Annotated in this window: 58 protein-coding genes, 1 tRNA gene and 1 pseudogene (2 of these 60 only partly in view); 39 read left to right on the top strand and 21 right to left on the bottom strand. The window is 61.8% G+C overall.

All coding sequences use genetic code 11. The features are described from left to right. The 6 genes from P3C39_RS08210 to P3C39_RS08185 form a co-directional block, all read left to right on the top strand. A protein-coding gene (locus P3C39_RS08210; protein WP_013531810.1) for a sugar ABC transporter permease crosses the window boundary here: on the top strand, positions 1 to 428 show its 3' end. It extends 439 nt beyond the left edge of the window; 428 of the gene's 867 nt are visible here — the last part of the coding sequence; its start codon lies beyond the left edge, outside the window; its stop codon occupies positions 426 to 428. Position 429: 1 nt separating this feature from the next. Continuing rightward, entirely contained in the window at positions 430 to 1,344 is a 915-nt protein-coding gene (locus tag P3C39_RS08205; RefSeq protein ID WP_013531809.1) for a carbohydrate ABC transporter permease, read from the top strand. 2 nt (positions 1,345 to 1,346) lie between these two features. Continuing rightward, positions 1,347 to 1,634, top strand: a complete 288-nt coding sequence (locus P3C39_RS08200) for a DUF2160 domain-containing protein (protein ID WP_275953091.1) — start codon at positions 1,347 to 1,349, stop codon at positions 1,632 to 1,634. Positions 1,635 to 1,713: 79 nt separating this feature from the next. Then, on the top strand, positions 1,714 to 3,441 hold the full coding sequence (locus P3C39_RS08195; RefSeq protein ID WP_013531807.1) for an ABC transporter substrate-binding protein: 1,728 nt from the start codon (positions 1,714 to 1,716) through the stop codon (positions 3,439 to 3,441). A 199-nt stretch (positions 3,442 to 3,640) separates the two neighbouring features. Next, the gene (glpK, locus tag P3C39_RS08190) at positions 3,641 to 5,131 is read left to right on the top strand and encodes a glycerol kinase GlpK (RefSeq protein WP_013531806.1); all 1,491 of its coding nucleotides are present in this window, start codon (positions 3,641 to 3,643) and stop codon (positions 5,129 to 5,131) included. A 93-nt stretch (positions 5,132 to 5,224) separates the two neighbouring features. Beyond that, positions 5,225 to 5,632 (top strand): DUF6882 domain-containing protein, encoded by a 408-nt coding sequence (locus P3C39_RS08185; protein ID WP_224672845.1) that lies wholly within the window; start codon positions 5,225 to 5,227, stop codon positions 5,630 to 5,632. Positions 5,633 to 5,718: 86 nt separating this feature from the next. On the opposite strand, the gene P3C39_RS08180 is transcribed toward P3C39_RS08185, so the two are convergent. Then, complete coding sequence (locus P3C39_RS08180; RefSeq protein ID WP_013531805.1) at positions 5,719 to 6,204, bottom strand: BA14K family protein; 486 nt, start codon at positions 6,202 to 6,204, stop codon at positions 5,719 to 5,721. 256 nt (positions 6,205 to 6,460) lie between these two features. On the opposite strand from P3C39_RS08180, the gene P3C39_RS08175 reads away from it, so the two are divergent. Beyond that, positions 6,461 to 6,536: transfer RNA gene (locus P3C39_RS08175), tRNA-Lys, on the top strand. Between the two features lie 248 nt (positions 6,537 to 6,784). On the opposite strand, the gene P3C39_RS08170 is transcribed toward P3C39_RS08175, so the two are convergent. The 7 genes from P3C39_RS08170 to P3C39_RS08140 form a co-directional block, all read right to left on the bottom strand. Then, the gene (locus P3C39_RS08170; RefSeq protein ID WP_275953090.1) at positions 6,785 to 7,255 is read right to left on the bottom strand and encodes a nucleoside deaminase; all 471 of its coding nucleotides are present in this window, start codon (positions 7,253 to 7,255) and stop codon (positions 6,785 to 6,787) included. Positions 7,256 to 7,384: 129 nt separating this feature from the next. Further along, positions 7,385 to 8,446 (bottom strand): sn-glycerol-3-phosphate ABC transporter ATP-binding protein UgpC, encoded by a 1,062-nt coding sequence (ugpC, locus tag P3C39_RS08165; RefSeq protein ID WP_275953089.1) that lies wholly within the window; start codon positions 8,444 to 8,446, stop codon positions 7,385 to 7,387. Positions 8,447 to 8,487: 41 nt separating this feature from the next. After that, the gene (locus P3C39_RS08160) at positions 8,488 to 9,309 is read right to left on the bottom strand and encodes a carbohydrate ABC transporter permease (protein ID WP_013531802.1); all 822 of its coding nucleotides are present in this window, start codon (positions 9,307 to 9,309) and stop codon (positions 8,488 to 8,490) included. Then, positions 9,310 to 10,248, bottom strand: coding sequence for a sugar ABC transporter permease (locus P3C39_RS08155; protein WP_013531801.1), 939 nt, complete (start codon positions 10,246 to 10,248; stop codon positions 9,310 to 9,312). Then, the gene (locus P3C39_RS08150; RefSeq protein ID WP_275953088.1) at positions 10,248 to 11,585 is read right to left on the bottom strand and encodes a sugar ABC transporter substrate-binding protein; all 1,338 of its coding nucleotides are present in this window, start codon (positions 11,583 to 11,585) and stop codon (positions 10,248 to 10,250) included. The genes P3C39_RS08155 and P3C39_RS08150 overlap by 1 nt, the downstream gene beginning before the upstream one ends. 62 nt (positions 11,586 to 11,647) lie before the next feature. Further along, on the bottom strand, positions 11,648 to 12,307 hold the full coding sequence (locus P3C39_RS08145) for a GntR family transcriptional regulator (RefSeq protein WP_064995846.1): 660 nt from the start codon (positions 12,305 to 12,307) through the stop codon (positions 11,648 to 11,650). A 23-nt stretch (positions 12,308 to 12,330) separates the two neighbouring features. Then, positions 12,331 to 13,215 (bottom strand): dihydrodipicolinate synthase family protein, encoded by an 885-nt coding sequence (locus tag P3C39_RS08140; RefSeq protein WP_275953087.1) that lies wholly within the window; start codon positions 13,213 to 13,215, stop codon positions 12,331 to 12,333. A gap of 358 nt (positions 13,216 to 13,573) precedes the next feature. Here P3C39_RS08140 and P3C39_RS08135 point away from each other — a divergent pair, with 358 nt between their 5' ends. After that, positions 13,574 to 14,656: a type I restriction enzyme HsdR N-terminal domain-containing protein gene (locus tag P3C39_RS08135; protein WP_275953086.1), complete on the top strand. Its 1,083-nt coding sequence runs from the start codon at positions 13,574 to 13,576 to the stop codon at positions 14,654 to 14,656. A gap of 61 nt (positions 14,657 to 14,717) precedes the next feature. Here P3C39_RS08135 and dprA read toward each other — a convergent pair whose 3' ends face one another. From dprA to P3C39_RS08115, 4 genes are read right to left on the bottom strand one after another with little or no spacing between them, the layout of a single operon-like run. Then, positions 14,718 to 15,839 carry a DNA-processing protein DprA gene (gene dprA / locus P3C39_RS08130; protein ID WP_127366085.1) on the bottom strand — a complete coding sequence of 374 codons (1,122 nt, stop codon included), beginning with the start codon at positions 15,837 to 15,839 and terminating at the stop codon, positions 14,718 to 14,720. Then, on the bottom strand, positions 15,836 to 16,423 hold the full coding sequence (plsY, locus tag P3C39_RS08125) for a glycerol-3-phosphate 1-O-acyltransferase PlsY (RefSeq protein ID WP_024503489.1): 588 nt from the start codon (positions 16,421 to 16,423) through the stop codon (positions 15,836 to 15,838). Before plsY ends, dprA begins: the two co-directional genes overlap by 4 nt. Positions 16,424 to 16,483: 60 nt before the next feature. Continuing rightward, positions 16,484 to 17,770 (bottom strand): dihydroorotase, encoded by a 1,287-nt coding sequence (locus P3C39_RS08120; RefSeq protein ID WP_275953085.1) that lies wholly within the window; start codon positions 17,768 to 17,770, stop codon positions 16,484 to 16,486. Beyond that, positions 17,767 to 18,726, bottom strand: a complete 960-nt coding sequence (locus P3C39_RS08115) for an aspartate carbamoyltransferase catalytic subunit (RefSeq protein ID WP_013531794.1) — start codon at positions 18,724 to 18,726, stop codon at positions 17,767 to 17,769. Before P3C39_RS08115 ends, P3C39_RS08120 begins: the two co-directional genes overlap by 4 nt. Before the next feature lie 193 nt (positions 18,727 to 18,919). Here P3C39_RS08115 and P3C39_RS08110 point away from each other — a divergent pair, with 193 nt between their 5' ends. The 3 genes from P3C39_RS08110 (at position 18,920) to P3C39_RS08100 (ending at position 21,666) form a co-directional block, all read left to right on the top strand. Then, positions 18,920 to 20,548 (top strand): DNA alkylation response protein, encoded by a 1,629-nt coding sequence (locus tag P3C39_RS08110; protein ID WP_013531793.1) that lies wholly within the window; start codon positions 18,920 to 18,922, stop codon positions 20,546 to 20,548. A 207-nt stretch (positions 20,549 to 20,755) separates the two neighbouring features. Continuing rightward, positions 20,756 to 21,325, top strand: coding sequence for a hypothetical protein (locus P3C39_RS08105; protein WP_013531792.1), 570 nt, complete (start codon positions 20,756 to 20,758; stop codon positions 21,323 to 21,325). Next, positions 21,325 to 21,666: a DUF6105 family protein gene (locus P3C39_RS08100; RefSeq protein WP_013531791.1), complete on the top strand. Its 342-nt coding sequence runs from the start codon at positions 21,325 to 21,327 to the stop codon at positions 21,664 to 21,666. Before P3C39_RS08105 ends, P3C39_RS08100 begins: the two co-directional genes overlap by 1 nt. Here the strand turns inward: P3C39_RS08100 and ruvX are convergent. Continuing rightward, a complete protein-coding gene (gene ruvX / locus P3C39_RS08095; protein ID WP_275953084.1) occupies positions 21,584 to 22,090 on the bottom strand; it encodes a Holliday junction resolvase RuvX in 507 nt (168 codons plus the stop codon). The genes P3C39_RS08100 and ruvX overlap by 83 nt on opposite strands. 122 nt (positions 22,091 to 22,212) lie before the next feature. Here ruvX and P3C39_RS08090 point away from each other — a divergent pair, with 122 nt between their 5' ends. From P3C39_RS08090 to P3C39_RS08060, 7 genes are all read left to right on the top strand, one after another. Continuing rightward, positions 22,213 to 22,920 (top strand): metal-dependent hydrolase, encoded by a 708-nt coding sequence (locus tag P3C39_RS08090; RefSeq protein WP_275953083.1) that lies wholly within the window; start codon positions 22,213 to 22,215, stop codon positions 22,918 to 22,920. A gap of 24 nt (positions 22,921 to 22,944) precedes the next feature. Next, on the top strand, positions 22,945 to 23,361 hold the full coding sequence (locus P3C39_RS08085) for a hypothetical protein (RefSeq protein ID WP_224672834.1): 417 nt from the start codon (positions 22,945 to 22,947) through the stop codon (positions 23,359 to 23,361). A gap of 130 nt (positions 23,362 to 23,491) precedes the next feature. Beyond that, on the top strand, positions 23,492 to 23,779 hold the full coding sequence (gatC, locus tag P3C39_RS08080) for an Asp-tRNA(Asn)/Glu-tRNA(Gln) amidotransferase subunit GatC (protein ID WP_013531787.1): 288 nt from the start codon (positions 23,492 to 23,494) through the stop codon (positions 23,777 to 23,779). An 8-nt stretch (positions 23,780 to 23,787) separates the two neighbouring features. Then, positions 23,788 to 24,243 carry a GNAT family N-acetyltransferase gene (locus tag P3C39_RS08075; RefSeq protein WP_063172097.1) on the top strand — a complete coding sequence of 152 codons (456 nt, stop codon included), beginning with the start codon at positions 23,788 to 23,790 and terminating at the stop codon, positions 24,241 to 24,243. Then, entirely contained in the window at positions 24,243 to 25,808 is a 1,566-nt protein-coding gene (locus P3C39_RS08070; RefSeq protein ID WP_027161542.1) for an amidase family protein, read from the top strand. The genes P3C39_RS08075 and P3C39_RS08070 overlap by 1 nt, the downstream gene beginning before the upstream one ends. Position 25,809: 1 nt before the next feature. Next, complete coding sequence (locus P3C39_RS08065) at positions 25,810 to 26,340, top strand: hypothetical protein (RefSeq protein WP_275953082.1); 531 nt, start codon at positions 25,810 to 25,812, stop codon at positions 26,338 to 26,340. 7 nt (positions 26,341 to 26,347) lie between these two features. Continuing rightward, entirely contained in the window at positions 26,348 to 27,139 is a 792-nt protein-coding gene (locus tag P3C39_RS08060; RefSeq protein WP_275953081.1) for a YdcF family protein, read from the top strand. Here the strand turns inward: P3C39_RS08060 and P3C39_RS08055 are convergent. After that, a complete protein-coding gene (locus P3C39_RS08055) occupies positions 27,118 to 27,831 on the bottom strand; it encodes a DUF599 domain-containing protein (protein ID WP_013531782.1) in 714 nt (237 codons plus the stop codon). The two genes, P3C39_RS08060 and P3C39_RS08055, sit on opposite strands and share 22 nt — an antisense overlap. Positions 27,832 to 28,009: 178 nt before the next feature. Here P3C39_RS08055 and P3C39_RS08050 point away from each other — a divergent pair, with 178 nt between their 5' ends. The 4 genes from P3C39_RS08050 (at position 28,010) to P3C39_RS08035 (ending at position 31,441) form a co-directional block, all read left to right on the top strand. Continuing rightward, entirely contained in the window at positions 28,010 to 29,413 is a 1,404-nt protein-coding gene (locus P3C39_RS08050) for an L-serine ammonia-lyase (RefSeq protein ID WP_275953080.1), read from the top strand. A 76-nt stretch (positions 29,414 to 29,489) separates the two neighbouring features. Further along, on the top strand, positions 29,490 to 29,927 hold the full coding sequence (locus P3C39_RS08045) for a DUF1489 family protein (RefSeq protein WP_275953079.1): 438 nt from the start codon (positions 29,490 to 29,492) through the stop codon (positions 29,925 to 29,927). Between the two features lie 84 nt (positions 29,928 to 30,011). Continuing rightward, positions 30,012 to 30,743 (top strand): VWA domain-containing protein, encoded by a 732-nt coding sequence (locus P3C39_RS08040; protein ID WP_275953078.1) that lies wholly within the window; start codon positions 30,012 to 30,014, stop codon positions 30,741 to 30,743. Next, complete coding sequence (locus tag P3C39_RS08035; RefSeq protein ID WP_275953077.1) at positions 30,743 to 31,441, top strand: DnaJ domain-containing protein; 699 nt, start codon at positions 30,743 to 30,745, stop codon at positions 31,439 to 31,441. Before P3C39_RS08040 ends, P3C39_RS08035 begins: the two co-directional genes overlap by 1 nt. A 46-nt stretch (positions 31,442 to 31,487) precedes the next feature. Here the strand turns inward: P3C39_RS08035 and P3C39_RS08030 are convergent, their stop codons facing one another. Beyond that, positions 31,488 to 32,897 carry a D-alanyl-D-alanine carboxypeptidase gene (locus P3C39_RS08030; protein WP_013531777.1) on the bottom strand — a complete coding sequence of 470 codons (1,410 nt, stop codon included), beginning with the start codon at positions 32,895 to 32,897 and terminating at the stop codon, positions 31,488 to 31,490. 286 nt (positions 32,898 to 33,183) lie between these two features. On the opposite strand from P3C39_RS08030, the gene P3C39_RS08025 reads away from it, so the two are divergent. The 4 genes and pseudogenes from P3C39_RS08025 (at position 33,184) to P3C39_RS08010 (ending at position 37,021) form a co-directional block, all read left to right on the top strand. Then, a complete protein-coding gene (locus tag P3C39_RS08025; protein ID WP_013531776.1) occupies positions 33,184 to 33,513 on the top strand; it encodes a phasin family protein in 330 nt (109 codons plus the stop codon). Positions 33,514 to 33,809: 296 nt separating this feature from the next. After that, positions 33,810 to 34,139 carry an ATP-dependent Clp protease adapter ClpS gene (gene clpS / locus P3C39_RS08020; protein WP_275953076.1) on the top strand — a complete coding sequence of 110 codons (330 nt, stop codon included), beginning with the start codon at positions 33,810 to 33,812 and terminating at the stop codon, positions 34,137 to 34,139. A 6-nt stretch (positions 34,140 to 34,145) separates the two neighbouring features. After that, a complete protein-coding gene (gene clpA / locus P3C39_RS08015; RefSeq protein ID WP_013531774.1) occupies positions 34,146 to 36,614 on the top strand; it encodes an ATP-dependent Clp protease ATP-binding subunit ClpA in 2,469 nt (822 codons plus the stop codon). A gap of 60 nt (positions 36,615 to 36,674) precedes the next feature. Next, a pseudogene (locus P3C39_RS08010) lies at positions 36,675 to 37,021 on the top strand (hypothetical protein). Positions 37,022 to 37,062: 41 nt separating this feature from the next. Here P3C39_RS08010 and P3C39_RS08005 read toward each other — a convergent pair. From P3C39_RS08005 to P3C39_RS07985, 5 genes are all read right to left on the bottom strand, one after another. Next, complete coding sequence (locus P3C39_RS08005) at positions 37,063 to 38,205, bottom strand: phosphatase PAP2 family protein (protein ID WP_275953075.1); 1,143 nt, start codon at positions 38,203 to 38,205, stop codon at positions 37,063 to 37,065. Positions 38,206 to 38,408: 203 nt separating this feature from the next. Then, complete coding sequence (locus tag P3C39_RS08000) at positions 38,409 to 38,840, bottom strand: HIT family protein (protein ID WP_013531772.1); 432 nt, start codon at positions 38,838 to 38,840, stop codon at positions 38,409 to 38,411. Positions 38,841 to 38,926: 86 nt separating this feature from the next. After that, positions 38,927 to 40,141 carry a GNAT family N-acetyltransferase gene (locus P3C39_RS07995; RefSeq protein ID WP_275953074.1) on the bottom strand — a complete coding sequence of 405 codons (1,215 nt, stop codon included), beginning with the start codon at positions 40,139 to 40,141 and terminating at the stop codon, positions 38,927 to 38,929. Positions 40,142 to 40,191: 50 nt separating this feature from the next. After that, the gene (locus tag P3C39_RS07990) at positions 40,192 to 40,920 is read right to left on the bottom strand and encodes a glycerophosphodiester phosphodiesterase (RefSeq protein ID WP_275953073.1); all 729 of its coding nucleotides are present in this window, start codon (positions 40,918 to 40,920) and stop codon (positions 40,192 to 40,194) included. 14 nt (positions 40,921 to 40,934) lie between these two features. Beyond that, positions 40,935 to 41,399 carry a RidA family protein gene (locus P3C39_RS07985; protein WP_063167962.1) on the bottom strand — a complete coding sequence of 155 codons (465 nt, stop codon included), beginning with the start codon at positions 41,397 to 41,399 and terminating at the stop codon, positions 40,935 to 40,937. A gap of 138 nt (positions 41,400 to 41,537) precedes the next feature. On the opposite strand from P3C39_RS07985, the gene P3C39_RS07980 reads away from it, so the two are divergent. The 5 genes from P3C39_RS07980 (at position 41,538) to tsf (ending at position 46,135) form a co-directional block, all read left to right on the top strand. Next, positions 41,538 to 42,365 carry a cell envelope integrity EipB family protein gene (locus P3C39_RS07980; RefSeq protein WP_013531768.1) on the top strand — a complete coding sequence of 276 codons (828 nt, stop codon included), beginning with the start codon at positions 41,538 to 41,540 and terminating at the stop codon, positions 42,363 to 42,365. 113 nt (positions 42,366 to 42,478) lie between these two features. Continuing rightward, a complete protein-coding gene (locus tag P3C39_RS07975) occupies positions 42,479 to 43,777 on the top strand; it encodes a hypothetical protein (protein ID WP_275953072.1) in 1,299 nt (432 codons plus the stop codon). Positions 43,778 to 43,835: 58 nt separating this feature from the next. After that, a complete protein-coding gene (locus P3C39_RS07970) occupies positions 43,836 to 44,114 on the top strand; it encodes a DUF4031 domain-containing protein (protein ID WP_013531766.1) in 279 nt (92 codons plus the stop codon). Positions 44,115 to 44,316: 202 nt separating this feature from the next. After that, entirely contained in the window at positions 44,317 to 45,105 is a 789-nt protein-coding gene (gene rpsB, locus P3C39_RS07965) for a 30S ribosomal protein S2 (protein ID WP_013531765.1), read from the top strand. 109 nt (positions 45,106 to 45,214) lie between these two features. Further along, entirely contained in the window at positions 45,215 to 46,135 is a 921-nt protein-coding gene (gene tsf, locus P3C39_RS07960) for a translation elongation factor Ts (protein ID WP_275953071.1), read from the top strand. Between the two features lie 35 nt (positions 46,136 to 46,170). Here the strand turns inward: tsf and P3C39_RS07955 are convergent, their stop codons facing one another. Then, positions 46,171 to 47,097 carry a LysR family transcriptional regulator gene (locus tag P3C39_RS07955; RefSeq protein WP_127371741.1) on the bottom strand — a complete coding sequence of 309 codons (927 nt, stop codon included), beginning with the start codon at positions 47,095 to 47,097 and terminating at the stop codon, positions 46,171 to 46,173. A 116-nt stretch (positions 47,098 to 47,213) separates the two neighbouring features. Here P3C39_RS07955 and P3C39_RS07950 point away from each other — a divergent pair, with 116 nt between their 5' ends. The 8 genes from P3C39_RS07950 to bamA form a co-directional block, all read left to right on the top strand. Then, positions 47,214 to 47,741, top strand: a complete 528-nt coding sequence (locus tag P3C39_RS07950; RefSeq protein WP_275953070.1) for a nuclear transport factor 2 family protein — start codon at positions 47,214 to 47,216, stop codon at positions 47,739 to 47,741. Positions 47,742 to 47,778: 37 nt separating this feature from the next. After that, on the top strand, positions 47,779 to 48,888 hold the full coding sequence (locus tag P3C39_RS07945; protein ID WP_063167967.1) for an aldo/keto reductase: 1,110 nt from the start codon (positions 47,779 to 47,781) through the stop codon (positions 48,886 to 48,888). Positions 48,889 to 49,035: 147 nt separating this feature from the next. Next, a complete protein-coding gene (pyrH, locus tag P3C39_RS07940) occupies positions 49,036 to 49,758 on the top strand; it encodes a UMP kinase (protein ID WP_013531760.1) in 723 nt (240 codons plus the stop codon). A 98-nt stretch (positions 49,759 to 49,856) separates the two neighbouring features. Beyond that, a complete protein-coding gene (gene frr, locus P3C39_RS07935; protein WP_013531759.1) occupies positions 49,857 to 50,411 on the top strand; it encodes a ribosome recycling factor in 555 nt (184 codons plus the stop codon). A gap of 34 nt (positions 50,412 to 50,445) precedes the next feature. Further along, on the top strand, positions 50,446 to 51,180 hold the full coding sequence (locus tag P3C39_RS07930; RefSeq protein WP_013531758.1) for an isoprenyl transferase: 735 nt from the start codon (positions 50,446 to 50,448) through the stop codon (positions 51,178 to 51,180). After that, the gene (locus P3C39_RS07925) at positions 51,177 to 51,992 is read left to right on the top strand and encodes a phosphatidate cytidylyltransferase (protein ID WP_275953069.1); all 816 of its coding nucleotides are present in this window, start codon (positions 51,177 to 51,179) and stop codon (positions 51,990 to 51,992) included. The genes P3C39_RS07930 and P3C39_RS07925 overlap by 4 nt, the downstream gene beginning before the upstream one ends. Positions 51,993 to 52,095: 103 nt before the next feature. Next, positions 52,096 to 53,238, top strand: coding sequence for an RIP metalloprotease RseP (rseP, locus tag P3C39_RS07920; protein WP_127258987.1), 1,143 nt, complete (start codon positions 52,096 to 52,098; stop codon positions 53,236 to 53,238). A 217-nt stretch (positions 53,239 to 53,455) separates the two neighbouring features. Then, positions 53,456 to 55,557, top strand: partial view of an outer membrane protein assembly factor BamA gene (gene bamA, locus P3C39_RS07915; protein ID WP_013531755.1) — the 5' portion only. 265 nt of this gene lie beyond the right edge of the window; the window shows 2,102 of its 2,367 coding nt (coding positions 1-2,102); it begins with the start codon at positions 53,456 to 53,458; its stop codon lies off the right edge, out of view.

Below are 55,557 nucleotides of genomic sequence, written 5' to 3'. Positions count from 1 at the left end.
ACCCGTTCGATGCCTGGGTCACCGTCATCATCATGGATGTCTGGCACTGGACCAGCCTCGTCGTGCTGCTCTGCTATGCCGGCCTGGTCTCCATTCCGGATGCCTTCTATCAGGCGGCCAAGATCGATGGCGCCTCGCGCTGGGCGGTGTTCCGCTACATCCAGCTGCCGAAGATGAACAGGGTGCTGCTGATCGCCGTGCTGCTTCGCTTCATGGACTCATTCATGATATATACCGAACCCTTCGTGGTGACCGGCGGCGGTCCCGGCAACTCGACGACATTCCTGTCGATCGACCTCGTCAAGACCGCGCTCGGCCAGTTCGACCTCGGTCCGGCCGCAGCCATGTCGCTGGTCTACTTCCTCATCGTCCTTCTGCTGTCATGGGTCTTCTACACCGTGATGACCAACTACGACGCGGAGCGCTGAGATGACCGGCGCCAACGAAAGAGCCGATAGAGTGAGCGAGACCACAGCAGCGGGCAAACTGGCGAGCACACTGTCGCAGGATCAGGTCGCCCGGCTGATGCGCAAACGCGGCGAGGAATCGCGCTGGTGGTGGATCGTGCCGACGATCTACATCGTCGTGCTTTTGCTGCCGATCTACTGGCTCATCAACATGAGCTTCAAGACCAATGCCGAGATCGTCTCCTCGCTGACGCTCTATCCGCACCAGCCGACGCTCGCCAACTACGTCACCATCTTCACCGACGCCTCCTGGTACTCGGGCTACATCAACTCGATCACCTATGTGGTGATGAATATGGTGATTTCGGTGGCTGCCGCGCTGCCGGCAGCCTACGCCTTCTCGCGCTACCGCTTCCTCGGCGACAAGCACCTGTTCTTCTGGCTGCTGACCAACCGCATGGCGCCGCCGGCGGTGTTCGCGCTGCCGTTCTTCCAGCTCTATTCGGCCTTCGGCCTGATCGACACGCACATTGCGGTGGCGCTGGCGCACTGCCTGTTCAACGTGCCGCTGGCGGTGTGGATCCTCGAAGGCTTCATGTCGGGTGTGCCGAAGGAAATCGACGAAACCGCCTATATCGACGGCTATTCGTTCCCGCGCTTCTTCGTCAGAATCTTCATGCCCCTGATCGCCAGCGGCATCGGCGTGGCCTGCTTCTTCTGCTTCATGTTCTCGTGGGTGGAACTGCTTATCGCCCGTACGCTGACCACCACCGACGCCAAGCCGATCGCCGCCACCATGACCCGCACGGTTTCGGCCGCTGGCATGGACTGGGGTCTGCTCGCCGCCGCCGGTGTGCTGACGTTGATCCCCGGCGCGCTCGTCATCTGGTTTGTGCGCAATTATATCGCCAAGGGCTTCGCCCTGGGGAGGGTTTGACGATGAATTTCGACCTCACCTGGATGGCGTGGACGTGGCCGACGGCGGCCTTTTTCGGGACCATCCTTCTGCTGCTGTGCGGCATGGCGGCGTGGGAATGCGCCTCGCCGGGCGGCAATCCGCGCGTCGGCGTGCTGCGCTTCGAGACAACGCGCGGCGACCGTCTTTTCCTGTCGCTGCTTGGCAGCGCCTTTATCCATCTCGCTTGGTTGGGTCTTGTCGGATCCAACCTGTGGTGGGCTCTCGCTCTCTCCGTGGTCTACGCCATTGGCGTGTTCCGCTACGTATAGAGGGGGAAACTGTTGGAGCGACCGCGTGCCGGCGGCCGCTCCAGATCGCACTTGAACCTTAAAACTGTGGAGGAAACACATGCGAAGGCAATTTTTAACATCAACGACGGCCCTTGTCCTGTTGCTGGGCGTGGGCAATGCCTATGCCGGGATGGACGAGGCAAAGGCTTTCCTGGACAAGGAAATCGGCCCGCTCTCGACGCTCGACCGCGCTGGCCAGGAAGCCGAAATGCAGTGGTTCATCGATGCCGCGAAGCCTTTCGCCGGCATGGACATCAAGGTCGTTTCGGAAACCATCGCCACGCACCAGTATGAATCGCAGGTGCTGGCGCCGGCCTTTACCGCCATCACCGGCATCAAGATCACGCATGACGTCATCCAGGAAGGCGACGTCGTCGAGAAGATCCAGACCCAGATGCAGACGGGCCAGAACCTTTATGACGGCTGGGTCAACGATTCCGACCTGATCGGCACCCACTGGCGCTACCAGCAGGTGCGCAATTTGACCGACTGGATGGCGGGCGAGGGCAAGGATGTCACCAACCCGAACCTCGACCTGAAGGATTTTATCGGCACCTCGTTCACGACCGCTCCGGACAAGAAGCTCTATCAGCTTCCCGACCAGCAGTTCGCGAACCTCTACTGGTTCCGTTACGACTGGTTCAACGACGAGAAGAACAAGGCGGACTTCAAGGCCAAGTACGGCTACGACCTTGGCGTTCCCGTCAACTGGTCTGCCTATGAGGACATCGCCGAGTTCTTCACCGGCCGCGAGATCGACGGCAAGAAGGTCTATGGCCACATGGACTACGGCAAGAAGGACCCGTCGCTCGGCTGGCGGTTCACCGACGCCTGGCTGTCGATGGCCGGCAATGGCGACAAGGGCCTGCCGAACGGTCTGCCGGTCGATGAGTGGGGCATTAAGGTCGACGAGAATTCGCGTCCGGTCGGCTCCTGCACGGCGCGCGGCGGCGACACCAATGGCCCGGCCGCCGTCTACTCGATCCAGAAATACCTCGACTGGCTGAAGGCCTACGCTCCGGCGGAAGCCCAGGGCATGACCTTCTCCGAATCCGGCCCGGTTCCGGCGCAGGGCGCGGTTGCCCAGCAGATCTTTTGGTACACCGCCTTCACCGCTTCGATGGTCGATGCCGGCGCCAAGGCGGTGCTGAACGACGACGGTACGCCGAAGTGGCGCATGGCGCCGTCGCCGCATGGCGTCTACTGGAAGGACGGCATGAAGCTCGGCTATCAGGACGTCGGCTCCTGGACGCTGATGAAGTCGACCCCGACCGACCGCGCCAAGGCCGCCTGGCTCTACGCGCAGTTCGTCACCTCGAAGACAGTCGACGTGAAGAAGAGCCATGTCGGCTTGACCTTCATCCGCGAGAGCACGATCCACGACAAGAGCTTCACCGAGCGGGCTCCGAAGCTCGGTGGCCTGATCGAGTTCTACCGTTCGCCGGCCCGCGTTCAGTGGTCGCCGACCGGCACCAACGTGCCTGACTATCCGAAGCTGGCACAGCTCTGGTGGCAGGCGATCGGCGATGCGTCGTCGGGCGCCAAGACCGCGCAGGAAGCGATGGACTCGCTCTGCGGCGAACAGGAAAAGGTCATGAGCCGCATCGAGAAGTCGGGCGTCCAGGGCGATATCGGCCCAAAGATGGCCGAAGAGCATGACCTCGCCTACTGGAACGCCGACGCGGTCAAGAAGGGCAATCTCGCTCCTCAGTTGAAGATCGAGAACGAGAAGGAAAAGCCGATCACCATCAACTACGACGAACTGGTGAAGAGCTGGCAGAAGTAGCCTTGGTGTCGGCGCTCGCGCCAGCATCATGAGAATAGGGGAGGCGGCATCTTGCCGTCTCCCCTGTTTGTGTAAAAGACTAAAGCGCGTCGCGTTGAGACGGATTCATGCAACGCGCTTTAGGTCTTTGTTTTTGTGCATGTCGTTCTCCCAAAACCGAGGTCACCTTTGGGCGACATGCATTAAGCGGGGAAGCAGAATGACCGGATACATCCTTGCCATCGACCAGGGCACGACTTCGACCCGGGCGATCCTGTTCGACGGCGATATGAAGGTTGCCGGCAGCGGGCAGAAGGAATTCACCCAGCACTATCCGGCCTCCGGCTGGGTCGAGCACGATCCCGAAGACATCTGGGCGAGCGTGGTGACGACCGTGAAGGCGGCGCTGAAGAATGCCGGCCGGGCTGCATCCGAAGTGGCCGCGCTCGGCATCACCAATCAGCGCGAAACCGTCGTCATCTGGGACAAGGCGACCGGCAAGCCGATCCACAATGCCATTGTCTGGCAGGACCGGCGCACCACGCCGCTCTGCCAGAAACTGAAGAAGCAGGGACTGGAGAAAAAGTTCACCAAAAAAACCGGCCTGCTGCTTGATCCGTATTTTTCCGGTACCAAGATCGCCTGGATGCTGGACAAGGTAAAAGGGGCGCGGCGTCGTGCCGAGAAGGGCGAGTTGCTCGCCGGCACCATCGACAGCTTTCTGATCTGGCGGCTGACCGGCGGCAAGGTCCACGCCACGGACGCAACCAACGCCTCGCGCACGCTGGTCTACAACATCGAGAAAAATGCCTGGGACAACGAACTGCTGTCGATACTGAACATCCCGGCAAAAATGCTACCCGAGGTAAAAGACTGCGCCGATGACTATGGAATCACGGAGAAAAATCTCTTCGGCGCCGAGATAAGAATCCTTGGCGTTGCCGGCGACCAGCACGCGGCGACCATCGGCCAGGCCTGTTTCGAGCCGGGCATGATGAAATCCACCTACGGCACGGGCTGCTTTGCGCTGCTCAACACCGGCAGCGACCTTGTGCGTTCGAAGAACCGGCTCTTGACCACTATTGCCTACAGGCTGAACGGCAAGACCACTTATGCGCTGGAGGGCTCGATCTTCATTGCCGGCGCCGCGGTCCAATGGCTGCGCGACGGCATCAAGGTGATCGGCAAGGCCGAGCAAAGCGGCAAGCTGGCTGCCGAGGCTGATCCAACGCAAAACGTCTACCTGGTGCCGGCCTTCGTCGGGCTCGGCGCGCCGCATTGGGACGCCGAGGCACGCGGCGCCATTTTCGGGCTGACGCGCAATTCCGGGCCGGCGGAATTCGCCCGCGCCGCACTCGAATCCGTCGCCTACCAGACGCGCGACCTGCTCGACGCCATGCGTAAGGACTGGAAGGGAGCTTCGGCCAAGACAGTGCTGCGGGTCGACGGCGGCATGGTTGCGTCGGACTGGACCATGCAGAGGCTGGCCGACATCCTCGACGCGCCGGTCGACCGTCCGACCATCCTGGAGACGACGGCGCTGGGTGCCGCGTGGCTCGCCGGGTCGAAGGCAGGCGTGTGGCCGGATGCCAAGAAATTCGCGAAGAGCTGGGCGCTGGAGCGGAGGTTCCAGCCGGCCATGGATGGCTCCGCGCGCGCAGCCAAACTTGCTGGTTGGCGCGATGCTGTGCGCCGGACGCTGAGCGTGTAGTGAGCAGCCATCAGGGTGAGGGGAGAATGAAGCCAGACTGGTATCCTGCAAGGCGCGACGGCCGTTGAGCAACTGCATGCCAAGAATGACCGCTTGCATAGAGATTTTCGCCTCGGCAGTTGGTCACGCTATGACTATGACCTCACGGCCGGAAAGCTTCTGTTCTCGGATGAAGGAGGCGTCAAGATCGTCACTGAGATCCAGATTGCAGGCTCCACGAGCGCCAAGGCCAGCAATTGGCTGTGGGCTTGGGCAAATTCGAATTTGCCCAGCGAGCTTCTCAGCGACGCCAAGCTGGTTCGCTCCTTCGGCGAGAAGAACAGCATAGATGAGTTGGCCCAGGCCTATGTGCCCAACGCCGGCAATGACCTGGAAGCGCTGGGTTGGGAATTGACGGGAACAATGGTTCGAATTTGCCATGCTCTCGGTGCGTATCGCTCACCGCGTGGTGAGGGTGGAGCGCTCTATTTGATTTTCAAAAGTATCAGCTGGGCGAACTGACCAGCACTCTCGCGCCTGGGCACGTCGAAAAATGGCCCGCGCTGTTGCCGGCGCAGGCCATTTTTACTCGGTACTCACACTTCGGATCAGTAAGGCGAACGGCACTCCTTGCGAGGGCCGTAATTCGGCTGGAACGTGTTGTCCGAAGCACGGTAGCTGCGATAGTGGTCGTAGCACCACTGCACGTGGGCGTTGCCCCCGTAGACGCGGTTGTTTTCGTTGTTGATGATTGCCCCGGTAATCAGCGCGCCGGTAGCGAAGGCCGCAAGCGGGAACCAATAATCGCCGTGACGACGGTAGCCGGGGCGATATTCACGATAGCCCCGATGGCCGTTCCAATACGCGCCGCGATTGCGGGAAAAATTGCGGTCACGCGAAAAACTGCGGTCACGCGAAAAATTGCGATTGTAGCGGTCCTTGCGCCACTCCCGGTACTGGACTGTCTGTACATCCGGCACCGCGACCTGGGACTGCGGCACATAGTTCGGTTGGGCATTAACCGACACCGCCTCCGCCGCAACGAATGTGGCGGAGAGAGCGGTCGCCAGCAGGCTCGTTGTGATTCTGTTCATTGGTCTTCTCCTCGATGGTTTGGCGGACGTCCCTGTGCCCGAAAAACGAGCGGCGCATACAATTGTTCCCCAGACTGGATGCCACTGTCAGGCATAAATGGCAGCGTTCCTTGGCCGTTCTCCCCCGACAGCGCGTGGGACAAGTGCCGCGACAGGGCGAAGCCGCCCGTGTTTGCGAGACCTCTTTTTCCGGTTGACCGGTCGAGGCACTCTCCCTATGTTCCGCGCAATTTCGAGGGCCGCCTTTCGCCCGCGGGAGCGCGTAGCTCAGCCGGTAGAGCAACTGACTTTTAATCAGTAGGTCATGGGTTCGAATCCCATCGCGCTCACCATTGTTTTAGCGTTAAATATCAGCAACTTAGGATCTTTAAGTCTTTGAAAAAAGCAGCGACTGTGCGAGTTTTCACGGCCTGCACGCCCTTCTCAAGGATCTCGCCACGGGCAACGCATGACAAGATCGTCCCACTTCGGATCGTTGATTCTACAAGTCTTTGATTTTGTTGAACGGCGGCGGCGACTCCCACCGCGATCCGACAGTCACTGCTGCCATTGATCGACCTTACCAACCGGGACGAAGCCGTCAGCGCTTCCAGAAATCGCGGTGCGGTGCGAGCATCTCGTCGGCGATTTCGGGGAAGGGGCCAAAGACCTCGATCTTTTTCTGGCCGGAGCCGAGGACGGTGCGCGAAGAGAGGCTCATCGTAGGATTCTCCGCGTGATCCCCGGTGAGCGCCAGGAGCTCGGTCTCCTCTACCCCGTAAACCAGCCGCCCGATATTGGCCCAATACATCGTGCCGGCGCACATCGCGCACGGCTCGAAGGTTGAGACCAGCGTGCATTGCCACAGGAACTCCGGCTCGTAGGCAGCCGCGGCGCGCCGGGCGAGCTCCGTCTCGGCATGGCGCACCGTGTCGAGATTGCCCTGCCGCATCAGCACGCGGTCATCCGGCCCGACCAGCACGCAACCAAAGGGATGATGCCCATGCGCCGCCGCCTCGCGCGCGACCGCGCCGGCGGATCGAAGGTGGGCGAGCATCTGGTCGCGTGTCATGGCAGCATCCAACAACGCCCACATCCACCCGATGAGCGGCTCTTTGATCCGAGATTGCTGCCAAGCGACGCGAGTGGCAAGAGCGAACCGTGGCTTGAGACCTTTGCGCGGGGATATCAGACCTTTGCGCTAGAATCGCCGACCGGTCTTGGCGTCGAACAGATGAGCACAGGCGCGGTCGATCTCGATGCGCATCTGCGCGCCTTGCTTTAGCGCAAGCCGCTCCCGGAATAGGCAGGAGATTTCCTCGCCGGCGCAGTCGACCCTGGCGAAGATTTCCGAACCCGTGGCTTCCAGAAGCACGATCGTGCCGGCAATACCCTGGGAAATCGTTGCTCGGATATGTTCGGGACGGATGCCGTAGATGAGTTCACCCGCGGGAATTTTTGCCAGGTTGATGCCTTCCGGCAACGGTAGGGTCAGCCCACTGGCGCTGCGGAAAACGCCTTCCTCGACGCGGCCGGCAATGAAGTTCATGGCCGGCGAGCCAATGAAGCCGGCAACGAACAGATTGGCCGGACGGTCATAGAGGTCGAGCGGCGCACCGATCTGCTCGACAAGGCCGTCATGCAGCACGACGATCTTGTCGGCCATGGTCATGGCCTCGATCTGATCATGCGTGACGTAGATGGTGGTGGTGCCCAGCCGCTGGTGCAACGCCTTGATCTCGCCGCGCATCTGGACGCGCAATTTGGCGTCGAGATTGCTGAGCGGCTCGTCGAACAGGAAGACTTGCGGGTCGCGCACGATGGCGCGGCCCATGGCGACGCGCTGGCGCTGGCCGCCGGAGAGCTGGCGCGGATAGCGGTCGAGCAGCTTGTCGAGGCCCAGGATGCTGGCGGCCCTGCCGACGCGGCTTGCGGTGTCGGCCGGATCGGCTTTCTTGATCTTGAGGGCAAAGCCCATATTGTCGGCCACCGTCATGTGCGGATAGAGCGCGTAGTTCTGGAACACCATGGCGATGTTCCGGTCGCGCGCCCGCAGATTGTTGACGGTGCGATCGCCAATGGCGATCCTGCCGCCCGAGATCGTTTCAAGTCCGGCAATCATGCGCAGCAGCGTCGACTTCCCGCAGCCCGACGGGCCGACCAGGATGACGAACTCGCCGTCAGCGATATCGACGCTGACATCGTGGATAATCCTGGCCGTTCCGAAAGCCTTTTGCACGTTGTTGATTGTGACCGATGCCATTGGGTTTTCCTCGAAAAAGAGTGCGATGCCGTAGCGTGCCTTCAGCCGCCCTTGACGGCGCCCGCGGTCAGTCCGGCGACGATCTGCCTTTGTGCGAACATGGTCAGGACCAGTACCGGCAGTGTCACCACCAGGGCCGCGGCGGCGAGCGGCCCCCAGCTCACTTGCTCGTAGGAGAGCATGTTGTAGACGGCGACCGGCAGCGTGCGCGTCTCACGGCTGGCGAGCACCACGCCGAAGACGAAATTGTTCCATGAGAAGATGACGGACAGGATAAAAGCGACCACTATGCCCGGCTTGGCGATGGGCAAGGCGACCAGCCGGAACACCTGCCAGGAACTGGCGCCGTCGATGTTGGCGGCCTCTTCCAGTTCCATCGGGGTGGTCTCGAAATAGCCGATCATCACCCAGACGACGATCGGCACGGTCACCACCAGATGGATGATGATCTGCGGCCACAGCGTGCCGAGAATGCCGACCCATTGGAACAGCAGGAACAGCGGGATGAGATAGGAAAGCCCCGGCGTCATGCGGGCGATCATGATGACCACCGCCGATCGCTCGGCCTTGAGCCGCGCGATGCCATAGCCGGCCGGCACGCCGATCAGCAGTGCCAAAAGCGTCGCCGTGCCGGTCACCAGAACCGAATTCCAGAGATAGAGCAGGAAATTGTTCTCCTCAAACACTTTTGCATAGTTCGACCAGGCGAGATGTTCGGGGATCAGGATCGGCGGATAGGCGCCGTTGTCGATCTCGAATTTCAGCGACAGCGAGATCATCCAGAGGAAGAACAGGATCGCCGGCGAGACGAAGACCAGGGCCGCGAAGAACAGCCCGATCCGGTTGAGCAGTCGTGAACTCATCTATTTGCCCTCCACGCCGATCCACTGCGAGCGCTGGCGCAACATCAGGAGGATGAAGGACAGGGCGACGATGACGATGAAGAACACCACGGCCATGGCCGAGCCATAGCCGATGTCGTAGTAGGAGAAGGCGGTGTTGTAGAGATAGATGTTGATGGTCTCCGAGGCCGTGCCCGGCCCGCCCTGGGTCATCGCGTAGATGATGTCGAAACTCTTCAGTGCGTCGATGGTGCGGATGATCACCGCGATCATCAGGAACGGCGCGATCATCGGCAAGGTGAGATAGCGGAATTGCTGCCAGGCATTGGCGCCGTCGATTTCGGCGCTTTCGAACGGCTCGCGCGGCACGGACGCCAGGCCGCCGAGCACGATCAGCATCACCAGCGGTGTCCACTGCCAGGTCTCGACCGCAACCAGCGACGGGATGACCGTGTTGGCGTTGAAGATCCATTCCTGCGCCGGAATGCCGACCAGCGACAGAAGATAGTTGAGGACGCCGAGCTGGGGGTGGAACATCATCGTCCAGACCAGCGCCACGGCGACGGGCGTTGCCATCATAGGCATCACGAAGACGCCGCGCAGCAGGCCACGCAGCGGAAACCTGGCGTCGAAGATCAGGGCGGCGATGGTGCCGAGCAACATCGGCGCGGCAACCGAAAGGAAGGTGTAGCTCAACGTATGGAGAAGCGATTCCCAGAAGCGTTGGTCGTACGCCAGCCGCAGATAATTCTCCATCCCGGCAAAGCTTCGCGACTGGCCGAGCGTCCAGCGGTTGACGCTCATCCACAGCGTGAAGGCCCAGGGAAAGACGATCACGGCGCCGACGACGACGAGCGCCGGAACGACGAAAGGCCAGTAGTTGGGAGCCAGCCGGATCGTCTGGCTCCCTTCGATGGCTTGCGTCGTCACCCCGGTGCGTTCTGGGGTGGTGGCGGACATCAGCCTTGCTCGCTCCTGTCGAGGACCGGCTGGAATTGGTCGGTAGCCTTCTTCAACTCCTCGGCGGGATCAGCGCCGGCGATCAAATTGGTCAGCGCCACGCCGTAGATGTCGCGGAACTCTGTGACCGGGATGATGACCGGCAGCGACAGCCGGCTCACATTGCCGGAGCCGACCACCGCATCGAGCCAGCTTGCCGGCATGGTGACGCCTTCGCGCACCTTTGGATCTTCGAGCACCGATTTGCGGAACGGTACGCCGGCGCCTGCCTGCAGCAGGCGCGCGCCCATGACCGGCGACACTGCCCACTGGCAGAACAGATAGGCGGCCTCCTTCTTCTCGCTGGTGGCCGTCACGCCGATACCGTCGCCGAAGGTGCCAGCCGCGTGCGCCTTGGGACCCTTGGGCATGACGCCATAGCCGACCTTGCCGACCACCCGCGATTTTTCCGGATTTTCCATCGGCGGGGCAAAGCCGACGCCATCGAACCACATGCCGATCTTGCCTTGCAGGAAGGCGGACTGCGCTTCGGCCCAGTTGAAGCCAGTGACGCCTGGAGGCGCGGATTTGGTCATCAGCCGCTGGTAGAGCCCGGCGGCCTCGATCGCCTCGGGCGACGTCGTGCGCAGCTTGCCCTGAGCGTCGAGTGGCGTCATGTCGTAGCCGAGCATGAGCGATGTCCACACCGGCGTGTTGGCGTTCTTGATGCCGCGGGCGACGAAACCATAAGTATTGGTCGACGGGTCGGTCAGCGCCTCGGCCGCGGCCACCAGCTGCTCGAAGGTTTCGGGATATTTGAGGCCCTTGGCCTCGAACAACTCCTTGTTCCAGTAAACGATCCAGTAGTCGACCGAGAAGGGCAGCGAGCGCAGCACGCCCTGACCGTCCTTGGCGAACAGCATGCCGGCGTCGGCGAAATCGTTTTCGACCAGACCCGGATCGGTAAGGGTGGGGTCGGCGAGATAGCCTGATATGTCGGCAAGCCAGCCGCCTTTTTCGAACTGCCGCTTCTGCACATGGTAGCTCAGATGCACGACGTCGAAGCTCGGCTTGCCGGAGCTCAATTCGATCACCGTCTTCTGGCGCTGCTGCTGCTCAGGCGTTGCCTCGGCATTGACCTTGATCCCGGTCAACTCCTCGAACTCGACGAGATATTTTATCAGGGTGTCGCTGCGCGGGCTTTTCACCAGATTGACGTCGAGCGTCGTGCCGGCAAAGCGCTTCCAGTCGACGGCCGCGGCAAAGCCTGGGCGAACACCCACAAGGCCGGCGGCGGCAAGTGCCGCGGTTCCCTGGAGGAGTTGCCTCCTGGTTGGGTTGAACAGATTGGACGACATTTCTTCCTCCCGGTTGCTGTCGTTGTCGAATGCGTCGCGACCGCGACGCGGCTCATGCTTCCTCAGATTTGCAGCGCCAGCCGGCGCGCCTTGTCGATGTGCAGGCTGATCGCCTCGACCGCCTTCTGCGGGTCGCGGCTTTCCATGGCTTCGATGACCGCAAGGTGCTCACGCATGACCGGCACGACGCGCCCGTCGATGCGGAAGCGCTCCTGATGGATCAGCCGGATCTTCACCGAGTTGACCAGATAGGCCTTGGCGATGATCTCGTTGCCCAGCGCATCGATGAAAGTGTCGTGCATCGCCCAGTCGATGCTCTGCGCCCTGGCTTCCATTTCCGGCGTCGGCGCCTGCGAAAGGGCTTGAGCCAGCATCTCCTCGTGTTCGCGCCGCAGGCGGGCAAGTTCGTCATCGGAAGCGCTGGCGGTGAACAGCGCCACCGCTTCGCGTTCCATGAACAGGCGGAACTGAAAAGCCTCGCGGATCAGGCTGATGTCGATATGGGCGATCTGCATGCCGCGCTGCGGGATCGTCGTCAGAAGCCCTTCGGCCTCGAGACGCGGCACGATTTCGCGAATGGCGCCGAGCGGCAGCCCGGTGAAGGCAACCAGTTCGCGCTGCGATACGAACTGGCCCGGCAGCAGATCGCGGGCCAGCAAATGCCGCGTGAAGCTGGCATAGGCTTTTTCCCTAAGCGTGGTCGGCTCGCTGCCGTCTTCCATTTCAGCGCGTATCTCTTTGCTGGTCAGGCTGATTCCCTGGCAAACAGCCCATCATAGGCGTCAGCCAGCTGTTGTCTCCCCTGCGAACCGATCGGCTCCAGCGGCGGACGGACCGCCAGCCAGCGGTCCTCGCTGGTCTTGCGCGCCACCATGACCTTCACCGCCGGCGTGACCGGATATTTGAGCAATTCGAGCACGAAACGCTCGACGCGTGTGTCGTCGCGCCCGTCCTCGGCCATGGCCCGGATTTCGCTGGTAACGAAATTGGCCATGCCGGAGATTGCGCCTTGAGCGCCAATTCGCACGGCTCGTGCCAGATGCCGCTCGTCACCGATCAAGATCACCAGATCGCCATGGGCGCCGAGCAGCGCCTCGCTGTAATCCCAATCCCCGCCGGAATCCTTGACCCCGGCAACGACATCCGGAAAAGCCGTACGCAATCGGCCGATCAGGTCAAGCGAGAGCTGCACCATGGTGACCGACGGAATGTTGTAGAGCAGAACGCCACGGGCGAGGGGACCGAGCACGGCAAAGACAGTGGAAAACCAGCCGAAAAGACCATCGTCGCCGACATTCTTGAAGTAGCTCGGCGGCGCCAGCAGAATGTTGCGGGCACCGCGCTGCAAGGCATGCCGGGCCTGCTCAGCGGCGTCTTCGGCCGCATCGACCAGCACGCCGGCAACAAGCTGATGCGGCAGGATGCCGGCGGCCAGCATGGCTTCGGTCACCGACCGCCGCTCCCCGGTGCCAACCGATGCGCCTTCGCCGGTGGTGCCAAAAAGCGTAACACTGGTGCACCCCTCCGCCAGGCAACGCTTGGCCTGGGCGACCATGAGGGCGGTGGCGATCTGCCCGGAGGCATCGAAAGGCGTGGCGAGGGCGGCCGAAAGGCCAAAACGTGATGTCACCGGGGGTCTCCGAAAAGAAGTTCGAAGGCAGTGATATCTTACTAACATGTCAGTTGTAAATCTGGTTGGTGCGAATTTTTGTGGTGAGGCGCTTACATGCTGCCTGTGACGCGATCGGCCTGTCGAGCTAGGAAGCGCGGTAGAGCTCCTGGTTTCTTACTCACGTCTACTTCACCAGAATTGCCGAATTTCGGAGCGGAGGTTCTCTGTGCCTGAGAGGCTGGCGTTATCTTTCTGGCAGACGGTTGAGGTCGACTGCGTTGACAGATCTTGGTGCATCATAAGTTCTGAAGTGCAGATCGACTTGCGCAAAAACATATTTTGCACGATCCTATCTCAAATTTTGAGGGAGGGGACTATGAGCGTCGAAGAGAAACTTCGCGTACTTGCTGACAGAATCAAGACGCATTCCAGCGCAATGCTTACCGAAGAGGCCTTGAAGACAGCGATAGTTCTGCCATTCTTGGCGGCTCTAGATTATGACGTTTTCAATCCTGATGAAGTAATACCTGAGTACTGTGCCGACGCGGTGGGTAAGAAGGGAGAAAAGGTAGATTACGCGATCAAAATTGATGGAGAAATCAGGATTCTTGTCGAATGCAAACCAATCACTACAGTTCTTGATCGGATTCACCTTGCACAGCTTTACAGGTATTTTTCCGTCACCAACGCCAAATTTGCCATACTTACCAACGGCCGTGCCTTCCATTTCCATACAGATCTGGTTGCACCGAATAAGCTCGATGATCGCCCGTTCCTGACATTTGACCTTTCGGACCTACAGGGTCAACTGACGTCCGAACTGAAGAAATTCGCAAAAGCTGATTTCAACGTAGACGGAATCTTGCAGTCCGCTCATCGCCTAAAATACACTTCGGCAATCAAAAAAGAGATTGGCAACGTGATGGAAAATCCGCCCGAGGAGTTTGTTCGGATGGTGACGGTTGGACTTTACCAAGGCCGGTTCACCGGTCAGGTGAAGGAGCAGTTCACACCGATGGTCAAAGCAGCCTTTCGCGAGATTGTTCGGGAATCTGTTCAGTCGCGTTTATCCACTGCGTTGGCTGAAACTGAGATTTCCGAGATTGGCGCGGATGGAGTTGAGACCGAAGAGGAGGTTGTGACTACGGAGGACGAACGCGAGGGTTTCATGGTCGTCCGGGCTATTGTCCGCGATCTTCTAAAGCCAGCAAGGGTAATTATGCGCGACCAGAAGAGCTATTGCGGTATCCTCGTTGATAACAACAACCGCAAGCCACTTGCCCGACTATGGTTCAACCGGACTGTCAAATATCTCGGGCTTTTCGATGGAGAGAAGGAAGAGAAGGTCAAGATCGACTCGCTGGACGAAATCTATGACCACGCCGATCGCTTGCGAGCTACAGCAAAGGAATACCTTGCTGGGGCAATGGCTGCGCCATCCATCGCTTCGGCTTCCTAACCTTCCACGATCTCACTGTACGCCCGCAACCGACGCCAAATTCGCGGCAGCCGTTTGTGGGTCAAACCAGCGAAACATGTCCTCCGGCGTGGCGTTCTAGCCGGCCGGCGAGGTCGAGTTCCAGCAGCACCATGAACACTTGGGCCGGGTGCAGGCCAGTGTGGCGGATGATCTCGTCGACCGAGACGGGCGTCGGGCCGAGTGCCTCGATGACGCGGGCGCGGTCGCTTTCGCCAGGCGGTGGTGCGGCCAAGAAGTCGGGCGGCTCTTCGAACGGCGGCACGTCGGGCGCTCGCATGCCGGTCAGCGGCGCGATTGCCCTGGAAATATCCGATGCCTCGGTGACCAGGGTGGCGCCATCCTTGAGCAGGCCATTGGCGCCGGCGGCGCGTGGATCGAGCGGTGAGCCCGGTACAGCGAAGACCAGTCGGCCCATTTCGCCGGCAAGCCTGGCGCTGATCAGGGACCCAGAGCGTTGCGCTGCCTCGACCACCACCAGCCCAAGGACCGCACCCGCGACAAGGCGGTTGCGGCGCGGAAAATCCTGAGCGCGCGGCTGCCAGCCGAAGGGCATCTCCGAAATGATGGCGCCACGCTCGGCAATCTCTTCGCACAGGCCTGCATTTTCAGGCGGATAAGGCTGGTCGAGGCCGCCGGCCAGCACGCCGATCGTGCCGGTCGCAAGACTGCCCTGATGCGCCGCTGTGTCGATGCCGCGCGCCAGGCCGGAGACGATTGCGTAGCCGTCGCGGCCGAGGTCGGCTGCCAGCATGCGCGCCATCTTAATGCCGGCCAGCGACGCGTTGCGTGCCCCGACTATGGCGACACCCGGCAGCCGGAAAACAGCTGCGTTGCCCTTTACCGCCAGCAGGGGCGGCGGATGATCCATGTTGCGCAAGAGGGGTGGGTAGTCTGCTTCACCGATGCCGACAAAGCGGGCGCCGGCCTTTCCAGCTGTTTCCAGTTCGGCCTCGGCCTCGGCGACGGACGGGATGCGGGCGATGCGGATGGCGCCGCCCGAAATCATCAGTTCCGGCAGTATTTCAAGCGCCGCTTCGGCTGAGCCGAAGCGGTTGATCAGGTCGCGAAAGGAGGCAGGGCCGACATTCTGGGTGCGGATCAGTCGTAGCCAGCTCAGCCGCTGCCGGTCGCTGAGGCGCGGCCCGGCGGTCGGCTCGCTCATCCCTTGGCTCCGATCTTGCCCTCGGTGCCGGCAAGCAGGCGAGAAATGTTTTCCCGGTGCTTGATGAAAACGATGACGCTCATCACCACGAACAATCCGGCAATCTGCGGCGTGCTCAGGACATAGAGGGCGATCGGCACGATGACCGCCGCCGTCAGCGCCGCAAGCGAGGAATAACGGAAGAGGAATGCCATCACCAGCCAGACGACGGCGAAGATCAGCGCTACCTGCCAGGCAAGGCCGATCAGCACGCCGAGATAGGTGGCGACGCCCTTGCCGCCCTTGAAGCCCAGCCATACCGGGAAGAGATGACCGAGAAAGGCGCCGAGACCGGCCCAGATCGCCAGGTCAGGCGCGAAATAGCCAGCAATCAGCACGGCGGCCGTGCCCTTCAGCACGTCGAGCAACAGCGTCGCCGCGGCTAGGCCCTTGTTGCCGGTGCGCAGAACATTGGTGGCGCCGATGTTGCCCGAGCCGATCTGGCGCACATCGCCAAGGCCGGCCGCGCGGGTGAGCAGAAGCCCGAACGGAATCGAGCCCAGGAGATAGCCGAACACAAGCGCTGGGATGAGGCTGTAAGTCATTGTTTCCCCCGCATTTCCCCCAGTTTGGCCGGATCAGGCGCGGTGCGCGGGTTGTCCGGCTCAGACGGAGAACACTGTGCGGCCCGCAACCAGCGTTTGCAAGACCTTGCCTTGCAGGCGCGCACCTTCGAAACAGGTGTTTTTTGAGCGCGAACGAATGCCGCTTTCGCTGACGATCCAGGGTTCGTCGAGGTCGACAAGCGCAAGATCGGCGACAGCGCCGGGCTTCAGCGTGCCACCGGGCAGTCCGAACAGTTTTGCCGGGGCCGTGGACAGGGTCTCGATCAGCCTCAGCAACGGCACGTCGCCATTGTGGTAGAGCCGCAAGGCCGCGCCCAGCAGCGTCTCCAACCCGATGGCGCCGGCCGCCGCATCGGCGAAGGGCAGGCGCTTGGTGTCGACATCCTGCGGATCGTGCGAGGAGACGATGATGTCGATCGTACCGTCCCTGACCGCCTCGATCATCGCCAGCCGGTCTTCCTCGGCACGCAATGGCGGCGTCAGGCGAAAGAAGGTGCGGTATTCGCCGACATCGTTTTCATTGAGCGACAGATTGTGGATCGCCACGCCCGACGTCACCGTCGCCCCGTCGGCCTTGGCACGCGTCACGGCGTTTGCCGCCATCGCCGTCGAGATCTTCGCCGCATGGTACGAACCGCGCGTCAGCCGCGCCAGCGCAAGGTCGCGTTCCAGCGGGATGGATTCGGCCTCGCGCGGAATGCCGGAAAGGCCGAGCCAGCTGGCGTAGAGGCCTTCATTCATCACGCCGGATGAACCGAGGTCCGCATCCTGCGTCTCATGCACGATGGTGGCGCCGAAGTCGCGCGCATAGGTCAGCGCGCGGCGCATCACCAGCGCACTCGATATGGTGTGGCGGCCATCGGTGAAGGCGACCGCGCCGGCTTCGCGCAGCAGGCCGAACTCGGTCATCTCGCGCCCGTCGAGGCCCTTGGTGATCGCCGCAGCCGGAAAGACGTTGACGATAGCCGTGTCTTTCGCGGTGCGCAGCACGAACTCGACCAGCGCCACATTGTCGATCACCGGGTCGGTATCGGGCATCATGACGATGGAGGTGACGCCGCCAGCCGCCGCCGCGACACTCGCCGACGCAATGGTTTCGCGATGCTCGCCGCCCGGTTCGCCGATGAAGACGCGGCCATCGACCAGGCCTGGAATGATCGCCTTGCCGGCGCAGTCGATTATGGTGGCGCCCTCGGGCGCGCCCTGGTTGAGCGCTACCTTGCCGGCGGCAACGATCTTGCGGCCATCGACGATGACGGCGCCGACTTCGTCGATGCCGCGCGAGGGGTCGACGATGCGGGCGCGCTCAAAGACCGTTATGCTCATGCGCCGCGGCCCTCTTGATTGCGACGGGGATCGAGCAGCGCTTCCATGACCGCCATGCGCACAGCAACGCCCATTTCGACCTGTTCCTGGATGACGCTTTGCGGGCCGTCGGCGATTTCCGAAGCGATCTCGACGCCACGGTTCATCGGTCCGGGGTGCATCACCAACGCGTCGTCTTTGGCCGCCTTCAGTTTTTCCGCATCGAGGCCGAAATAGCGGAAATACTCGCGCACCGAAGGCACGAAGGCGCCTTCCATGCGCTCGCGCTGCAGGCGCAGCATCATCACCACATCGGCGTCCTTGAGGCCTTCGGCCATCGAACGGGTGACGATGACGCCCATCTTCTCGATGCCAGTGGGCAGCAGCGTCGACGGCGCAACGACGCGCACCTGCGCGCCGAGCGCGTTGAGCAGCATGATGTTGGAGCGCGCCACGCGCGAATGCAGGATGTCGCCGCAGATCGCCACGATCAGCTTCGACAGCGGGCCTTTGGCGCGGCGGATGGTCAGCGCGTCGAGCAGCGCCTGTGTCGGGTGCTCATGCGCGCCGTCGCCGGCATTGACGACGGAGCAGCCGACCTTCTGCGCGAGAAGCGCGGCCGCACCGGCCGACTGGTGGCGGATGATCAATATGTCGGGCCGCATGGCATTCAGCGTCATCGCCGTGTCGATGAGCGTTTCGCCCTTCTTCACCGAAGAGCTTGCCACCGACATGTTCATGACATCGGCGCCAAGCCGCTTTCCGGCCAGTTCGAACGACGACTGCGTGCGCGTCGAGGCTTCATAGAACAGGTTGATCTGTGTGCGGCCGCGCAGCGTCGAGGTTTTCTTCTCGGACTGCCGCGAGATCGCGACCGCCCGGTCCGCCCTGTCGAGCAACAGCTCGATGTCGGCAGGGGAAAGGTCGCGGATGCCCAGAAGATGGCGATGAGGATAGGGGGACGAAGCGTCGGTCATCTCAAGGGGCTGCTATAGGGTGGAGACTTTGCGGCTGCAAGCGCCAGCTTTGCATTGGAGCCGTTCTCCTCATTTTTTTCGTGTAGATGGCCGATTGTATCGGCCGGTATTTTCATCGCGCGCGCTGCATGGCTTGGCTATATCTAGCCGACAGCCTCGGATTCGTGGCTTTCTGACGATAGAAGGATTGGGCGTGACCGACGACGTGACGAACCAGCCGCCGCCGCTGACGGGCGGCAACGCCTGGCGGGGCGATCCGTTGCTGATCCAGCTCGCGGAGCGTTTTTCCGATCCGGTGCGCCGGGAACTCGACGGTCTCGGCCGTTTCGTGCTGACGCAGGAGGCGCAGGAACTGGCGCGCCTCGCCAATGTCGAGACGCCGAAGCTGAGGACGCATGATCGCCAAGGACGGCGCATCGACGTGGTCGAGTTCCATCCCGCCTATCACGCCTTGATGCGTCGCTCCGTGGCCAATGGGCTGCATTCCTCGGTGTGGGAAAACGGCGACACCGAGATCGGCCGCCGCCATCAGGTCCGTGCCGCCCGGTTTTATCTGACGGCGGAGCTCGAGACCGGGCATCTGTGCCCCATCACCATGACCAACGCTTCGCTAGCGGCCTTGATGGCCAGCCCGAAACTGTTTCGTGAATGGGCGCCGCGCGTGACGACGCGCAAATATGACCAGAGCCAAAAGCCGCCGGTCGAGAAAACCGGGCTGACGCTCGGCATGGGCATGACCGAGAAACAGGGCGGCACCGATGTGCGCGCCAATGTGACGAGGGCGGAACGCGCCGGCAGCGGTTTTTATCGTCTGACCGGGCACAAATGGTTCATGTCGGCGCCGATGTCGGATGCCTTCCTGGTGCTGGCGCAGGCGCCGGAGGGGCTGTCGTGCTTCCTCGTACCGCGCGTTCTCGGTGACGGCTCGGGCAACGGCTTCCGCTTCCAGCGGCTGAAGGACAAGCTCGGCAACCGTTCCAACGCATCCTCCGAAGTCGAATTCGTCAATGCCATCGGCGAGATGGTCGGCGAACCCGGTGCCGGTGTGAAGACGATCATGGACATGGTGACGCTCACCCGGCTCGATTGTGCCATCGCCTCGTCGGCGATCATGCGCGCGGGCCTCGCCGAGGCCGTTCATCATGCCCGCCATCGTCAGGTGTTCGGTTCGACCCTGATCGAGCAGCCGTTGATGCAGCGCGTGCTGGCCGACATGGCACTCGATGTCGCCGCCGCCACCGCACTGTCGTTCCGGCTGGCGCGGTCCTTCGACGAGGCGGCCAGCGACCGCGGTGAAGCGGCGTTTGCCCGCGCCATGACGCCGGTCGTCAAATACTGGGTCTGCAAGATCGCGCCGCCTTTGCTCTATGAGGCGATGGAGTGCCTCGGCGGCAATGGCTATGTCGAGGAGGCGCCGCTCGCCCGCTATTATCGCGAGGCCCCGGTCAACGCGATCTGGGAGGGCTCGGGCAATGTCATGGCGCTCGACGTGCTGCGCGTGCTTGGCCGTGCGCCCGGCCTGTTCGAGGATGTGCTGGCCGGCATCGACCGCGATCTCGGCGCCGGCGGACGCGGCACGATCGGCGTGCTGAAGGCGGCGATGCAGGTCGCTTCAACCGACGAAGGTTCGGCTCGGCTGCTCACCGAGCAGCTGGCTCTGTCGGCTGCGGCGGCGGAATTGCGCCGTCTGGGGGCAGGGCGGATCGCCGACGCTTTCGTCGAGACGCGATTGGCCGGCCAATGGCGCAACACCTATGGCATGATCGATTCGCGCCACGATGCACGCATGATCATCGACACGCTCTATCCGCCAGTGAACTGAGCCGCGAGCATCGCAAAAACCGGCGCCATCCACAGTTTTGAGGCGTTGGTTTGAGGGGTTGGTCCGTATCCTCTCGCATATGGCTAATTTCCGTTAACCTTAACAAATGGTTTCCGTTGCGATGGCGAGCGGCAAGGCCCACTGTCCCGGCGCAAGCAGGCAATGGTTCAGATTGGCCGTCTCCTGCTTTGCGAAGCAGGAACACCGATGCGACAGGTACTGACCTCTTTTCTGACCTTGCACTGGACGATTGTTTTCGCCCTGCTTGCGCTCATCTGCATCGACGGAAACCGTGGTGTGGCGGCGGCGCTCGGCGTGATCGGTGCCACAATCGAGGGTACCCGCTTCGTCAACCTCGACAATTTCGTTGTCGTGGCGCCGCTTGCCACCGCATTGCTGGTCGTCGCGGTTCTGTTTTTCTGGGCCTTTGTCGAAGCCCTGGTCAACGACGCGACCAGCCCGGACGCCGACAGCGTTGCCCGCATCGCCTTCATCTGCGCGTCCGGCGTGTTGTCGCTGATCGTCATCGGGGGTGCTGCGCAAGGCATAAACGGGCTGTTCATGGCCGTTGCCGTGCAGCTGGCAGCACTTCTGGCATCCTATGTCGCCATGCTTGCCGAACGGCGGTCCGTGGTTGCGGCAGCGGCTTCGGGCGAAGGCGAGATCCATGCCGTCGCGCACGGCATGGCGAAAGCCGCAGCCCACAATTCGCTGCTTTCACTCATATCAGGCCGAACGGTGTCCAAAACCGGCTCCAATCCCAGGGGAGGCCGCTGATGCGCTACATCTTCGGATTCTGGGCGGCGCCGATGGCGATTTTCTGGGGCTGGTTCTATCTGTCGGCCAATGACATCAATTTCGGCTACGCGATGCTCAGCCGACAGATGCACGACTTCTTCTTCCAGCTCTACGGTCAGATGCTCGGCATCGATCCGGCGATCATCCCCGGCATGGTGGCGAAGACGTGCGTCTTCGACGGGTTGCTGCTGATGGCGCTTTGGGCATTCCGCCGTCGCCGCGAAATCGCCGGCTGGGTCAGACAGCGCTGGGCGGGTCCGGTTCCGTTCGAGCGGATGCGTGGAGCGACTGAAGCCGGTCCAAAACTCCCTGCAGAATAAACGCGGCTGCCGCCGAATCGATCTTACCGGCGCGCTTGCGGCGCGAGAAATCCATCTCGATCAGCGTCCTTTCGGCCGCGACCGTCGATAGCCTTTCGTCCCAGAGCACGAAGGGCAGGTCGCTCATTTGTGCCATGTTACGGACGAAGGCGCGCGATTTCTGCGCACGCGGACCTTCCGAGCCGTCCATGTTGATCGGCAGCCCAATCACCACGGCGCCGGCATTCTCCTTCTGCAGCAAGGCGAGCAGCACCGCCGCATCGAGCGAAAATTTCCTTCGCATGATGACCGGACGCGGATGGGCGAAGGAAAACCTCTGGTCCGAGACCGCGACGCCGATCGTCTTGTCGCCGAGGTCAAGCCCCGCCAGCGTCTTACCGTCGGCTAACCGCGCCGGCAATTCTTCGATCGTGATAATGCCCACCGGCCGTCCTTCGCCTTTCACCACCAGGTGTTTTGTCAAACGCGTGGCGGACAAGTAACCCTTTGATCTCGGGGCCACTGGCGTTCTATCCTTTGGCAAGTCAAAAATCGAGGAATGCATTCATGAAACTGACCTGGTACGGCCACTCGGCCTTTCGGATCGATACCGCTGATGTCAAGATCCTCATCGACCCCTATCTGATAGGCAATCCGTCATGGACGGGTGGCTGGGAGGGCCCGGCTGAGGGTGTCACGCATGTGCTGCTGACGCATGGCCACAGCGACCACATCAGCGGCGCGGTGGAGGTGCTCGGCAAAAGCGGCGCCCAGCTCGTCGCCAATTTCGAGATCTGCATGTATCTGGTCGGCAAGGGCGTCAGCGACAAGAAGATCAATCCCGGCAACATCGGCGGCACCGTCGATTGCGGCAGCTTCACCACCACTTTTGTCCAGGCGCTGCACTCATCCTCCTTCCCGGGCGAGGGCGGCCAGAACACCTATCTCGGCAATCCGGGCGGCCTCGTCCTGCATTTCGCGGAAGACAAAACGCTCTATCACATGGGCGACACCGACATCTTCTCCGACATGGCGCTGATCAACGAGTTGCATGAGCCGAAGATAGGCCTGGTGCCGATCGGCGACCGCTTCACCATGGGCGGCGCGGTGGCGGCACTTGCCTGCCGGCGCTTCTTCAAATTCGACACCGTGGTTCCCTGCCACTTCGGCACGTTTCCGATGATCGACCCGACCGCCGATAAGTTCGAGGCCGGCCTGGAAGGATCCGGTGTAAGGCTGGCGTTGCCGAAAATCGGTGAGACGATTACGATCTAGAAACAGCTAAAGTGGAATAAATCCATGGTGTTGGGGCGATCTCTTTGCGTTTCCATGTTTGTCGCGGCGTCGCCCGCGCTGGCCGCGGATGATTTCATCGAAGGCGTCTACCTTCAGTCCGAAGAGCTTTGCACGCAGGCCAAAAAGGACACGCTGCAAACGCTGATCGACGCCGGCAACATCGTGCTTTCGGCGCACGGCCTGCAGAGCGTGGAATACAATTGCGAGTTTCTGCAGGTCAGCAAGGCGACCGCTTCGCCGAGCTGGGCGGTGACGGCCATCTGCCAGGAACCGGGCTACGTCTTCCCGGATGTCCTCTCGGTGACGCAAATGAACGACAAGCAGATCGATCTCGTGTCGGTCCGGCCCGTCAACGACGAAAGCGAAGCAAGCGGCAACAGCGGCAGCTATTATCTGTGCGAGGGCGTTGCCCTGCCGTAGACATCATCCTGTGCGTGGATCGATGGCCGAAGACTAGGCCGCCGCCGCAGCCTGGTCTCTCGCACGATGCATGTTGCGCAGCGCGCGCGGCGCCGCTATAGCCCGAACTGGTTTTCCCCGAGGCAAAAACATGTCCGTAGATCTTCAGACAGTGAAGCGCGTCGCGCATCTCGCCCGCATTGCAGTGAGCGAGGAAGATGCCGAACGGATGACCGGCGAGCTGAACGCCATTCTGGGCTTCGTCGAACAGCTGAATGAGGTCGATGTTTCCGGCATCGAACCGATGACCTCGGTGACGCCGATGGACATGAAGAAGCGTCAGGACGTTGTTACTGACGGCGGCAAGGCAGCTGACATCGTCGCCAACGCGCCGGCGACCGAAGAGAATTTCTTCCTCGTGCCGAAGGTCGTGGAGTAAACCGGCCGATGGCAATCGACATCGCCATTGAAACGCCACTGCAGGACGACGTGCGCGGCCTGGTCGAGGAACTCAACCAGACCTTGCTCGAACTGACGCCGCCGGAGCATTGCTACCATCTGACGGTCGAGCAGATGGCTGGTGAGGACACGACTGTCTTCATCGCCCGCGACAACGGCATGGCCATTGGCTGCGGTGCGCTGAAACGCCATGACGGCGCTGTCGGCGAGGTCAAGCGCATGTACACGCGGCCCTCGCATCGCGGGCAGAAGATCGGCGCGAAAATCGTCGAGCATGTCGAGGCGCTGGCGCGCAACGAGGGGCTGAAGCGCCTGGTGCTGGAGACGGGCGACCGTCACCCCGCGGCGTGGACCGTCTACGAACGCGCCGGGTTTTCGCGTTGCGGCCCGGTGCTGGATTATCCCGATTCCGAGTGGTCGGTGTTTTACGAAAAGAGCCTTTGATGAGCGACCTGACCCAGCTGACGATTTCACAGGCCCGCGCCAAGCTGCACGGCAAGGAAATCACCGCGACCGAGATCACCGAGGCCTATCTCTCGGCCATCGATCGCGCCAATCCCGCGCTCAATGCCTATGTCGCGGTGACAGGCGACAAGGCGCGCGACATGGCCAAGGCGTCCGACGCAAGGCTGGTCAAGGGCGAGGGCGGTGCGCTGGAAGGCATCCCGCTCGGAATCAAGGACCTGTTCGGCACCGAAGGCGTCCATACGCAGGCCTGCAGTCATGTGCTGGACGGGTTCAAGCCGCGCTACGAATCGACCGTTACGTCAAATCTGTGGGCCGACGGCGCCGTCATGCTCGGTAAACTCAACATGGACGAGTTCGCCATGGGCTCGTCCAACGAGACGTCCTACTATGGCCCGGTCATCAATCCGTGGCGGCGCTCGCGCCTAGACACGGTGGTGATGCCGACGACGCATCAGGGTGATGGCGGCTTCGTCTCGGCCGGCGGCACCAGGACCGCGCGCAGCCTGGACAATGCGCAGCTGGTGCCGGGCGGTTCTTCCGGCGGTTCGGCAACCGCAGTGTCGGCCTTCCTGTGTGCCGGCGCGACCGCGACGGATACTGGCGGCTCGATCCGCCAGCCGGCCGCCTTCACCGGCACGGTCGGCATCAAGCCGACCTATGGCCGCTGCTCGCGCTGGGGCATCGTCGCCTTCGCCTCGTCGCTCGACCAGGCCGGCCCGATCGCTCGTGACGTGCGCGATGCCGCGATCCTGCTGAAGTCGATGGCCTCCGTCGATCCGAAGGACACGACGTCGGTCGACATGCCGGTACCGGACTATGAGGCCGCGATCGGCAAGCCGATCAAGGGCATGAAGGTCGGCATTCCCAGGGAGTACCGCGTCGACGGCATGCCCGAAGAGATCGAAGCGCTGTGGCAGAAGGGCATTGCCTGGCTGAAGGACGCCGGCGCCGAGATCGTCGATATTTCCCTGCCGCACACCAAATATGCGTTGCCTGCCTATTACATCGTGGCGCCCGCCGAGGCTTCGTCCAACCTCGCCCGCTACGATGGCGTCCGCTACGGCTTGCGCGTGCCGGGCAAGGATATCGTCGACATGTATGAGAAGACCCGTGCCGCCGGTTTCGGCCGTGAGGTCAAGCGCCGTATCATGATCGGCACCTATGTGCTGTCGGCCGGCTATTACGACGCCTACTATCTGCAGGCGCAGAAGGTGCGCAATCTGATCAAGCGGGATTTCGAGACTGTCTTCGCCGCCGGCGTCGATGTCATCCTGACCCCGGCAACGCCATCCGCCGCCTTCGGCATCGCCGACGAGGACATGGCTGCCGATCCGGTCAAGATGTACCTGAACGACATCTTCACCGTCACGGTGAACATGGCCGGCCTGCCGGGCATCGCTGTGCCCGCCGGGCTCGACGCCAAGGGTTTGCCGCTCGGGCTTCAGTTGATCGGCCGGCCGTTTGACGAGGAAACCCTGTTCCAGACCGCCGCCGTCATCGAGCAAGCCGCCGGCACATTCCAGCCGGAGAAATGGTGGTAGCATGCCGCCCCCGTCTCGCATTTCCATCGTCGAGACGGAAGACGAACTGCTGATAACCAACCCACCGCGCATCTCGGATTTCAGGATGGGCTTCGTCCTGGTTGGGGCCGCGATCGTTGCCTACACCGGCTACATGGGATTGACCGACACGTCGCCCGCAAACGTCGCCAGCGGCACTCTCGGACTGCTGTCGTTCACTGCGATCATTGCCCTCTTGACCTACTTCCTCGGCAAGGATTTCATGTGGCTGGTGTTCGGCAAGGAAACCCTGCGGCTAACCGACGTGGCAGCCGTGCGCGACGTCAGGGGTTTTGTGCGAAATCGTTCCTCATTGCCTTTGAAAGGGCACCTTGAGGCCGAAATCCTCGACCATACCTATCCAACGGATGAAGCGGGGCTGTCGGAAGTCATCAGGTTCACCAACACCAACGGCGTCCTTGTTTTCGGCAGGGAGTTGAGCCGCCCCGAGGCCGAGGCTGTGACAAGTGCCGTCGAGCACTTCATCGGTCGTGAGAATTCGAGCCGACGATAGGCAGCCAATGTTCTTCTACCTTTCCAAGATCTTCTGGTTCTTCATCCAGCCGCTCAACCTGGCGATCTTCCTGCTGTTGGCGGGACTGCTCGCGGTCACGACCGGGCGCCGACGGTTAGCGGCCGCCGGCAGCGTGCTGGCATTTTTGATCCTTGCACTGTCAGCATGGACGTCGCTCGGCGCCATGATGCTCAATCCGTTGGAAGAGCGCTTTCAACGCCCGCCGCTGCCGGAAAAGGTCGACGGCATCGTCGTGCTCGGCGGCGGCTTCGAGGGCGCCATCAATCTGGCGCGCGGCGGCTATGAGCTGAACAGCAGCGGCGATCGGATGGTCGAGACCGCGATTCTCGCCCGGCGCTTTCCCACCGCCAAGGTGGTCGTCTCCGGCGGCACCGGCGCGTTGTTTCTCGATGGCGAGGGCGATGCCGCAACCGCGCCGCGCCTGCTCACCGCGCTTGGCGTGGCCGCCGACCGTATGATCCTGGAGAACAAGTCCCGCAACACCTATGAGAACGCGGTCTTCACCAAGGAGTTGGTAACGCCGAAGCCCGGCGAGACCTGGCTGCTGGTGACCTCGGCCTTCCATATGCCGCGCGCCAAGGCGCTGTTCGACAAGGCCGGCTTTGCAACCGTTCCATGGCCGGTCGACTATCGCACCTCGGGACGGGAAGGCGTCGGCCTGTTCCGCGACAATCCAGCCGATTCGCTGCAGGCCACCACCATGGCCATCCGGGAATGGATCGGGCTTTTTGCCTACTGGCTGTCAGGCCGGATCGATCAGCCTTTTCCGGGTGGCTGACCGATCACCGCCTGCCTGGCCGCCGAGAAGAACTGGCGCCGCACCAGCACCGCCAGCAGCAACAGCGTCGACAACACGAACACCATGGGGTCGACGAACCAGCCGAGATAACCGATCGAGAAGAACACGCCGCGCAGGCCGGAGTTGAAGTGCTTTCCGGCCAGCATGTTCATTTGCGCCGCACGCCACACCGCCGTTTCGGTGACCGGATTGCGCGAGGCTTCGCCATGCGGGATCGGTACGGCGCCGATCAGGATCGTGCAATAATTGAACAGCCGGTACGCCCAGCCGAATTTGAAGAACGAAAACGCCAGGATCAGCACCAGCCCAAACACCTTTATCTGGAAGGCCGCGCGCGACGGCGCGCCACCCAGAGGCAGGTCGCTGAGCACTTCAAGAACCCGGTCGGACGCGCCGAGCAGGGCAAAGCAGCCGCCGATCGCGATCAGCGAGCTGGAGGCGAAGAAGGCGGTGCCTTGCTGCAGCCCGCTCATGATGGCGGTGTCGACGATGCGGATCTCGCGCTCGGCCATGGTCCGCATCCAGGCTTGCCGCTGTGCATTCATCGCCGTCGTCAGCGACACCCGGCTGACAAGCTTGCCGTCGGAGGCAAACGTGTGCAGCAGCCACGCGACGAGGAAGAAGGCCAGCGCCGCGAGATCGGCTGTCGAAAGATCGAGGGAATCGCCCATGGCCTGAATTTATCACATTCAGGGCGATCGCTTCGATGTCCGCATTCAGCGATTGTGCCAATGTCGCTGCCGGAGCAAACAACGTCGGCGGGTGCAGCGCCGCGATTTCCAAAAGAGCGGAAACATCGTGAGAATTCCTATATGTAGTCCTCGACCTGACTCCAGGAGACAACGCCGCGTGTTCCTTTCGGTTTTCGACCTGTTCAAGATCGGCATAGGACCCTCGAGTTCGCACACGATGGGACCGATGACCGCCGCGGCGCGGTTTCTCGACGAGGTCGCGGGAAATGACTGGCCGCGCCCGGCGGGTGTGAAGGTCGACCGCCTTGGTGCCAGCCTGCACGGGTCACTCGCCTATACCGGCATCGGCCACGGCAGTGACCGCGCCGTCATGCTCGGCCTTGCCGGTCTGACGCCGCAGACGGTCGATCCCGACCAGGCTGATGGCATTGCCAGTCGCATCGCCGCCGAAAAGCGTATTTCGCCGCCCGGCCATCCCACCTATCGCTTCGATCCGGCCACCGATCTGGTGCTGGACCGCAAGACGCCGTTCACCGGCCACGCCAACGGCATGGCGTTCTACGCCTATGATTCCGGCGGCCGCCTGCTGCTCAAGCGCATCTATTATTCGATCGGCGGCGGCTTCGTGGTTTCCGAAGAGGAACTGCAGCGGATGAAGGCCAAGGGATCGGTGACGACGGAAGGCAAGAAAGTGCCTTATCCGTTCAAGAATGCGGTCGAGATGCTGGCCATGGCCGGCAAAAGCGGCCTTTCCATCGCCGACATGAAACGCGTCAACGAGGAGACGCAGATGACGCGCGAGGCGCTCGACGCCGGCCTCGACGGCATCTGGAGCGCCATGAAAGGCTGCATCGACCGTGGCCTGTCGCAGGACGGCATCATGCCGGGCGGGTTGAAGGTGCGCCGCCGTGCCCGCATGCTGCATGACAAGCTGCAGGAGCAATGGCAGCAGAACAAGCCCAATCCCTTGCTCGCCAATGACTGGCTGTCGATCTACGCCATGGCGGTGAACGAGGAAAACGCCGCTGGCGGCCGGGTCGTCACAGCGCCGACCAACGGTGCGGCCGGCACGCTGCCGGCGGTGCTGCGCTACTGGCTGCATTTCCATCCCGAGGCGGACCAGCCGAGCATTCGTGATTTCCTGCTGACGGCTGCTGCCGTCGGCGGCATCATCAAGACCAATGCTTCGATCTCCGGCGCCGAAGTCGGCTGTCAGGGCGAGGTCGGGTCGGCATCGGCAATGGCGGCGGCCGGCCTGTGCGCCGTCATGGGCGGTACGCCCGAGCAGGTCGAGAATGCCGCCGAGATCGCGCTCGAACACCATCTCGGCATGACCTGCGATCCGGTTGGCGGGCTGGTGCAGGTGCCGTGCATCGAGCGCAATGCGCTGGGCGCGGTCAAGGCGGTGACGGCAGCGTCACTGGCCATCAAGGGCGACGGCACCCATTTCGTACCTCTCGATGCAGCGATCGAGACCATGCGCCAGACCGGCCTCGACATGAACGAGAAGTACAAGGAAACCAGCCTGGGTGGGCTCGCCGTCAATGTCGTGGAATGCTGAAGGCTGGCCTAAACTGCCACTGTGGAGAAGTCGATCCGGTCGTTGACGCGTCCGCATGCGGGACTAACCTTAAGCGATGTCTCTCAATCTCATAAAACTCTGTGTCGGCTGCGACAGTGTCGAAGATCTCGAGGAGTGGATCGCCTTTCGCCTCGGCGAGCGGCGGCGCGCCGGTGAGCCGGTCGAGCAATATCACACCACGCGCATGATGCCGACGCGCGGCGCCGAGGTCACCGATGGCGGTTCGCTCTATTGGGTGATCAAAGGAAATGTGCAGTGCCGCCAACTGATCACCGAGATCCGGCCGTTCACCGATAGTGAAGGCATCGGCCGCTGCCACCTGATTCTCGACCCGAAGGTTGTTCGAACCGACTGGCAGCCGCGCCGGGCGTTTCAGGGCTGGCGCTATCTGAAGCCGGCCGACGCGCCGCTCGATCTGGGCAAGGGCAAGGCCGGACTGATCGAGATGCCGCCGAAACTCAGGCGCGAGCTTGCCGATCTCGGCCTGCTCTGACCCGAGGTGGCATCACCGTCTGGCCCTTTGTGCCACCCGATGTGGGGCTTGCAAGCGATCTGGCAACGCCACATCTTGTTTTTTATGAGCGATAAGAAGCAACCTGTGCCAGCGAGGACCAATCCTGCGCCGATCAAGCCTCAATCCAACGCCGGCGAGATCGACGCCTTCATTCGCCAGGCGAGGACACTTGCCGCATCGGCGACCGGTTCGGGCAGGCTGATCCTTGCTCTCGACGCGACGATGAGCCGCCAGCCGACATGGGATCTGGCCTGCACGCTGCAGGGCCAGATGTTCGACGCCGTCGGCAAGGCAGGAACCCTCAGCGTGCAACTGGTTTATTTTCGCGGTCTTGGCGAGTGCCGTTCGTCCGCTTTCGTGAGCGACACCAATGCCTTGAAGCAGCTGATGACGCGGATCGAGTGCCGCAGCGGTCATACCCAGATCGGCAAGGTGCTGGCGCATGCGTTGAAACAGACGGCAACCGCTAAGGTCAATGCGCTGGTCTATATCGGCGATGCGATGGAAGAGGATATCGGCGATCTGGCCGAAAAGGCCGGCAGCCTCGGCCTTCATGGCGTTCCTGTCTTCGTCTTTCAGGAAGGCCATGATTCCAGCGCGGAAAAGGCGTTCAAAGAGGTTGCGCGGCTGTCCAAGGGGGCCTGGTTCCGGTTTGATCGGCGGGCTGCCGCGACCCTGGCCGGACTGCTTTCGGCTGTCGCCGTGTTCGCGACCGGCGGGTTGAAGGCGCTCGAAGCCAGAGGCAGGCCGGAAGACCGGCTGATGATCGAGCATCTGCGGGGCGGCGGAAAATAATGGGCGCAATCATCGCTTTTGTAGCGTTGCTTTTGCTGCTGCTCGGCGCGGTGACGATCTTTCTGCGTGCCGAGCCAGCGAAACTGGCGGGCACGCTGCGAACGCTCGGGCCAGCTCTTCTGGCGGTTGTCGGCGTCGCCGTGCTGGTGGTCGGCCGTGAAGGCGTCGGCGGCATGATCCTCACCGCGGCAATTGCCTGGTATGGTTCCATGCGAATGAAACGCCAGCCGGCGGTGCTTGCACCGGGCAAACGCTCGACGGTGCGCACAGCGGCATTGGAAATGGAGCTCGATCACGATACCGGCGGCCTCGAAGGACTGGTCCTGGCTGGCCGCCACGAAGGCAAGATGCTTGGCGCGATGGGGCTGGTGGAATTGCAGCACCTCTATCGCGAACTCTCCGGTGATCCGGAGAGCCGGCAGTTGCTAGAGACGTATCTTGACGGCAGATTTCCCGTCTGGCGCAAAAACACTGAGACGAACGGTGGCGAAGGGCTGGGTGTTGCGCCAGGTCCGGGCGCCATGACTAAGGAGGAGGCCTACAAGGTCCTTGGTCTTGAAGCGGGGGCCGCCGCGGCGGATGTCCGCAAGGCGCACCGCCGCCTGATGCAGCGCCTGCACCCCGATGTCGGCGGCACGTCTTTCCTGGCGGCGCGGATTAACGAAGCCAAGGACGTCTTGCTCTCCAATCACAACTAGTCTCCTTCGACGCAGAATTTTTCCGGGAGATGATTTCCACGCCGTCCTACTGCTGGACGGCGTAGCACTCGATGTTCTTCTTCTTCAAAGCGGTGCAGGCCTTCCAGGCGGCGGTCTTCGAACCGAAGCCGCCGAAGCGGGCGCGATAGTAGGTGACGCCGTCCTTGTCGAAGGCGACGGTGAAGCCGGAGGCGTCGGCCAGCACCTTGGGCGCCTGCTTGGTGGTCTTGTCGAGGAAGGCCTGTGCCTCGGACTGCTTTGGCGACGAGGCGACCTGAATGGCCCAGCCCGACGGCACCGACGCCGTGTTGACCGGGTCGACGGCCGCTGGCGTTGGCTCGGCATAGGCAGCGACGACCTGGGCCGTCGCGACCTGGGGGGCTGAAACGATGACGGTCTTGACCTTTCTGGTCTTGACGACGGGGGCTGCTTCTTCGGCCTGCGGGGTATCGTCTTCCGCGACCGTGGCGTCCTCGGCGACGGTGGCGTCGTCCTGCGCCACAACAGGCTTGTCATCGGGCGTCGGAGCGTCATGCTTGGGCAGGAGAACCTGGGCGAGGGCGGTGACCGGGTTGTTGCCGCCGGCCTTGGCCACCAGATCGCCACCGCCGCGAGTCGATGCCCTCGGCAGATAGGTGTTGATCAAGCTGGCCATCTGATTGTCGCGGCTGCGGCCGGAACTGCCGCCCATGACCACGCCGACGATGCGGCGATTGCCGTCGGAAACCGACGAGACGAGGTTGAAGCCGGAGGCGCGGGTGTAGCCCGTCTTGATGCCGTCGACACCCTTGATGCGTCCGAGCAGGCGATTGTGACCGTTGATGCGCTGACGCCCGTAGAGGAAGGAGCGCTGCGAGAAATAGCCGTAATATTGCGGAAAATGCTCGCGCAGCGCGATGCCGAGCGTCGCCATATCGCGCGCGGTGGTGAACTGGCCAGGGTCTGGCAGGCCATTGGCGTTGCGGAACACGGTGCCGTTCATGCCCAGCGCACGCGCCTTGGCGGTCATCATGCGGGCAAAAGTGGTTTCATTGCCGCCGAGCATTTCGCCGAGCGCGGTGGCCGAGTCATTCGCCGACTTGGTGACGATCGACAGGATCGCGGTCTCGACCGTGACCGAACCGCCCGGCTTCACGCCAAGTTTCGTCGGCGCCTCGGCGGAGGCCTTGGCGGAAAACACCACTGGCGTATTCCTGCTGATCTTGCCCTTCGCCATCGCTTCGAAGGTCAGGTACAGCGTCATCATCTTGGTCAGCGAAGCTGGATAGCGCCTGCCGTTGGCATCTGCGGAGTAAAGCACCTTGCCAGTCTTGGCATCCACGACGATGGCCGCCTGCTTGGCCGCCAGCGACGAGGCAACGTCTCCAAAAACGAATGTCATCGCCAAGGCGATGATCATCATCGTTTTGAGAGGGGAGGTGGATTTGGAAACGATGCCCAACAACGCCTTACGCACTGGTACTTCCCTTGGATTTCTTCGTTGCGTTGGAGGCGGCAAAGGGTCCTGCCTCGCTTCCGGCCAAGCTACCGGCGCAGCGTTACCAATCCGTTTATGGTAACCGCCGCGTTCACCATTTTCTTCGTGCTTGAAGCTCTCTTTATTCGATTTTTAGCCATTGGCTGCGCAGGCGGGTCCGCGAGCCCGCGAAATCTTGACTTTTGTGCGGCGCACAATATATTATCTTGCATTGCACAAGGGCGCCCCCGAAGAAGGACGCCTCAACCGTCAAGGGAATCGTGAAATGACCCAGACCTATGAGGACTTCAGCAAATACGGCAAAGAGTTCGCCGACACCGGATTGAAGAGCTTCGCGTCGCTCTCCAAGGGCGCACAGGCGATTGCCACCGAGGCTGGTGAATACACCAAGAAGAGTTTTGAAACCGGCAGCGCCACTGTGGAGAAGCTGTTTTCAGCCAAGTCGCTGGAAAAGGCCATCGAGATCCAGTCGGACTATGCCAAGCAGTCCTATGAGGCTTTCGTCGCCGAGGCCACCAAGATTGGCGATCTCTATGCCGAACTCGCCAAGGAAGCCTACAAGCCATTCGAATCGATCGTTGCCAAGGCGAAGTAATTTCGCCCGGGCGAACTGATTTCGCCTGACGTGACCCAGGTTCAGCCTTTTGACCCGAGAAAAAGCCCGGCCGTGGAAACGTGGCCGGGCTTTTTCGTGTCAATTTCCGTTCCAGAGCCTCGCGCCCCTTCACGATTGCGAAAATCGTCCAAGTTTGGTGACCTAGCCATATTGTCAGCTAACCAGAAGGGCTTAAAATCGTACATCGAACACCTACATGTCGAACTCGCATGGGGAATCGAAAGAGGCAGGAATACGTGACGATCGGTTTGACTGCCACGAGACGCGTGGTGCGAATGCAAGACGGCGACGGTAACGGCAATGGGGCCGGCCGTGGGACGGCCGTCATCACGCGCACCAGAACCAAGACCAAGAAGCCCAGCCTTTATCGGGTCCTCATCCTCAACGACGACTACACTCCGATGGAGTTCGTGGTTCACGTGCTGGAGCGTTTTTTCCAGAAGGATCGCGAAGCCGCCACACGCATCATGCTTCATGTTCACAATCATGGAGTGGGCGAGTGCGGGGTCTATACATTCGAGGTGGCCGAGACCAAAGTGTCCCAGGTCATGGATTTCGCCCGACAGAATCAGCATCCGCTGCAATGCGTGATGGAGAAGAAGTGAGGTAACATGCCGGCTTTCTCCCAAGGCCTGGAAAAGGCGCTTCACCAGGCGCTGACGCTCGCCAATGAGCGGCACCATGAATATGCAACCCTAGAACATCTGCTGCTCGCGCTCATTGACGACACCGAGGCGGCCGCCGTCATGCGCGCCTGCAATGTCGATCTCGATGAGCTCAAGCATACGGTTCTCACCTATATCGACACCGAGCTGGACAACCTCGTCACCGGCTACGACGAGGACTCCAAGCCGACGGCCGGTTTCCAGCGCGTCATCCAGCGTGCGGTGATCCATGTGCAGTCTTCTGGCCGCGAGGAGGTTTCGGGCGCCAACGTGCTCGTCGCCATCTTCGCCGAGCGCGAGAGCCATGCCGCTTATTTCCTGCAGGAACAGCAGATGACCCGCTACGATGCGGTCAACTACATCTCGCACGGCATTGCCAAGCGTCCGGGCGCGTCGGAGACACGCTCGCCGCGCGGCGCCGACGACGAGCAGGGCGGCCAGAACGGCGCCGAGCCGCAAGAGGAAGGCGGCAAGAAGAAGCAGCAGCAGGACGCGCTGACGGCTTATTGCGTCAACCTCAACAACAAGGCCAAGGCCGGCAAGATCGACCCGCTGATCGGCCGCGAGTCCGAGATCAACCGCACCATCCAGGTGCTGTGCCGCCGCTCCAAGAACAACCCGCTCTACGTCGGTGACCCCGGCGTCGGCAAGACGGCGATCGCCGAGGGCCTGGCCAAGCGCATCGTCGAGGGCGACGTTCCCGAAGTGCTGCACAATGCCACCATCTTCGCGCTCGACATGGGCACGCTGCTCGCCGGCACGCGCTATCGCGGTGATTTCGAGGAACGGCTGAAGCAGGTCGTCAAGGAGCTCGAGGATTATCCTGGCGCCGTGCTGTTCATCGACGAGATCCACACGGTGATCGGGGCAGGGGCGACTTCAGGCGGCGCCATGGATGCGTCCAACCTGTTGAAGCCGGCGCTGTCGTCGGGTGCGATCCGCTGCATCGGCTCGACCACTTACAAGGAATTCCGCCAGTTCTTCGAGAAGGACCGTGCCTTGGTGCGGCGCTTCCAGAAGATCGACGTCAACGAGCCGACCATCGAGGACGCGATCGAGATCATGAAGGGCCTCAAGCCCTATTATGAGGAGTTCCACAAGGTGAAGTTCACCAACGAGGCGATCAAGGCCTCGGTGGAACTGTCGGCACGCTACATCAACGACCGCAAGCTGCCGGACAAGGCGATCGACGTGATCGACGAGACCGGCGCCTCGCAGATGCTGGTGCCGGAAGCCAAGCGCAAGAAGACTATCGGCATCAAGGAGATCGAGGCGACGATCGCCACCATGGCCCGCATCCCGCCGAAGACGGTTTCGGCCGACGACGAGAAGGTGCTGCAGGGCCTCGATATCGAGCTGAAGCGAGTCGTCTATGGCCAGGACACTGCGATCACCGCACTGACCTCGGCGATCAAGCTGGCGCGTGCCGGCCTGCGCGAACCGGAGAAGCCGATCGGCTCCTATCTGTTCTCCGGCCCGACCGGCGTCGGCAAGACCGAAGTGGCAAAGCAGTTGGCCGCGTCGCTCGGCGTGGAGCTGATCCGCTTCGACATGTCGGAATATATGGAACGCCACACCGTGTCGCGGCTGATCGGTGCTCCTCCGGGCTATGTCGGCTTCGACCAGGGCGGTCTTCTGACGGACGGCGTCGACCAGCATCCGCATTGCGTGCTGTTGCTGGACGAGGTCGAGAAGGCGCATCCGGACCTGTTCAACATCCTGTTGCAGGTTATGGATCATGGCAAGCTGACCGACCACAACGGCAAGCAGATCGACTTCCGCAATGTGATCCTGATCATGACCACCAATGCGGGTGCGTCGGATGCGCAGCGCGCAGCGATCGGCTTCGGCTCGACCAAGCGCGAAGGCGACGATGTCGAGGCGATCAACCGGCTGTTCACGCCGGAGTTCCGTAACCGTCTCGATGCGATCATCCCGTTCGGCTCGCTGCCGGTGCCGGTTATCCATCAGGTGGTGCAGAAGTTCGTCATGCAGCTCGAGGCCCAGCTTTCCGAGCGTGGCGTCACCTTCGACCTGTCGGCGGACGCGATCGCCTGGCTCGCCGACAAGGGCTATGATGAGCGCATGGGGGCGCGGCCGCTCGGTCGTGTGATCCAGGAGCACATCAAGAAGCCATTGGCCGACGAGGTGCTGTTCGGCAAGCTCAAGAAGGGCGGCACGGTGCGCGTCACCGTCGAGAAGAAGGAAACCGGCGAGACCGGCCTGAAGCTCGAATCGCTGGCCGACGAGGCGCCGGTGAAGCCGAAGAAGGAAGAGCCGGAAGAAACGCCGAAGTCCAGAAAGGCCGTGGTGAAAAAGCCGGCGGCCAAGAAGCTGGTGGCGCAGAAGCCCGAAGCCAAGGGCAAGGACGGCGGCAAGCGCAGCCTGGTGCCACAACTGCCCCGAAAGAACTGAACCTTACGAAGGTCAAGAAAGCCCCGGAGACGGGGCTTTTTTATTGGAGCGAGGGTAGGCATAATCGGCCAGATCATCATCCTGAACGGTGCGCCGCGATCGAAAAACAAGCATCGCCAAGGCTGTTCAGGAGTGCTTCGATGGCGTCTGGATCAATCTCGGTGTCGACGTTTGCGATCAGGCCATGCCGCCGCGCTATCGACCCGAGATGGGATTGCGGCCCGGTGGCGCGCCTGTGGCAGGAAGAGGTGCACCGGCCCGGCGTGTACGATCTGGAAGTCGACACGTCGCTCCTGAGCCCTGGGCAATGCGCGGACACGCTCGCAGAGCAGCTTCGGCAAGGACCGTATCCAACAGCGTTTCGGAAATTGTCCAACCCATCCAGCGCCGCCCTTGAGTCGTTTTGACCGGCATGCCGCCGCAGGCGAGTTCGTCCAGATCGGCGAATTTACATCCCGCAAAGGGCCGGCGATTGCATGGTGGAGCTCTCGATTTCAGCGGCCGCGCTGTCCGACTCGAAACGGGTCAGCAAATATCCGCACGCCTTCCAGATCGCGACCATCAGGGATGCGCCCGCATAGCCATCCACGGCATAGTGCCAGCCAAGCACGACGGATCCGACCATAATGACGCCCGCGAATAACCACATCACAACACCGGTCAGCCGAGACCGCCGCGTTGCATAGAGAGCGAACAGCACCGCCATCGCAACGTGCAGGGACGGGAAGGCGGATATACCGACGCTGCCGGTAGTTGCGCCGGTGTAGCCACCCCACAGCATATCCTGCGTGTTGAGCGCCCAGATTGGATAGATGCGATCGGCGGTGGCGAGTGCTTGCATGAGGGCGTGAAAGTCGTTGCCGAACCCCAATCGCTCGTAAAAGCAAGGGCCAGCCGACGACAGGCCCATCGCGAGGAAGAAGCCACCCAGGGTCCACACCGTCATGAAGCTCATCAGGAACTGGTGACGCAGCTTCGTATCCTTGTGTGTGATGCACACGGTGAAAGCCGCGGTAATGAGCACGACGAACCAGAAATTGTAAGCGATGTTGATGATCTTCAATGCAAGCGGCGACTGGACGATAAACCACAACCATTCGTGCGGGGCTCGACCGAAATGCAGGATGCGGTCGGCCTGAGCCAATGCCTTGTCCCATGCAAACGGAGAGAGGATTGCAATGGCTCCCTTCAACACACCGATCGCGGATATGAAGGCAAGACCCGCACCCAGGCCATTCAGGCTGTTGGCAATGCGTTCGGCGTCGCCAAAGAATCTACCCAGTGACTTGAGGAAGGTGTGCAGCGGTTCGGTATCCCGCTGGACCAGCGCAAGATGGAAAAGCGTCCCAAGTGCAAAGGCTGAGCCGCAAATCCAGAAGGCGATGAAAAGATACTCAGCGTATTCCTCCAGAACGCCGAAATCCGGCATGTTTCCAGTGTGCCACCCGACTGCGCTTGCCAGAAGCAGCGCAGCGGCAGCCATAGCGTGCAGCAGCCGGTGTCGCCAAAAGGCATCCGCCAAGATGCCAAGAAAAGCACGCTCGACAATTGCCCCCGCCAGTGGGGCCGATGCCGCAACCGAATGTTCCATGGTTTTGAAGCCCCACAGCTCGCCACGCGTTAGCATTTTACCGTGAGATGGTTCGATATTTCCTAATCAGACGATTAGAGTTGCAAACGGTTGAGTCGGCACTGGGCACGGCCGGGCATTAGAATCGGCTTCTGGACTGAACGGCGCTTGTTAGTCCGATATTCTCGACCAGGTCCACCACATCATTGGCGGACCTCCCGCTCTCAATTTTTGAGTGCAGTCCGTATCTTTTCGGCGTTCCCGACCAGAATCTCCGGCTTCTCCATCTCGCCCGTGTGCGGCTTCAGCGGGATGCCGTCGAAGCGCGGAATGACATGCACATGCAGATGATAGACGGTCTGCCCCGAGGCCGGCTCATTGAACTGCATGACGGTGACGCCATCGGCGCCGAAGGCCTTTTTCACCGCCAGCGCCACTTTCTGAACGGCGCTCAAGAGATGGCCGAAAATTGACGGATCGGCATCGAGAAGGTTGCGCGACGGCGCTTTCGGCACCACCAGCGTATGGCCGGGCCCCTGCGGCATCACATCCATGAAGGCGATGACCGCGTCATCCTCGTAGACACGGTGCGAGGGAATTTCGCCGCGCAGGATCTTGGCGAAAATGTTGTCGGTATCGTAGGCGGCCTCGGTCATGGCGAACGCTCCGGATTGTGCCTTCGTGTAGCGAAGGCGTCGAAATTCGGCAAGATAATCGTCGCCCCCCAGCCGGCCAACCGGGGCTACTCCTCGAGATCCTTGCGGAACGGGGTATGCTCTTCCAGATATTCGCTCATCCGCTCCACCTCCTGCCGTTCGCGCCGAAGATAGTCGGCGACGGCGTTGCGCAGGCCTGGGTGCGCAATGTAGTGCGCGGAATGCATGGTCACCGGCCGGTAGCCGCGCGCCAGCTTGTGCTCGCCCTGCGCTCCCGCCTCGACCACCTTGAGCTTGCGCTCGATGGCGAAGTCGATCGCCTGATGATAGCAGACCTCGAAATGCAGGAAGGGATGGTCCTCGATGCAGCCCCAGTTGCGGCCATAAAGTGCATCCGAACCGATGAAATTGATCGCGCCGGCGATATAGCGCCCGTTGCGCCTGGCCATCACCAGCAGGATGTCGTCGGCCATGCGCTCGCCGATCATCGAGAAGAATTGACGATTGAGATAGGGCCGGCCCCATTTGCGACTGCCGGTGTCCATGTAGAAGGCGAAGAAATCGTCCCAGGCTTTCTCCGTGAGGTCCTTGCCGGTCAGCCGGTCGATTGAAATGCCTGGGGCAAGCGCTTCGCGCCTTTCCTTTTTCATCGCCTTTCGCTTGCGCGAGGCAAGGGTGGCGAGGAAGTCGTCATAGGTTGAAAAGCCTTCGTTGAAGAAATGGAATTGCTGGTCGGTGCGGTGCAGGAAACCGGCTGCTTCCAGCACCTCCACATCGCTCTCTTGCGCGAAGGTGACATGTGCGGAAGAGACACCGAGCTTTTGGGTCACCGCCTTCAGGCCCGCCGTGAGACCGGCCTTCACCTTGGCACTGTCCTCGCCCCTGGTGACCAGCAGGCGAGGGCCGGTGACCGGGGAGAACGGCACGGCACTTTGCAGTTTGGGATAGTAGCGGCCACCGGCGCGTTCGAACGCATCCGACCAGCCATGGTCGAACACATATTCGCCCTGGCTGTGCGATTTGAGATAACAGGGCACCGCGCCCAGCAATCTGCCTTGCCCATCCTCGAGCCGGAGGTGGTGGCCCTGCCAGCCGGTACGCCGCACGGCGCATCCAGAATCTTCGAGCGCGCCTAGAAAAGCGAATGAAACCAAAGGATTGTAGCTGGCTTCTAAATCGCCGCGCGCAGTTCCCGCAAAGCCATTCCATTCATCACAGGTGAAGGCGCCGATGCCGGCGGCGACGCGGATCGAATAGTCCGCATTGGCCGTTTGTCCGTCACCCTCGTCGCCCTGATCCATGAGGCTTATTTAAGCTCCGTCCGGCCTGGTGCAAGTCACGTTTCAGACACTCAGGCGACTTTGACCAGATCGGGTTCGAACCCTTCGAAAGTCATCTGGTCGGCATATCTGAAGGTCAGGTCGACCGCCGGCTGGTCATGCACCGTCCAGGTGATAACAGGCATTTTCAGCCTTTCACGCACGAAGCTGACAAATGGGTTTGGCAGGTCGTCGGCGGCGTAGGAGGTGAAGGCGATCTCATGCGCCAGCATGGCGAAATGCGCCTCGATCAACCCGACGTCCTTGCCGTAGGCGGTGAGACCCCCTGGGATACCCGGCGCGTCCTTCGGAAAATCGCGGACCAGCCAATGGTCGAACGACATGATCGCCGCCTTGCCCTTGTAGCGCTTGAGCATCTTGCCGACGCTTGCCACCAGGCCTTCGTCGTAGCCGGGCGTGCCTTTCAGCTCGACGACCAGTGGCACGCGGCCATCGACCAGGTCGAGCGCTTCCTGCAGCGTCGGCACATGGTCCGCCGTGCCACCGACCCTGAGCGCCGCGAGTTCAGCTGCGGTACGCTGCCAGACGAAACCATCCTGGCCGGTCAGACGCTTGAGATCGCCGTCATGGATGATGACGGGAACGCGGTCGGACGACAGGTGCACGTCGCATTCGATGGCGTAGCCGCGTTCGGCGGCTGCGGCGAAGGCCGACAGCGTGTTTTCCCAGCGCGTCTTGTTCATGTCGTGGAAGCCGCGGTGGGCAACGGGCCGGGCGGTCAGCCAGGATAGGTCGGTCATATCTGTACCCTGGCTCATGCGACTTCGAAGATGGCTTCGATTTCCACTGCGGCATTAAGCGGCAGGCAGGCCGTGCCGACGGCGGAGCGTGCATGCTTGCCGCGCTCGCCAAGGGCGGCGACCAGGAAATCGGAGGCGCCGTTGGCAACCAGATGCTGCTCGACGAACTCGGGTGTCGAGGCGACGAAAACGGTGATCTTCACCAGGCGGCTGATCTTCTCGAGGTCGCCGAGTGCTGCCTTGGCCTGCGCCAGGATGTTGATCGCGCAGTATTTTGCCGCGTCCTTGCCGCCTGCGGTATCGAGATCGCGGCCCAACAGCCCGCTCGCCTGCAGCTTGCCGTCCTTGAGCGGCAATTGCCCGGCAGTGAACAGCAAATGGCCGGTCCTGCAATAGGGCACGTAGTTGGCGGCGGGCGCGGCGGCGACGGGAAGCGTCACACCCAGATCGCTTAGCCGCTTTTCGATTGTTTCACTCATGGTATTTCCCTATTGCTTGGTGACGCCGCGCCGGCCGGGCCGAAATTGCTATTTTTGCCTCGCTTCCGCCACGACTTTTTTTAAGCTGGACCATCTTTCCCTGCGGCCTGCCATCAGTCGCGACGATCGGAGTACCTCATGCGCGCAACGCGCCTCGCATTCCATGCCGTCCTGTTGTCGGGGATATTCTCGATAGGCCCTGTCTTCGCAGCGCCGGCACTGCAAGCCCACCGCGCCGTCTACGATCTTACCCTGAAAAAGGCTTCCGATCAGTCCGGCATCACGGGCATATCCGGCCGCATGGTCTATGAGTTCAATGGCTCGGCCTGTGAAGGCTATACGGTGAAATTCCGATTCGTCACCCAGATCGTCACCGCCGACAACACCAGGTTGACCGACCAGCAGACGACCACTTTCGAGGATGCCGAGGGCAAGACCTTTTCGTTCGTGACAAAGTCCTTCGTCGACCAGAATCTCGACAAGGAGGTCAAGGGCATCGCCACGAAAGAGACCAAGGGCCTCAAGGTCGACATCGACAAGCCTGAAAAGAACAGCGTCGAGCTCGCGACAACCCAATTCCCGACCCAGCATTTGGTCGAATTGATCGGCAAGGCCGAAAAAGGCGAGAATTTTTACGAAACCAACCTGTTCGACGGTTCCGAAGACGCCAACAAGGTGATGACCACCACCGTCGTTGTCGGCAAGAAAACCGATGCCGACAAGGCCGACCCGGAAGCTTCGGCACTGGCAAAGCTCGCCACCGACAAATACTGGCCGGTCGACATCGCCTATTTCGACGACACCAACAAGACCGGCGAAGAGGTTCCGGAATACCGTATCAGCTTCAAGCTGCATGAGAACGGCATCACCCGCGATCTCGTCATGGACTATGGCGACTTCTCGATGACCGGCAAGCTGGTCAACCTGTCGCTGTTCGACCAGACAAAACCTTGTCCCGCCAAATAGTGCCTGTCTAGGCAGCTGATTTGCCACGGCACGGCGTGGTCGTAACGAACGACTTGAACGTGCCGCAATCGTCCCTCAACCTCTTCCAGCGTCCAGGCGCGAGGGGGATCAGCTTGAGCAGGATCGATACGTTCGTCGCGCCGCGGCCCAACCCGGCACTGATCAGGGCCATGACATCCGTCAACCGGATCGTCATGCTGCGCGGCATTCCCGGGTTTCGGGATCTGTTGCCGTTCAATCGCCTGGCCGGTCTGCGCGGCGTCTCAAATGTCCGCCATATCGACTTTCCCGACGCCGATCTTGAGCGGCTGAAGGCCAGTTGCGGGGCAGGGAAGGCGACCTTCATCACGCCCAATCATCCCGAGTTCTTCACCGACTGGATGATCGACAAGGAAATCGTGTCGCAGGTCAGCCCGCTCACGGCCTCATGGGCGACCAATGGTGTCGTCAACGGCCTTGGCCGGCTGATGCAGAAGTTCTGGCTGGCCAACAATCTGATCGCCCAGATTCCCGGCAACAGCGGGGCAGCGAAGGAACACTCGATCGCCTGGGCCTTGAAAGGCCATGGCGTGCTGCTGCATCCCGAAGGCGGCGTCGGCTGGCATGCCAATGTCGTTGCGCCTTTGCTGCCGGGTGCCGTCGAGATGGGACTGGAAGCCCTCAAGCGCGGTCGGGCCACGGATCCCAATTTCAAGGTCTGGATCGCGCCCGTCGTCTGGAAGCTTGCCTTCACCGGCAACGTCGAAGCGGCACTGGCGAAGGAATGCGCCTATGTCGAGAAAAACCTCAAAATAGAACGCCAGGCGACCGACACGCTGCCGCAGCGCATTCACCATGTCTATTCGACACTGCTGGCCCGCGATGAAGCTGCCAGCGGCATGCTGTTCGACCAAGGCGCTTCCTATGCCCAGCGTCAGAGGGTTTTGGTCACCGAGCTCAGCCGCCAGCTCGGCAAAAGTATCTCAGCCGACATTGATGTCGCCGACATCACCGAGCTTCTGCGGCGGGCGCGCCGCTGGCAGCGCGAAAACACTGGCGATGCCGAACGGCAAAGGCAGGTCCGCGCGCTCGTCGATAGAGTTCAGAGGCTGCAACGCGTCGGACCCTGGGCCTGCGCCAATCCGCGCATTAGCCAGGAGGAGATCGCCGAACATCTGAAGCGGATCCGCAACGACTATTGTCGGGGCGGGCTGCGCGACACGATGAACCGGTTCGTTCCGCAGCCGGCCGGGCCGCGTTGCGCCCACATCCGGGTGCCGGAGGCACTGGGCTTGCATGAGCATACGGGCTCGATCGACGATGCGGTTGCCGATCTGCACCGTCGCATGCAGGATACAGTCACCAACATCGTCGCCGAGCTTGCAGCCAATGGCGGCTTCATTTTCTATCCGAATCCATTCTATCGTCACTGACATCAGCCGGGCCATGTGGCCGACTGTCGTGACGGATGGAAGGCAGACAGCAAGCTTTATGGCAGCCTATGTCGACGCAGCGATCTGGAACTGGGCCGGCCATCGCTGGTGCCATCTGTTGGCCGACGACACCGACGAGTTGCATCGCTTTGCCGCGCATCTTGGCGTCAAGCGCTCATCCTACCAGGGGCCGCCCAAGACATCGGCGCCGCATTATGACATAACCGGCTTCGAGCGTGACCGTGCGGTGCGGCTCGGCGCCATCGAATGCAGCCGCGAGGAGATCGTCGCGGTCTTCCGGCGGGTGCGGGTGCCGAACGGCAAGATAAAGCGCTGACGGCAGCGCGCGGATCGTCGCACGCGGCACACAGGTCCCGCGGCACTTGCGTTTATCGCGCATCCCCTCTATATGCGCGCTCATTCCACACACGGACTTTGGTGTCTGCCCGGGAGAAATCCGGCTGAAACCTCCGGTGGCGTTCGAGGACAAAGTCCAAAAATGCCTGTGTCCGTGGAGGCTAACCGGAAAGGAACTTTGAATGGCACTGCCTGATTTCAGCATGCGCCAGCTTTTGGAAGCTGGCATTCACTTCGGCCACCAGACCCATCGCTGGAACCCGAAAATGGCGCCCTACATCTATGGCGCCCGCAACAACATCCACATCATCGACCTCAGCCAGACGGTGCCTTTGCTGCACCAGGCGCTGAAGCAGGTTTCCGACACCGTCGCCAAGGGCGGCCGCGTGCTGTTCGTCGGCACCAAGCGCCAGGCGTCCGACATCGTCGCCGATGCGGCACAGCGTTCGGCCCAGTACTACGTCAACTCGCGTTGGCTCGGCGGCATGCTGACCAACTGGAAGACGATCTCGAATTCGATCCAGCGCCTGCGCAAGCTCGACGAGATGCTGGCCGGCGAGGCGCAAGGGTTGACCAAGAAGGAACGCCTGAACCTCGACCGCGAGCGCGAGAAGCTCGACAAGGCGCTGGGCGGCATCAAGGACATGGGCTCGACGCCCGACCTGATGTTCGTGATCGACACCAACAAGGAAGCGATCGCCATCCTCGAGGCCAAGCGCCTCGGCATTCCGGTCGTCGCCATCATCGATTCGAACTGCGATCCGGACAAGATCGACTTCCCGATCCCCGGCAATGACGACGCGGCCCGCGCCATCCAGCTCTATTGCGATCTGATCGCCAAGGCTGCGATCGACGGCATCGCCCGTCAGCAGGGCGCGCTCGGCGTCGACATCGGCGCTTCGATCGAAGCTCCCGTCGAACCCGCGCTCGACCCGGCTCCGGCCCCGGCTGCAGACGCTCCGGAAGCTTGATAATCGAAGGCCGGTTGCGGCCTTCATCTTTCTCATATTCTGGCACGCTAAACAGACGCACCATCGAATACCGATGGTGCGTCGGTGCATTTAAAACAAAGAGGCGACAATGAGCATTTCGGCTGCACAGGTCAAAGAACTCCGCGACTTGACCGGCGCGGGCATGATGGATTGCAAGGCGGCGTTGACCGAGACCAACGGCAACATGGAAGAGGCGGTCGACTGGCTGCGCAAGAAGGGTATCTCCAAGGCTGACAAGAAGGCTGGCCGCACCGCGGCTGAGGGCCTGATCGGCGTCGACAACGGCGTGCGCGAGGCTGCCGTCGTGGAAGTCAATTCCGAGACCGACTTCGTTGCCCGCAACGCCGCGTTTCAGGAAATCGTCGCCAATGTTGCCAAGGTTGCGCTGGCCTATGGCACGACGGAGGCTGTGGCCGCCGCAAAGTATCCAGGTTCCGACAAGTCGGTTGCCGACACCATCAAGGACGCTGTCGGCACCATCGGCGAAAACATGGGCTTCCGCCGCTCGGCCAAGCTCACCGTCACGCACGGTGCTGTCGCCACCTACGTCCACAACGCAGTTGCCGATGGTCTTGGCAAGCTCGGCGTTCTGGTCGCGATCGAGACCACGGGCAATGAGCATGCCGCCAATGCCTTTGGCCGCCAGGTTGCCATGCATGTCGCCGCCACGAACCCGCTGGCGCTGACGGCCGAGCAGATCGATCCGGCTGCGGTCGAGCGCGAGAAGGCGATCTTCGCCGATCAGGCGCGCCAGTCCGGCAAGCCGGAAGCGATCATCGAAAAGATGGTCGAAGGCCGCCTACGCAAGTTCTATGAGGAAGTCGTGCTCCTGAAGCAGGCCTTCGTGCTCAATCCCGACATCACTGTCGAGCAGGCACTGAAGGATGCCGAGAAGGAAATCGGCGCTCCGGCCAAGATCTCCGCCTATCTGCGCTTTGCGCTCGGCGAAGGCATTGAAAAGGAAGAGACCGATTTCGCGGCGGAAGTCGCGGCTGCGGTGAAGAAATAATCCTTACAAATAGCCCCCTGAAGGGGCTTCTCAGCTCAGGCAACTCGGCCGGGTGTCCGCAAGGATGCCCGGCCGATTTCTTGTGCGGTGTCGATAAAGGCCCTGAGCTTCGGCGCCATTGACGCCCGGCGCGGGAAATAGAGGAATAGCCCCGGTTCCTCGATCGCCGTCTGCGGCAGCACCTGGACCAGGCGGCCCGCGGCAAGATCGGCGCGCGCCAGCGGCTCGAAGACATAGGCAAGCCCGACGCCTGCAAGCGCAAGATCGATTGCTGCGAGCGAATCCGTCACGACAACGCTGCCCCGCGTCTCCATGGCGATGTCCTTGCCATCCTCGATCAGATCCCAGCGATAGAGCGCACCGGAGCGGACGAGCCGGTAGCCAATACAATTGTGGCTCGCCAAATCGGCAACGCTGCTGGGACGGCCGTGCCGTCCGATATAAGCGGGCGAGGCCACGATGACGACGGAGAACGGCGGCGTCAGCCGGACCGCGACCATGTCCTGGGCGATCATCTCGCCAAGCCGGATGCCGGCATCGAAGCCTTCGCCGACGATATCAACCAGACCCTGGTCAGCGAAGACCTCGACCGTAACCTCCGGATAGCGCTCGGCCATCGCGGCGACCACCGGCGTCACCGCCAATGGTATGGCGATGTTGGAGGCGTTGATCCTGAGCAGGCCAGACGGCCTGCCTTTGACGCTGCGGATACGGTCCATCCGCTCGGCAATATCCTGGAGGGCCGGAGCCGCCGTTTCCACCAGCGCCTTGCCGGCCTCGGTGAGCGAAACGCTGCGCGTCGTCCGTGCGAACAAAGGCTGGCCGATCCGCTCTTCGACAATGCGCACCGCATGGCTGACTGCCGAAGGGCTCATGCCGAGTTCGGCGGCGGCAAGCGCGAAGCCGCCGCGTCGGGCCACGGCGACGATCACAGGCAAGTGGGTGAGCAGGTCCCGGTACATTCATGCATGATATCGCATGGTCCATGCGAACAATGCAATCTTATCGATGTCGGCCGAGCGGTCCACATTGCCGGCCGTACGTCGGCGATGGGCTGATGGCATCGAGGAGAAAGAACATGAATGCGTTGAAGCGCGTAACTTTCGCGGCAGGCATGGCGTTGGCGCCGATGGACGCCGGCGGGGCGGAGCCATCAGACTGGCGGGCGCTCGCAGACGAACGCGCGGTCATTCGCATTGCCGATGCCATCGACCGGGCCGTCGACGCCCAGGACTGGAAGCTTGCACGCAGCTATTTCGCGGATCGGGCCACTGCCGATTTCAGCAGCCTTTCCGGACAGCCGGCGGCCAACATCGCTTCCGACGACCTGATTGGCGCCTGGGCGGCCAACCTCAAGGGCAGCAAGACAAGCCTGCATCTGCGCACCAATCACCATGTCGTTCTCGAAGGGGATACGGCGACTGTCCTGTCAAACGGCTATGCCTGGAACCGGATGGAAGGCAATGGCGACCCGCTTTGGGAGGTCTGGGGCACCTATAAGCATCACCTGACGCGTTTTGCGGATGGCTGGAAGGTCGATGGCTTTGCGTTCCGCATGACACACGAGCGCGGCAATCCCTGGGTCAAGACCACTCCGGGCCAGTGACGCTCGGGCATCTGTCACCAAGCATTGGAAGACGATTATGACCATGACCTACTACACTCTTGGCAACAGCGGCCTCAGGGTCAGCCGGCTGGCGCTGGGCACGATGACTTTCGGCACGGAATGGGGCTGGGGAGCCGACAGGGATACGGCGCGGGCGATGTTCGACGCCTATGTCGAGGCGGGCGGCAATTTCTTCGACACGGCGGATCTCTACACAGACGGCACGGCCGAAGCCTGGCTTGGCGAATTCATCGCCGAGCGCGGCTTGCGCGACATGGCGGTGATCGCCAGCAAGTTCACCATGAACATGCAGCCCGGCAATCCGAATGCCGGCGGCAATGGCCGCAAGAACATCATGCGGGCCGTCGATGCTTCGCTGAAACGGTTGGGGACCGACTATATCGATCTCTATCTCATGCATGTCTGGGACAGGCTGACCCCGGCCGAGGAGGTCATGCGCACGCTGGACGACCTGGTTCGGATGGGCAAGGTGCGCCATGTCGGTCTTTCGGATGTGCCCGCCTGGTATGCGGGCCGCGCACAGGCGATCGCCGAATTGCGCGGATATGAGCCGGTTTCGGCGCTACAGCTCGAATATTCATTGGCCGAACGCGCGATCGAGAATGAGTTCGTGCCATTCGGCACGCGCCATGGCGCCGGCATCATGGTGTGGAGCCCGCTGGCCAGCGGACTGCTGAGCGGCAAGTATCGGCCGGCTCAGGCCGGAACCGCGGGCCGGCTCGACGGATTTCGCAACTCGACGCATCCGGGGTTCCAAAAGTTCACGCAACGCAACTGGGCTATCGTGGCCGAACTCGAGAAGGTCGCATCCGAGATCGGCCGCAGCATGCCTCAGGTCGCGCTCAACTGGGTAGCGACGCAGCCGGGGATCGCGACCGTCATTCTCGGTGCGACGACGCTCAGCCAAATGCAGGACAATCTTGGCGCGCTGGATTTCGAGATTCCGAAAGCGCATCGCGACCGGCTGGAGAGGGTCAGCAGAACTCCAGCGCCGTTTCCCTATTCCTATTTCGGCGCGCAGATACAGGCGCGCGTCACCGGCGGCGCGACAACCGGCGACAAGCCCTCCAACTACGTGTCACCGGTGCTTATCGAAGGAGAGTCGGCCAGCGTGTCCACCAATTGATTGATGGGACAGGAAACCGGCGAATTTGCCGTTTGGGCGCCGCGTGACATCGCGGCGCCCTTCGTGTATCGGAACGCCATTGTTTCGAGGCGGCGCCTGCGCGAGGGTAGCCACCGGAACGCGCCACATGCAAATGAAGAGGCCCAGATGACGGTGAAGCCCCTCTACCGACGTGTCTTGTTGAAAGCGTCGGGCGAAGCATTGATGGGCGAGCAGCATTTCGGCATCGACGTTTCAGTGGTGGATCGCATCGCCGGCGACATCGCCGAGGCGCGTGCATTGGGCATCGAGGTCGGCGTCGTCATCGGCGGCGGCAACATCTTTCGCGGCGTGGCGGTTGCCTCCAAGGGCGGCGACCGTGTCACCGGCGACCACATGGGCATGCTTGCCACGGTGATCAACTCGCTGGCGCTGCGCACGTCGTTGAACAAGATCGGCGTCGACGCCGTGGTGCTTTCGGCGATCGCCATGCCCGAACTTTGCGAGAGCTTTTCGCAGCGCCAGGCGACTGCCTACATGAACCAGGGCAAGGTGGTGATCTTCGCCGGCGGCACCGGCAATCCGTTCTTCACCACTGATTCGGCCGCCGCCCTCCGCGCGGCTGAAATTGGCGCCGACGCACTGTTCAAGGGTACTCAGGTCGACGGCGTCTACTCGGCGGACCCGAAGAAGGACCCGAATGCGACGCGTTTCGAGCGCATCAGCCATGGCGAAGTCATAAATCGCGGCCTTTCCATCATGGATACTGCAGCGATTGCACTTGCGCGCGAAAACAACATTCCGATAATCGTCTATTCGATCCACGAAAAAGGTGGTTTCGGCGATATTCTGAGGGGCGGCGGCCGCTGCACGGTCGTCGCGGACGATTGATCGGCGGCCTGGCCCGAAGGGAAACCGGTTTTCGAAGGTCCGATTCGAAGACGGCCCCGAAGCAGTGAGCCCGCATTAGACGGGTCGAGGAGATAAAGATGAGTGGTGAGTACGACGATCTCAAGCGGCGCATGGATGGGGCCATCGCCGCGTTCAAGCATGATCTGGCTTCGCTGCGGACCGGTCGCGCCTCCAGCAATCTGCTCGATGCGATCCAGGTGCAGGCCTATGGCACCACCATGCCGATCAATCAGGTCGCCAACGTCTCGGTGCCGGAGCCGCGCATGATCTCGGTGTCGGTCTGGGACAAGTCGATGGTTGGCGCGGTCGACCGCGCGATCCGCGAATCCAATCTGGGTTTCAACCCGATCGTGGACGGCACCAACCTCAGGATTCCGCTTCCCGAACTCAACGAACAGCGCCGCAAGGAACTGGTCAAGATCTCGCACACCTACGCCGAGAACGCCCGGGTCGCCGCGCGCCATGTGCGCCGCGACGGCATGGACTTCCTGAAGAAGGCGGAGAAGGACGGCGACATCAGCGAGGACGATCAGCGCAAGCGCTCGGACCAGGTTCAGAAACTTACCGACGAGACGATCAGCACCATCGACCACCTGCTTTCCGATAAGGAAGCTGAAATCATGCAGGTTTAGGGTCTTGGCCTCCGGCTGACCCGAAAGCGAGAACATGGCAACGCCCGCGCATGTCGCGATCATCATGGACGGAAACGGACGCTGGGCCAAGGCGCGCGGCTTGCCTCGTCTTGCGGGCCATCGTGCCGGCGTCGAGGCGCTGCGCAAGACGGTGCGCGCAGCACCCGGGCTCGGCATCTCCTACCTGACCGTCTACGCTTTCTCGTCGGAGAACTGGTCGCGGCCGAAATCCGAGGTCAGCGACCTGATGGGCCTTCTGAAAATGTTCATCCGCCGTGACCTTGCCGAACTGCACCAGAGCGGTGTGCGGGTTAGAATCATCGGCGACCGGGCAGGGCTGCAGCCCGATATCAGGGGACTGCTCGACGAGGCCGAAACGCTGACGGCCGCAAACGAATCGCTGACGCTGGTGATCGCCTTCAACTATGGCGGACGCGACGAGATTGTTCGCACGGCGCAAAAGCTCGCTTTGGCCGTGGCGCGTGGCGAACTCGACGCCGAGGCGATATCAGCCGAAAGCTTTGCCGTTGCGCTTGATACGCAAGGCATTCCCGACCCGGAACTGGTCATTCGCACCAGCGGCGAGCTTCGGCTGTCGAATTTCCTCCTGTGGCAGGCCGCCTATAGCGAGCTCGTCTTCCTGCCTTGCTACTGGCCCGACTTCAGCCGCGAGCACCTTGCCGAGGCTTTGCGTGAGTTTGCTGGCCGCGAACGCCGGTTCGGCGGACTTGGAGGCCAGGACGTCGCTTCGCGACCGGCCGCGGGATGAGCAATCTCCAGCTGCGTGTCGTTTCGGCGATCGTGCTCGCCATCATCACTCTCGGTCTGACCTGGATCGGCGGTCTGCCGTTCCGGCTGCTGTGCGCCGTGATATCGGCGGCGATCTTCTATGAATGGACCCGCATGTCGCGCCCGACCGGGGCCACGGGCCTGGGTTTCCTGCCGGAAGCATTGCTGGTCGTCTTCGTTGGCGCCTTGATCGGCGGCCTGGCCGCCTCCTGGCTGCTACCGCTTGTGGCGGCCATTGTTGCCGGAACGGCGATAGCCGCCTCGCTTCGCAAGACCGGACAATGGGATGCGAGCGGCCTCGCCTATGGCGCGGTTTCAGGCCTGTCGCTCGCCTTGCTGCGCGATGGCGATCGTTCGGGCCTCATTGCCATCCTGTTCCTGTTTGCGGTCGTCTGGGCCACCGATATCCTTGCCTATTTCGTTGGCCGTGCCGTTGGGGGGCCGAAACTGGCGCCCTCTATCTCGCCCGGCAAGACGCGCAGCGGCGCGCTCGGCGGTGCGCTCGGCGGCGTCGTCGCCGGGCTGGTCCTCGCCGTAGTTGCCGGTGTCGGCAATCTGGCATTGCTCGGCCTGGTGGCGCTCGTGCTGTCGATTGTCTCGCAGGCAGGCGACCTGTTTGAATCCTGGGTCAAGCGCCGCCATGGCCGCAAGGACTCAGGCGCGCTCATCCCGGGCCATGGCGGCGTCATGGATCGTGTCGATGGGCTTGTCGCAGCCGCATTCGCCCTATACGTCATCGGCTGGATTTCGGCGAACGCCGATCATCCGGCGCAGGGTCTGTTTCCCGTTTGAGTGGTGTCATTTCAGGTCCTTTGCGCGATGCGCCTTGGATTCGCCCGGATTGGTGTCACAGTCACGGCGCAGTCTGCGCCGTGGAAGAATTTGAGGGTTTGTCTTGAACGAGATTCTTCACGCGCTTTTCAGCACACAAGGCTTTGTCCTCGGCACGCTGGTGCCATTCCTCTTCGTGCTGACCGTGGTCGTGTTCGTCCACGAAATGGGCCATTACCTTGTCGGGCGCTGGTGCGGCATCGGCGTCAGGGCCTTCTCGATCGGCTTCGGCCCGGAACTCTTCGGCTTCAACGACAGCCACGGCACGCGCTGGAAACTGTGTGCGATACCGCTTGGCGGCTATGTCAAATTCGTCGGCGACATGAACGCCACATCGAGCCAGCCGACGTCGGAAGAAATTGAAACGCTGACCGAGGAAGAGCGCAAGGTCGCCTTCCACACGCAGCCGATCTGGAAGCGCGCGGCAACGGTGGTGGCCGGACCGCTGTTCAATTTCCTGCTGACGATCGTCGTCTTTTCCGTGCTGTTCACCGCCTATGGCCGCTATGTCGCCGAGCCGATGGTGGCCGAGGTGACCGCCGACAGCCCGGCGGCGAAGGCCGGCATCCTTCCCGGCGACCGATTCGTCAGCGTCGACGGCAACAAGGTCGAAACCTTTGGCGACGTCCAACGCCTGGTCTCGGGCCGTGCGGACGACGCAATCACTTTCGTCATGCTGCGCGACGGCCAGGAGGTCACTGTGACCGCGGCACCGCGGCTGATGGAACAGGAAGACGCGCTCGGCAACAAGGTCAAGGTCGCTGTAATCGGTGTCGTCAACAACAAGGAACTCGGCCAGCCACGGCTCATCACCTACACGCCTGTTGGAGCTGTCGCGGCAGCGGTCGAGGAAACCGGTCACGTCATCCAGCGCACCGGCCAGTTCCTGCAGCGCTTTGTTGTCGGGCGCGAAGACAAATGTCAGCTGGGCGGCCCGGTGAAGATCGCCGACATGGCGGGCAGGGCTGCGAAACTGGGATTCGAATGGCTCGTGCAGCTGGTTGCACTGCTATCCGTTGGCATCGGAATTCTGAACCTTTTGCCGATTCCCCCCCTCGACGGCGGTCACCTCTTGTTCTACGGGGTGGAGGCTGTCATTCGCCGTCCGGTGTCGGAACGGATGATGGAAATGGCCTATCGGGCCGGGTTGCTTCTGGTGCTGTGCTTCATGGGGTTCGTTTTTTGGAACGATCTGTTTGGGTGCTGAAATCATGAAGAAATTTGGCTTCTGCATGGACGATGTTGAGACGCCGTTTACCATGCAAGGGGATATGAGTGACGCGAAAGCCACGCCGCAGGGTTAAGTAAATACAAATTAACCAGAAGCCTTGCGTGTAGGGAAAATCCGGTTAATACGGTAGGGGAAATTACCGCACGTCCGGTTTTCTCGCCGTGGGGACTACGAGAAAAGGTTATTAAGCCCGATGAAGGCAGCATCCAAGTTTCTAAGCGCCGCGTCCGCGGTGACCCTGTCCGCGGCCATGGTCGTGCCAGGCGCGCTCGCAGTGCAGTTCGTTGCCACATCGGCGGCTGAAGCCGCTGTCGTCAGCAGAGTCGAAGTAAGCGGCAACCAGCGTATCGACGCTGAGACCATCCGCAATTACATCACCATCAAGCCGGGCAAGGCTTTCTCCAGTTCCGATATCGACGGTGCGGTCAAGGCACTGTTTGGCACCGGCCTGTTTTCGGACGTGCAGATCAACCAGGTCGGCTCGACGCTGGTGGTCAAGGTTGCCGAGTATCAGGTTGTCAACCAGGTGCTGTTCCAGAACAACAAGAAGCTCAAGGACAATGCGCTCGCGGCGGCGGTGCAGCTGAAGCCGCGCGGAACGTTCTCGCAGGCGACGCTCGATGCCGACGTGGAATCGGTCAAGGCTGCCTACAAGCGCATTGGTCGCGACGACGTGACCGTGACCACGCAGGTCATGCAGCTTGGCGACAATCGCGTGAATGTGGTCTTCAACATTGCCGAAGGCGATCGCACGCAGATCGCGGCGATCAATTTCGTCGGCAACAGCGCCTATTCCAGCCGCCGCCTGTCGGATATCATCAACACCAAGCGTTCGTCCTGGGTTTCCTTCATCCTGCGCGACGACGTCTACGACGATGACAAGCTGCGCGCGGACCAGGAGCTGCTGCGCCGCTTCTACTACAATCACGGCTATGCCGACTTCCAGGTTGTGTCCGCCGTAGGCGAGCTCGACAGCGCGACGAACAAGTACACGGTCACCATCACCGTCCAGGAAGGCGACCGCTACACGTTCGGCGATGTCAGCGTCGAGAGCACGATCCCGGAAGTCGACGGCAAGTCGCTGGAATCGGTGATCGAGACCCACAAGGGTGACGTCTACAACGCCAAGAACGTCGAAGACTCCATCATCGCGCTGACCGAAAAGGTGGCGGGTTCCGGCTATGCCTTCGCGCAGGTCACGCCGCGCGGCGACCGCAATTTCGAGAACCACACCATTTCGGTGGTCTATACGATCGACCAGGGCACCAAGGCCTATATCGAGCGCATCGAGATCCGCGGCAACGATCGCACGCGTGACTATGTCATTCGCCGGGAGTTCGACGTCAGCGAAGGCGACGCCTTCAACCAGGTGCTCATCCAGCGCGCGAAGAAGCGCCTGGAAAACTTGAATTACTTTGAGAAAGTCGACATCTCGACCGTGCCTGGCTCGCAGCCCGACCAGGTCGTTCTGGTGGTCGACGTGGTTGAGAAATCGACCGGTGAGTTCTCGGTGGGCGCTGGTTATTCGACCGGTGGCGACACGGCCGGTCCGTCGGTCGAAGGCTCGGTGACCGAGCGCAACTTCCTCGGTCGCGGTCAGTTCATCAAGCTGTCTGCGGGCGGCGGCAAGAATTCACGCGACTACAGCCTGTCCTTCACCGAGCCTTATTTCCTCGGACGGCGCATCGCCGCCGGTTTCGACATCTATAAGTCGACGCGGGAATACAACAACAACTATGACAGCGATACCACGGGCGCGACGATCCGTTTCGGCCTGCCGATCACCGACAGCATCACGACCCAGTTGGCGTACAACATCTCGCAGGAAAAATATAAAGTTGACGATGGTTGCTTGACCGATGGGGTTTATATTCCTGGCAGCCCTTGCAATATCTCAACTGCAATCCTTGATGGCATCGATCAGAGCCCTTGGATCAAGTCGTCGGTCAGTCTCGGGCTGGTCTACAACACCATCGACGACATGAAGAACCCGCATGAGGGTATCTATGCCAACACAACCGTCGAAGTGGCCGGTCTTGGCGGCGATGCCAAGTTCGTGAAGATCACGGGACGCGGCAGCGTCTATCAGACGTTGTCCGAGTCGCTTGATCTTGTCGGCCTTATTTCGGGCGGCGCCGGCCATGTCGAGGGTTATGGCAGTGACGGCCTGCGTATCTTCGATCAGTTCCAGAGCACGGACCGCATGATCCGTGGCTTCGCCTATGGCGGTATCGGGCCTGTGGATCCTCTCACGGGTGACCATCTCGGCGGTACGACCTACTTCAATGCTTCTGC

The organism is Mesorhizobium sp. XAP4 (assembly GCF_029269325.1).
Lineage (GTDB): Bacteria > Pseudomonadota > Alphaproteobacteria > Rhizobiales > Rhizobiaceae > Mesorhizobium > Mesorhizobium ciceri.
This window is presented reverse-complemented; position numbering and strand designations above follow the sequence as displayed.

Bases quoted from the DNA above. Each gene is read 5' to 3' on its own strand.
- P3C39_RS08205 (WP_013531809.1), top strand. From the start codon at position 430: ATGACCGGCGCCAACGAAAGAGCCGATAGAGTGAGCGAGACCACAGCA.
- P3C39_RS08200 (WP_275953091.1), top strand. From the start codon at position 1,347: ATGAATTTCGACCTCACCTGGATGGCGTGGACGTGGCCGACGGCGGCC.
- P3C39_RS08195 (WP_013531807.1), top strand. From the start codon at position 1,714: ATGCGAAGGCAATTTTTAACATCAACGACGGCCCTTGTCCTGTTGCTG.
- glpK (WP_013531806.1), top strand. From the start codon at position 3,641: ATGACCGGATACATCCTTGCCATCGACCAGGGCACGACTTCGACCCGG.
- P3C39_RS08180 (WP_013531805.1), bottom strand. From the start codon at position 6,204: ATGAACAGAATCACAACGAGCCTGCTGGCGACCGCTCTCTCCGCCACA.
- P3C39_RS08170 (WP_275953090.1), bottom strand. From the start codon at position 7,255: ATGACACGCGACCAGATGCTCGCCCACCTTCGATCCGCCGGCGCGGTC.
- ugpC (WP_275953089.1), bottom strand. From the start codon at position 8,446: ATGGCATCGGTCACAATCAACAACGTGCAAAAGGCTTTCGGAACGGCC.
- P3C39_RS08160 (WP_013531802.1), bottom strand. From the start codon at position 9,309: ATGAGTTCACGACTGCTCAACCGGATCGGGCTGTTCTTCGCGGCCCTG.
- P3C39_RS08155 (WP_013531801.1), bottom strand. From the start codon at position 10,248: ATGTCCGCCACCACCCCAGAACGCACCGGGGTGACGACGCAAGCCATC.
- P3C39_RS08150 (WP_275953088.1), bottom strand. From the start codon at position 11,585: ATGTCGTCCAATCTGTTCAACCCAACCAGGAGGCAACTCCTCCAGGGA.
- P3C39_RS08145 (WP_064995846.1), bottom strand. From the start codon at position 12,307: ATGGAAGACGGCAGCGAGCCGACCACGCTTAGGGAAAAAGCCTATGCC.
- P3C39_RS08135 (WP_275953086.1), top strand. From the start codon at position 13,574: ATGAGCGTCGAAGAGAAACTTCGCGTACTTGCTGACAGAATCAAGACG.
- dprA (WP_127366085.1), bottom strand. From the start codon at position 15,839: ATGAGCGAGCCGACCGCCGGGCCGCGCCTCAGCGACCGGCAGCGGCTG.
- plsY (WP_024503489.1), bottom strand. From the start codon at position 16,423: ATGACTTACAGCCTCATCCCAGCGCTTGTGTTCGGCTATCTCCTGGGC.
- P3C39_RS08120 (WP_275953085.1), bottom strand. From the start codon at position 17,770: ATGAGCATAACGGTCTTTGAGCGCGCCCGCATCGTCGACCCCTCGCGC.
- P3C39_RS08115 (WP_013531794.1), bottom strand. From the start codon at position 18,726: ATGACCGACGCTTCGTCCCCCTATCCTCATCGCCATCTTCTGGGCATC.
- P3C39_RS08105 (WP_013531792.1), top strand. From the start codon at position 20,756: ATGCGACAGGTACTGACCTCTTTTCTGACCTTGCACTGGACGATTGTT.
- P3C39_RS08100 (WP_013531791.1), top strand. From the start codon at position 21,325: ATGCGCTACATCTTCGGATTCTGGGCGGCGCCGATGGCGATTTTCTGG.
- P3C39_RS08090 (WP_275953083.1), top strand. From the start codon at position 22,213: ATGAAACTGACCTGGTACGGCCACTCGGCCTTTCGGATCGATACCGCT.
- P3C39_RS08085 (WP_224672834.1), top strand. From the start codon at position 22,945: ATGGTGTTGGGGCGATCTCTTTGCGTTTCCATGTTTGTCGCGGCGTCG.
- gatC (WP_013531787.1), top strand. From the start codon at position 23,492: ATGTCCGTAGATCTTCAGACAGTGAAGCGCGTCGCGCATCTCGCCCGC.
- P3C39_RS08075 (WP_063172097.1), top strand. From the start codon at position 23,788: ATGGCAATCGACATCGCCATTGAAACGCCACTGCAGGACGACGTGCGC.
- P3C39_RS08070 (WP_027161542.1), top strand. From the start codon at position 24,243: ATGAGCGACCTGACCCAGCTGACGATTTCACAGGCCCGCGCCAAGCTG.
- P3C39_RS08065 (WP_275953082.1), top strand. From the start codon at position 25,810: ATGCCGCCCCCGTCTCGCATTTCCATCGTCGAGACGGAAGACGAACTG.
- P3C39_RS08060 (WP_275953081.1), top strand. From the start codon at position 26,348: ATGTTCTTCTACCTTTCCAAGATCTTCTGGTTCTTCATCCAGCCGCTC.
- P3C39_RS08055 (WP_013531782.1), bottom strand. From the start codon at position 27,831: ATGGGCGATTCCCTCGATCTTTCGACAGCCGATCTCGCGGCGCTGGCC.
- P3C39_RS08045 (WP_275953079.1), top strand. From the start codon at position 29,490: ATGTCTCTCAATCTCATAAAACTCTGTGTCGGCTGCGACAGTGTCGAA.
- P3C39_RS08040 (WP_275953078.1), top strand. From the start codon at position 30,012: ATGAGCGATAAGAAGCAACCTGTGCCAGCGAGGACCAATCCTGCGCCG.
- P3C39_RS08035 (WP_275953077.1), top strand. From the start codon at position 30,743: ATGGGCGCAATCATCGCTTTTGTAGCGTTGCTTTTGCTGCTGCTCGGC.
- P3C39_RS08025 (WP_013531776.1), top strand. From the start codon at position 33,184: ATGACCCAGACCTATGAGGACTTCAGCAAATACGGCAAAGAGTTCGCC.
- clpS (WP_275953076.1), top strand. From the start codon at position 33,810: ATGCAAGACGGCGACGGTAACGGCAATGGGGCCGGCCGTGGGACGGCC.
- clpA (WP_013531774.1), top strand. From the start codon at position 34,146: ATGCCGGCTTTCTCCCAAGGCCTGGAAAAGGCGCTTCACCAGGCGCTG.
- P3C39_RS08005 (WP_275953075.1), bottom strand. From the start codon at position 38,205: ATGGAACATTCGGTTGCGGCATCGGCCCCACTGGCGGGGGCAATTGTC.
- P3C39_RS08000 (WP_013531772.1), bottom strand. From the start codon at position 38,840: ATGACCGAGGCCGCCTACGATACCGACAACATTTTCGCCAAGATCCTG.
- P3C39_RS07995 (WP_275953074.1), bottom strand. From the start codon at position 40,141: ATGGATCAGGGCGACGAGGGTGACGGACAAACGGCCAATGCGGACTAT.
- P3C39_RS07990 (WP_275953073.1), bottom strand. From the start codon at position 40,920: ATGACCGACCTATCCTGGCTGACCGCCCGGCCCGTTGCCCACCGCGGC.
- P3C39_RS07985 (WP_063167962.1), bottom strand. From the start codon at position 41,399: ATGAGTGAAACAATCGAAAAGCGGCTAAGCGATCTGGGTGTGACGCTT.
- P3C39_RS07980 (WP_013531768.1), top strand. From the start codon at position 41,538: ATGCGCGCAACGCGCCTCGCATTCCATGCCGTCCTGTTGTCGGGGATA.
- P3C39_RS07970 (WP_013531766.1), top strand. From the start codon at position 43,836: ATGGCAGCCTATGTCGACGCAGCGATCTGGAACTGGGCCGGCCATCGC.
- rpsB (WP_013531765.1), top strand. From the start codon at position 44,317: ATGGCACTGCCTGATTTCAGCATGCGCCAGCTTTTGGAAGCTGGCATT.
- tsf (WP_275953071.1), top strand. From the start codon at position 45,215: ATGAGCATTTCGGCTGCACAGGTCAAAGAACTCCGCGACTTGACCGGC.
- P3C39_RS07955 (WP_127371741.1), bottom strand. From the start codon at position 47,097: ATGTACCGGGACCTGCTCACCCACTTGCCTGTGATCGTCGCCGTGGCC.
- P3C39_RS07950 (WP_275953070.1), top strand. From the start codon at position 47,214: ATGAATGCGTTGAAGCGCGTAACTTTCGCGGCAGGCATGGCGTTGGCG.
- P3C39_RS07945 (WP_063167967.1), top strand. From the start codon at position 47,779: ATGACCATGACCTACTACACTCTTGGCAACAGCGGCCTCAGGGTCAGC.
- pyrH (WP_013531760.1), top strand. From the start codon at position 49,036: ATGACGGTGAAGCCCCTCTACCGACGTGTCTTGTTGAAAGCGTCGGGC.
- frr (WP_013531759.1), top strand. From the start codon at position 49,857: ATGAGTGGTGAGTACGACGATCTCAAGCGGCGCATGGATGGGGCCATC.
- P3C39_RS07930 (WP_013531758.1), top strand. From the start codon at position 50,446: ATGGCAACGCCCGCGCATGTCGCGATCATCATGGACGGAAACGGACGC.
- P3C39_RS07925 (WP_275953069.1), top strand. From the start codon at position 51,177: ATGAGCAATCTCCAGCTGCGTGTCGTTTCGGCGATCGTGCTCGCCATC.